Source organism: Halobaculum sp. MBLA0147 (genome assembly GCF_041361345.1).
Taxonomy (GTDB): domain Archaea; phylum Halobacteriota; class Halobacteria; order Halobacteriales; family Haloferacaceae; genus JAHENP01.
Window position 1 is genome coordinate 1 of the sequence record NZ_JBGKAD010000006.1, and the last position, 57,671, is coordinate 57,671.

The 57,671-nt window shown below is 58.9% G+C and carries 38 protein-coding genes, 1 pseudogene and 2 CRISPR repeat arrays (1 of these 41 running past the window's edge); of the genes and pseudogenes, 22 read left to right on the plus strand and 17 right to left on the minus strand.

Going from position 1 to position 57,671, the window contains the following annotated elements:
- The 7 genes from RYH80_RS19820 to RYH80_RS19850 form a co-directional block, all read left to right on the plus strand.
- Positions 1–1,878: hypothetical protein (locus RYH80_RS19820; RefSeq protein WP_370905866.1), on the plus strand; the 1,878-nt coding region annotated here is incomplete at its 5' end.
- Positions 1,875–2,825 (plus strand): type I-B CRISPR-associated protein Cas7/Cst2/DevR, encoded by a 951-nt coding sequence (gene cas7i, locus RYH80_RS19825; protein WP_370905867.1) that lies wholly within the window; start codon positions 1,875–1,877, stop codon positions 2,823–2,825. The genes RYH80_RS19820 and cas7i, both read left to right, overlap by 4 nt.
- Positions 2,818–3,522 carry a CRISPR-associated protein Cas5 gene (cas5, locus tag RYH80_RS19830; protein WP_370905868.1) on the plus strand — a complete coding sequence of 235 codons (705 nt, stop codon included), beginning with the start codon at positions 2,818–2,820 and terminating at the stop codon, positions 3,520–3,522. The genes cas7i and cas5 overlap by 8 nt, the downstream gene beginning before the upstream one ends.
- 18 nt (positions 3,523–3,540) lie before the next feature.
- Positions 3,541–4,311: a CRISPR direct-repeat array (repeat unit 37 nt; unit sequence GTTTCAATCCCGTTAGGGGGTCTCTCTCCGTTGTGAC).
- A 151-nt stretch (positions 4,312–4,462) separates the two neighbouring features.
- On the plus strand, positions 4,463–6,823 hold the full coding sequence (gene cas3, locus RYH80_RS19835; RefSeq protein WP_370905869.1) for a CRISPR-associated helicase Cas3': 2,361 nt from the start codon (positions 4,463–4,465) through the stop codon (positions 6,821–6,823).
- Between the two features lie 119 nt (positions 6,824–6,942).
- Positions 6,943–7,417: a CRISPR direct-repeat array (repeat unit 37 nt; unit sequence GTCGCAACACAGAGGAAACCCGCACCGGGATTGAAAC).
- Between the two features lie 145 nt (positions 7,418–7,562).
- Positions 7,563–8,483, plus strand: coding sequence for a ParA family protein (locus RYH80_RS19840; RefSeq protein WP_370905870.1), 921 nt, complete (start codon positions 7,563–7,565; stop codon positions 8,481–8,483).
- Positions 8,476–9,153 (plus strand): DUF8160 family protein, encoded by a 678-nt coding sequence (locus RYH80_RS19845; RefSeq protein WP_370905872.1) that lies wholly within the window; start codon positions 8,476–8,478, stop codon positions 9,151–9,153. The genes RYH80_RS19840 and RYH80_RS19845 overlap by 8 nt, the downstream gene beginning before the upstream one ends.
- Positions 9,154–9,752: 599 nt before the next feature.
- A complete protein-coding gene (locus RYH80_RS19850) occupies positions 9,753–10,295 on the plus strand; it encodes a hypothetical protein (RefSeq protein ID WP_370905874.1) in 543 nt (180 codons plus the stop codon).
- Positions 10,296–10,501: 206 nt separating this feature from the next.
- Here the strand turns inward: RYH80_RS19850 and RYH80_RS19855 are convergent, their stop codons facing one another.
- Complete coding sequence (locus tag RYH80_RS19855; protein ID WP_370905876.1) at positions 10,502–10,852, minus strand: GIY-YIG nuclease family protein; 351 nt, start codon at positions 10,850–10,852, stop codon at positions 10,502–10,504.
- 875 nt (positions 10,853–11,727) lie between these two features.
- On the opposite strand from RYH80_RS19855, the gene RYH80_RS19860 reads away from it, so the two are divergent.
- Both RYH80_RS19860 and RYH80_RS19865 read left to right on the plus strand, forming a co-directional pair.
- A complete protein-coding gene (locus RYH80_RS19860) occupies positions 11,728–14,280 on the plus strand; it encodes a pentapeptide repeat-containing protein (RefSeq protein WP_370905877.1) in 2,553 nt (850 codons plus the stop codon).
- On the plus strand, positions 14,277–15,194 hold the full coding sequence (locus tag RYH80_RS19865; RefSeq protein WP_370905879.1) for a DNA-processing protein DprA: 918 nt from the start codon (positions 14,277–14,279) through the stop codon (positions 15,192–15,194). The genes RYH80_RS19860 and RYH80_RS19865 overlap by 4 nt, the downstream gene beginning before the upstream one ends.
- A gap of 466 nt (positions 15,195–15,660) precedes the next feature.
- On the opposite strand, the gene RYH80_RS19870 is transcribed toward RYH80_RS19865, so the two are convergent.
- Positions 15,661–15,903 carry a hypothetical protein gene (locus tag RYH80_RS19870; protein WP_370905880.1) on the minus strand — a complete coding sequence of 81 codons (243 nt, stop codon included), beginning with the start codon at positions 15,901–15,903 and terminating at the stop codon, positions 15,661–15,663.
- A gap of 244 nt (positions 15,904–16,147) precedes the next feature.
- On the opposite strand from RYH80_RS19870, the pseudogene RYH80_RS19875 reads away from it, so the two are divergent.
- From RYH80_RS19875 to RYH80_RS19885, 3 genes and pseudogenes are all read left to right on the plus strand, one after another.
- Positions 16,148–16,654: pseudogene (locus tag RYH80_RS19875) on the plus strand (protoglobin domain-containing protein); the annotation flags it as partial.
- A gap of 168 nt (positions 16,655–16,822) precedes the next feature.
- Entirely contained in the window at positions 16,823–17,359 is a 537-nt protein-coding gene (locus tag RYH80_RS19880; RefSeq protein WP_370905943.1) for a methyl-accepting chemotaxis protein, read from the plus strand.
- A 165-nt stretch (positions 17,360–17,524) separates the two neighbouring features.
- Positions 17,525–18,466: a hypothetical protein gene (locus RYH80_RS19885; protein ID WP_370905881.1), complete on the plus strand. Its 942-nt coding sequence runs from the start codon at positions 17,525–17,527 to the stop codon at positions 18,464–18,466.
- 627 nt (positions 18,467–19,093) lie between these two features.
- Here the strand turns inward: RYH80_RS19885 and RYH80_RS19890 are convergent.
- From RYH80_RS19890 to RYH80_RS19905, 4 genes are read right to left on the minus strand one after another with little or no spacing between them, the layout of a single operon-like run.
- Positions 19,094–19,483 (minus strand): DUF8076 family protein, encoded by a 390-nt coding sequence (locus RYH80_RS19890; RefSeq protein WP_489753342.1) that lies wholly within the window; start codon positions 19,481–19,483, stop codon positions 19,094–19,096.
- A 2-nt stretch (positions 19,484–19,485) separates the two neighbouring features.
- Positions 19,486–22,047, minus strand: a complete 2,562-nt coding sequence (locus tag RYH80_RS19895) for a DUF1156 domain-containing protein (protein ID WP_370905884.1) — start codon at positions 22,045–22,047, stop codon at positions 19,486–19,488.
- A gap of 3 nt (positions 22,048–22,050) precedes the next feature.
- On the minus strand, positions 22,051–22,989 hold the full coding sequence (locus tag RYH80_RS19900; RefSeq protein WP_370905885.1) for a PglZ domain-containing protein: 939 nt from the start codon (positions 22,987–22,989) through the stop codon (positions 22,051–22,053).
- A complete protein-coding gene (locus tag RYH80_RS19905; protein WP_370905887.1) occupies positions 22,982–25,777 on the minus strand; it encodes a hypothetical protein in 2,796 nt (931 codons plus the stop codon). Before RYH80_RS19905 ends, RYH80_RS19900 begins: the two co-directional genes overlap by 8 nt.
- A gap of 538 nt (positions 25,778–26,315) precedes the next feature.
- Here RYH80_RS19905 and RYH80_RS19910 point away from each other — a divergent pair.
- Entirely contained in the window at positions 26,316–27,329 is a 1,014-nt protein-coding gene (locus RYH80_RS19910) for a Cdc6/Cdc18 family protein (RefSeq protein WP_370905889.1), read from the plus strand.
- On the opposite strand, the gene RYH80_RS19915 is transcribed toward RYH80_RS19910, so the two are convergent.
- Positions 27,326–27,628 (minus strand): hypothetical protein, encoded by a 303-nt coding sequence (locus RYH80_RS19915; RefSeq protein ID WP_370905890.1) that lies wholly within the window; start codon positions 27,626–27,628, stop codon positions 27,326–27,328. The genes RYH80_RS19910 and RYH80_RS19915 overlap by 4 nt on opposite strands.
- 113 nt (positions 27,629–27,741) lie before the next feature.
- Between RYH80_RS19915 and RYH80_RS19920 the strand changes: the two genes are divergently transcribed.
- On the plus strand, positions 27,742–28,464 hold the full coding sequence (locus tag RYH80_RS19920; protein ID WP_370905892.1) for a hypothetical protein: 723 nt from the start codon (positions 27,742–27,744) through the stop codon (positions 28,462–28,464).
- Between the two features lies 1 nt (position 28,465).
- On the opposite strand, the gene RYH80_RS19925 is transcribed toward RYH80_RS19920, so the two are convergent.
- Positions 28,466–28,939: a MarR family transcriptional regulator gene (locus RYH80_RS19925; protein WP_370905894.1), complete on the minus strand. Its 474-nt coding sequence runs from the start codon at positions 28,937–28,939 to the stop codon at positions 28,466–28,468.
- Positions 28,940–29,225: 286 nt separating this feature from the next.
- Here RYH80_RS19925 and RYH80_RS19930 point away from each other — a divergent pair, with 286 nt between their 5' ends.
- Positions 29,226–30,968, plus strand: coding sequence for a transposase (locus tag RYH80_RS19930; RefSeq protein WP_370905896.1), 1,743 nt, complete (start codon positions 29,226–29,228; stop codon positions 30,966–30,968).
- Positions 30,969–31,387: 419 nt separating this feature from the next.
- On the opposite strand, the gene RYH80_RS19935 is transcribed toward RYH80_RS19930, so the two are convergent.
- From RYH80_RS19935 to RYH80_RS19945, 3 genes are all read right to left on the minus strand, one after another.
- On the minus strand, positions 31,388–31,792 hold the full coding sequence (locus tag RYH80_RS19935) for a PIN domain-containing protein (protein ID WP_370905898.1): 405 nt from the start codon (positions 31,790–31,792) through the stop codon (positions 31,388–31,390).
- Positions 31,789–31,992 carry a hypothetical protein gene (locus RYH80_RS19940; RefSeq protein WP_370905900.1) on the minus strand — a complete coding sequence of 68 codons (204 nt, stop codon included), beginning with the start codon at positions 31,990–31,992 and terminating at the stop codon, positions 31,789–31,791. Before RYH80_RS19940 ends, RYH80_RS19935 begins: the two co-directional genes overlap by 4 nt.
- A 105-nt stretch (positions 31,993–32,097) precedes the next feature.
- Positions 32,098–32,448, minus strand: a complete 351-nt coding sequence (locus RYH80_RS19945) for a hypothetical protein (RefSeq protein ID WP_370905902.1) — start codon at positions 32,446–32,448, stop codon at positions 32,098–32,100.
- A gap of 760 nt (positions 32,449–33,208) precedes the next feature.
- On the opposite strand from RYH80_RS19945, the gene RYH80_RS19950 reads away from it, so the two are divergent.
- From RYH80_RS19950 to RYH80_RS19965, 4 genes are all read left to right on the plus strand, one after another.
- A complete protein-coding gene (locus RYH80_RS19950; protein ID WP_370905903.1) occupies positions 33,209–33,922 on the plus strand; it encodes a hypothetical protein in 714 nt (237 codons plus the stop codon).
- 42 nt (positions 33,923–33,964) lie between these two features.
- Entirely contained in the window at positions 33,965–34,606 is a 642-nt protein-coding gene (locus tag RYH80_RS19955) for a tyrosine-type recombinase/integrase (RefSeq protein WP_370905904.1), read from the plus strand.
- Between the two features lie 206 nt (positions 34,607–34,812).
- Positions 34,813–35,205 (plus strand): hypothetical protein, encoded by a 393-nt coding sequence (locus tag RYH80_RS19960; RefSeq protein WP_370905906.1) that lies wholly within the window; start codon positions 34,813–34,815, stop codon positions 35,203–35,205.
- Between the two features lie 232 nt (positions 35,206–35,437).
- A complete protein-coding gene (locus tag RYH80_RS19965; protein ID WP_370905908.1) occupies positions 35,438–35,653 on the plus strand; it encodes a hypothetical protein in 216 nt (71 codons plus the stop codon).
- 177 nt (positions 35,654–35,830) lie between these two features.
- Here RYH80_RS19965 and RYH80_RS19970 read toward each other — a convergent pair whose 3' ends face one another.
- Positions 35,831–36,397 (minus strand): restriction endonuclease, encoded by a 567-nt coding sequence (locus RYH80_RS19970; protein WP_370905944.1) that lies wholly within the window; start codon positions 36,395–36,397, stop codon positions 35,831–35,833.
- Between the two features lie 1,782 nt (positions 36,398–38,179).
- On the opposite strand from RYH80_RS19970, the gene RYH80_RS19975 reads away from it, so the two are divergent.
- The 3 genes from RYH80_RS19975 (at position 38,180) to RYH80_RS19985 (ending at position 40,416) form a co-directional block, all read left to right on the plus strand.
- The gene (locus RYH80_RS19975; RefSeq protein ID WP_370905910.1) at positions 38,180–38,569 is read left to right on the plus strand and encodes a hypothetical protein; all 390 of its coding nucleotides are present in this window, start codon (positions 38,180–38,182) and stop codon (positions 38,567–38,569) included.
- Complete coding sequence (locus tag RYH80_RS19980) at positions 38,566–39,657, plus strand: HNH endonuclease (protein ID WP_370905912.1); 1,092 nt, start codon at positions 38,566–38,568, stop codon at positions 39,655–39,657. The genes RYH80_RS19975 and RYH80_RS19980 overlap by 4 nt, the downstream gene beginning before the upstream one ends.
- A gap of 150 nt (positions 39,658–39,807) precedes the next feature.
- Positions 39,808–40,416 carry an HD domain-containing protein gene (locus tag RYH80_RS19985; RefSeq protein WP_370905913.1) on the plus strand — a complete coding sequence of 203 codons (609 nt, stop codon included), beginning with the start codon at positions 39,808–39,810 and terminating at the stop codon, positions 40,414–40,416.
- A 383-nt stretch (positions 40,417–40,799) separates the two neighbouring features.
- On the opposite strand, the gene RYH80_RS19990 is transcribed toward RYH80_RS19985, so the two are convergent.
- From RYH80_RS19990 to RYH80_RS20010, 5 genes are all read right to left on the minus strand, one after another.
- Positions 40,800–42,086 carry a phospholipase D-like domain-containing protein gene (locus tag RYH80_RS19990; protein ID WP_370905915.1) on the minus strand — a complete coding sequence of 429 codons (1,287 nt, stop codon included), beginning with the start codon at positions 42,084–42,086 and terminating at the stop codon, positions 40,800–40,802.
- A 782-nt stretch (positions 42,087–42,868) separates the two neighbouring features.
- Positions 42,869–48,556 carry a DEAD/DEAH box helicase gene (locus RYH80_RS19995; RefSeq protein ID WP_370905916.1) on the minus strand — a complete coding sequence of 1,896 codons (5,688 nt, stop codon included), beginning with the start codon at positions 48,554–48,556 and terminating at the stop codon, positions 42,869–42,871.
- A gap of 33 nt (positions 48,557–48,589) precedes the next feature.
- Positions 48,590–54,160: a DEAD/DEAH box helicase gene (locus tag RYH80_RS20000; protein WP_370905918.1), complete on the minus strand. Its 5,571-nt coding sequence runs from the start codon at positions 54,158–54,160 to the stop codon at positions 48,590–48,592.
- Entirely contained in the window at positions 54,161–54,901 is a 741-nt protein-coding gene (locus RYH80_RS20005; protein WP_370905920.1) for a hypothetical protein, read from the minus strand.
- Positions 54,902–57,671, minus strand: partial view of an S-layer protein gene (locus RYH80_RS20010; RefSeq protein ID WP_370905922.1) — the 3' portion only. It continues 659 nt past the right edge of the window; the window shows 2,770 of its 3,429 coding nt (coding positions 660–3,429); its start codon lies off the right edge, out of view; it ends in the stop codon at positions 54,902–54,904. It lies immediately after the preceding gene.

Genomic DNA, 57,671 nt, shown 5'->3' on the forward strand with positions numbered 1-57,671 from the left:
ATGACCGACGAGACACGAACCCTCGACGAGTTCGCCGACGCGACGGCGGCGGTCGACCACAGTGACGAGTCGACACCTGACCGTGACGACGGATCGGAGGACACGCCCGCGAGTGACGAAGAGGCGGCAGTCACTCTGTTCCGGTTGTCGAACGACCCGTTCGTCAACGCCGGGGCAGCCGCGCTCGCGGCAGCACTCTCCGACACGGTGTCGGTCACCGCAGATCGTCTCTCGTGTTCGGCCGAGACAGTCTCTGGCACAGTCGCCGACCTCTCGGGCCTCGTCCACGACGCACTCGGGAATACGCACCGTCGGACGTCGATCGCCCACTCGATCAACTACGCACTTGAGGAAGCCGGACGAGGGCAGGACGACCCACGGTGGGTACCGCCCGCGGGTGTAGTTGAAGACTTCCCGGAGGAGCACGACCTCACGGCGTTCGACGACGACGAGATCGACCCTGAACGGCTCGCCGAGCACGATGTCCCCGAGACGGACTCCATCGCCGAGTTCGACAACGACCAGGGACTGTACGTGCAGTCCGAGGAGTACATCGGGAACAACACGGCCCGCCAGTACAACAAGCAGGTCGAGAAACTGGAGCGGTACCTCGAGGCCTTCGAGGCAGCGCTCACCGACGCGGTCGACGACGACCCAGAATACTACACCTGCCAGTGTTGCGGTCGTGCGGATGTGCCGTCGTACGACGATCCGCTTACCGACGAGAAGGTGGAGTACAACCAGATGTTCGCGCCACTCGCCAGTTCGAGTGCCGTCCTGAAACCGCTCGGGAGTGGTGGCCGAACCTCTGGACACAAGGGCCGGTGCGTGGCGTGTCTCGTCGCCGGGTTCTATTTCGCCGTGATGGCGAAGGCGGTCCGTCAGACCGCGAGCGACGACAACGACGCCCGGATCTTCACTCCTGTTGGCGACTTCGAGCGGTTGGTCCCGGCGATGGCCGACATCCGGACGCTCCGGGAAGAGAACGGGCTCGACACACCAGCTGGCGATCAGAACGTTCACCGGCGAACGGTTGGCGCGCTCAACACGCGAGTCGTCTCGCTCCAGGCACTGGACATCTACGAGCAGTTCCTCCAGCGCGTCAACCCGGAGACAGACGGTGAGGGGCTCCTCGCCGAGCCAGTGTATCGTCCGACCACACTCCGAACGTTCGTGAGTACGCTGGACCGGACCCGCGACATCGGGTCACTGGAGCTGATCGACCCGGACGACGACATCTACGACCGCGTCGCGAACGCCGAGTACGAACTCGAAGACGGGACGGTGCGTCGCTACTGGCCGGTCCAAGACATCCTTCGGTGGTTCGCGGAGTTCGGCGACGATGACACGCAGCTGGCAGCCAAGGAGTTGCTCGGGGAGGGCGTGATCCACGCCGATCTCGAGCGACTGGAGCGCGGCGTGTTCGGCTTCACCCGTGCACAGTTCCGCGGGGACGGCCGGTTCCCGTCGTACCGCCCACACCCCGCAGACATCCAACACTACTTCACCCGACTCATGACACAGGCCTCACTCGACGCGATCGACACCGAATCGATCGAGGCGATCCGCCGGGTCGCCTCCAGTATCGGCTCCATCTTCCACGATGGTGACGACATTAGCGTCCTCATCGGTCTCCAGAACGCCGGCACGCAGACGGAGTTCCTGCGTGCCTTCGAGAAGGCCAGTATGCAGGCTCAGAAGGCGAGTACCGAGGACGCCCCCGCACAGTACAACGCCGCTCGCGACGACGATGTCGAGACGGTGCTCGAACTGATCAGCGACGACGCCACCTTCGAACCAGCCAAACGTATGTTCGTGATCCACGCCGCCCTGTCCGCACAGTACGAGAATGCCACCAACACGGAGGACGACGAATGACGGCGACCGCACTCGGATTCAGTTTCCTCACAGATGTCTCGCTCGGGAACCACAACGCCGGCGAGGGCGGGAGCCAACTGGCCGACCTGAAGAAGTACGGGAACAAGCCCTACATCAGTGGGCAGGCGTACCGACGGGCGATCAAGGAAGCACTCCGCGAACAGGTCGCGGACCCCGAGACGGCCGAGTGTTCGTCGCGGTACCCCTGCGGCGAGATCGGCGACTGCGTGATCTGTGACCTGTTCGGGTATATGAACACCGACGAGTTCGATGCCGGTGACGACGAGACGCCTGCACCGAAGCGGACAGCGCCGCTGCGTGTCTCGAAACTTCTCGGCCAGTACGACCGGCCGCAGACGACCGATATGGTTCTCCAGCAGGATGAGAGCGGGGACGCCGACAACCGGATCGGCTACCGCGAGATCACGGAGAACGTCTACCACGGCGGAGTGATGTTGGACGTCGACGCCGTCGGCCGCCGGGAGTCGGACGAGGTGGACACCAGTCGCGAGCACGACGAGATCTACCAGCGCACGTACGACGACGAGATCGACGACGCCGAACGGGCTCACCGTGTCACGGCGCTCGTCCACAGCGTCCGCGCTGCGTCGAACCTCGCCGGCCAGGCGCGTCACATGGCGGACTTCATGCCGGACCTTGTCGTCGGGGCGACGCTCCCCGAGTACAACCAGCGCCTCCAGAACGCACTGAACCTCGACACCGAGGCGGAGGAGCTCGTCGTCCCGCAGTTCGAGCAGGTGGTCGCCGACATCACTGCCGTCGGTGGCGACGTGTGGGTCGGTGGAACCCACAACCCGGACGTGATCGGGAACTGGGACACAGCGATGACGGCTGCGGAGGACGCCGGTGCGATGGTCTGTGACAGCGTGGCCGACTGTTTCGACCAGGTGGCCGACGCGGCGACCACGGCCGACAGCGATGGCTGACGACGAACAGGTCCTGACGGCCGTCCTCGACGTGCCGTTCGACACGGCGTTCACCAAGGCCGGCGCGATGAACGGGTTGCCCACCTACCCGGTGCCGCCCGTCACCACGATCCAGGGACTCCTCTACGCGGCGATGGGGCGGCCCTCGCTGCTCAGACCGAACAATCTCCCGAAGGACGTTCGCGACGACGAGGAGGCGTTCCGCGAGCGCGTCCAGACCGAGTGCGCGTTCGGCGAGCGAGTCCTGGAGCCTGGGGTGCGGACGGCGGGGTTGAAATCGCGGCAGAAGCGGGCGCGTGAGGACGGGTACATCACCTCGCCCGCCAGACAGGAGTCGCTGATCGGGCCCACGTACCAGATCTACGTCGGTGGACCGACGGAGTTGCTCAGCGCGTTCGCGGCCGCACTCCGTGACCCGCAGCGCCTGCTGTACCTCGGTCGGAGCGATGACCTGGTCGACGTCCGTGACGTGAGCCGGACGACGGCGACCCACCACGCGGAGACGGCGGATCTTGAGTGTGTGACACCAGGCGCATCGGGTGAGCCGACGCTGCTGCCCGTGTCGCCAGACTACCGTGGCCGGTACACGACGCACCCCGGCGAGGTGAAGACCGTCTCTGTCGAGGGTGGTACCGTCGACAGTTACTACGAGACAAAGGAGGGTGAGCGGTTCGTGTATCTGGTTGATCCGCGATAGCTGTCGAAGCGTCCTGCGGTTTGAATCCCGTTAGGGAGTCCCTCTCCGTTGTGACTCCAGTCGCAGGAGTGGGACGACGTCCGCCGCGGCGTGTTTCCAATCCCGTTAGGGGGTCTCTCTCTGTTGTGACGACGAGATGTACACTGCCGACGACCTCCGCCGGATGTTTCAATCCCGTTAGGGGGTCTCTCTCCGTTGTGACGGCGGGATATCCGGGTTCATCGCGGGCGCGCTCACGAGTTTCAATCCCGTTAGGGGGTCTCTCTCCGTTGTGACCGCCGGTCGGGGAGGCCGTGTTGTTCGGGTCACTGTTTCAATCCCGTTAGGGGGTCTCTCTCCGTTGTGACCGTTGCTGCGGTGGGCGCGGCTCATCCGGTTCTGCGGTTTCAATCCCGTTAGGGGGTCTCTCTCCGTTGTGACGCGGCACACTCCAGGCCGGTCAACACACACTCCGGTTCAGTTTCAATCCCGTTAGGGGGTCTCTCTCCGTTGTGACCGGTCGGGTTTTCAGTAAACACGCCCGTGACGAGTTTCAATCCCGTTAGGGGGTCTCTCTCCGTTGTGACCACGGGCAATCTCTAGCCTCGGGCGGCGGTCTGCCGTGTTTCAATCCCGTTAGGGGGTCTCTCTCCGTTGTGACCTGTGACGCTGCTCGTGCCGGCACTTGTGAGCGCTCTGTTTCAATCCCGTTAGGGGGTCTCTCTCCGTTGTGACAACAGCCGACGGTCGTGACATCTGCCGACTGGGGAAGGGTTTCAATCCCGTTAGGGGGTCTCTCTCCGTTGTGACAGGGGGGTGAGCGGCGGGGAGAGCATCGTTATGTTGCTCTCAGTCACTCTCGTCGCCACCCGTCTACGTCGACCCCTGCTGTACACGAACTTAATAAAGGTCGACGTAGACCGGGCGGGAGAGCTAAGCCGCTGCCACTACCTACACCGTTGTGGTCCTGGCTAAAGTAGGTCCGGATGTCTCGTTGGATACCCACAGTGAGGCTGTGGCGAAAGCGACGGCGGCGATGCTCGACGCCGACCCTGTCGTTGATCGGCTCGCAGCAGTCGGACTCGATCTCGACCGCTCGCGGCTCCGTCGGTTAGGACGGCTGACTGGGCGGTTCCACGACACCGGGAAGGCAAACCCCAGCTGGCAGACGGGCGTCCGGACCCACAACCACCCACCGCATAGTCACCTGAGCGGGCTCTACGCCTTCGGTGCGACGGCGGACCGCGACTGGCTCACACCCGAGGAACAGCTGGCGATCGTCGTCGCGATCTTCCACCACCACACGGGGTTGACGGCACAGAATATGGCTCCGTCGAACGATCTCCTCGGCGGAGTTCGGTCCGACCCGTTCGACGAGGCGTTCACGACGAATCTCGAGGCTGCCGGCTTCAAGCCCGTCTCGCTCACGAGTCGCGAGCTTCAACTCCTCCGCGAGAACCTCGAGCAGTACCGGTCGGGGTCGCACCCGGTCGTCGGAACACTCACGACGCTCCTGTACGCGGCACTCCGCCAAGCAGACCAAGCGGTGAGTCGTAACGAGACCACGACGGCGAGCCCGCTCCCGACACTCACTCGCGAGGATATCAGGCTCTTCGACGACCTCCGGCCGTTCCAACAGACGGTCCAGGACGATCTCCAGACGCGGATGCTCGGGATCGCCGGCTGTGGCGAGGGGAAGACGCACACAGCGCTCCAGTGGGCCGACAGTCGCCTCGCCGCCGGCGAGATCGATCGCCTCGTCGTTGCGATGCCGACGCAGGTGACGAGTAACAACCTCCTCGTCGAGTTGACCGACGACGCCGACGGCGTCCAACACCTCCCGCCAGACGCCACGGCGGTGTACCACGGGAGCAGTCGGGGGTTCTACCGCCAGCGCGACGAGCGAAGTGTCGACACGCCACTCGACGCAGCGACGGCACGCAAGTGGTTCCAGTCGCCTGTCACGATCACCACCGTCGACCATGTGCTCGCGACGCTGGTGAACGGTTACCGCGGTGCGAGTGTCGCTCGCGGGAACCTCCTCCGAGCAGGCGTTGTCTTCGACGAGGTCCACACGTACGACGACCGCCTCACCGGGCGGATCACCGGGGCACTCTCGCGGCTGTCGGACGCCGGCGTCCCGTGGTACGTGATGACCGCGACGCTGCCGGACGTCATCCAGTCACACCACCGCCTCGAACCGGACGTGGTCCACACGAGTGCGGGGCGGCTCGCACCCGATGAACCAGCACGGACGCCGTTCGAGATCTCTGTCACAGAGCAGGCACTCACTGCTACGGCCGTTCGGGACGCCCGCGAGGCCGTCGACGCCGCGACGGTCCTCGTCGTGAAGAACACGGTCCGAGCGGCTCAGGAACTCGCCCAGGAGTTAGCGGCGTCGACGGACGGCGACGTCATCTACTACAGCAGTGAGTTCCCGACAGTCGATCGCCAGCACAAGGAGGACCGGATTCGGACGGCACTCGCGGACGACGTCGATCCGGACACGCCCACGTACCTCGTCTCCACCCAGGTGTGTGAGTTGAGTCTCGACCTCTCCGCCGACCTCCTCTGTACGGATCTGGCGCCACTGGACGCCGTACTCCAGCGAGCCGGGCGGCTCCACCGCCGTGGTGTCGAACCGACGCCGGAGGCCTGTCGGGCCGCCTCCGACGGCTGTGAGCAGTGTCGGACGGGCACGGCACCGGCTAGCTACGAGTGCCGCGTGTTCGACACACTCGCCGACGGCGACCAGTTCCTGCCGTACGCCGAGTCACGTGACAGTACCGCTTGGGAGATCCTCGAGCGGAGTGCAGCAGTGCTTCGGCGCGAGTCGGCGTACGACTTCGCGGCGACGATGGACTGGCTGGACGAGGTGTACGCGACGGCGTCGATCCCGGGTGGCGCCGAGTTCGCGCGGTGTGCCGAGGCCGACGCGCTGTTCGGCGCGCCACGCGCGGTCCACACTGAGGCGCAGCCGGGAGAGCCGCTCCCGCTTCGGTCAGGGGTGTCCTACCGGACGCCCGTGTTCCCTGCGACGTACGAGTTGGCCGACGGATGGAGTGGTACGCCGGCGGCGCTGTGGCAGGAGTACCACGACTGCTCGCGGTCGCCCTGTGGGGTGACAACTGATGCGTGGACGGCGTGTGACGACGCGTTCGAGATCTTCGCCGATCAGTATGCGGTGCCCGTTCCGGAGTGGTGGCTCCACAGTGACGGCTCACCGGTCAAGCAGGTCGGGACGCTCCAGATCGATGGGGCAACGATACCGGGGACACAAACCGTGGATGTAGGTTACGAGTCGACATTCGGTGTCCGGTAACGGTAGGGATCTACGTGGACCTTTATTAGAGCTGTGTACGGCAGGGGTCCGCGTAGACAGAGTCACGAGTGACAGGTCGAGAGAAAGAGATAGGTGCTTTCGGTCGAAATTCACCCCCTGTCGCAACACAGAGGAAACCCGCACCGGGATTGAAACATTTCCGCTGGCGTCTTCTGCTCGTCAGCAATCTCGGTCGCAACACAGAGGAAACCCGCACCGGGATTGAAACCTTAACGCGCCCGAGATATGAAGACAGCCACCTCGTGTCGCAACACAGAGGAAACCCGCACCGGGATTGAAACTCGTCTCGGCGGGCGCCTACCCCTCGATCGGCCTGGTCGCAACACAGAGGAAACCCGCACCGGGATTGAAACATCCGCGTGCTCTTGGACTTGCCCTCACCCTCCACGTCGCAACACAGAGGAAACCCGCACCGGGATTGAAACTCGGGCTCGTCGTGGCACGGTTCAAGGGGTTGATCTGAGTCGCAACACAGAGGAAACACGCACCGGGATTGAAACACGAGCTCCGCGATCGCGTCGACGACCTGAAGACGGGTCGCAACACAGAGGAAACCCGCACCGGGATTGAAACCGGAAGGTGTGGCCGGTGTCACGGACGCGACGACACCGTCGCAACACAGAGGAAACTCACTTTCCACCTGCGTTGCACATCGATACCGGAGGGTGTATCATTCGTCTGACGGAGTTTTATCGCCCCTCTTGCCCCAGAGGCACCCATGCCACCAGATGGACCAGAGGCGACAGAGGCTCGTCTTGTCGTCGCGAATGCGAAGGGCGGCGTCGGGAAGACGACTGTCGCGGCGAACCTCGTCGGCGCGCTCTCACAACGAGGGCTCGATGTCCTCGCCGTCGACGCCGATCCACAGGGGAACCTTACAGAGGCGTTGGGCCACCTCGACGCGTACGAAGCCGAGCCGCCGACGCTGTTTGACATACTCCTTGATCCGCGCGAGCAATCCCACCTCGAGGAGATCGTCGTCACCGGCACCGAGGCGGACCTCGTCCCGGCGAGTATCGACATGCTCGGCGCGGAGATGGAGCTCGCCGCGGCGCACATGTACGGGCAGTGGCAGGCAACCGACCTCGACGGGACGGCACTCGCGACGGCACGGCGGGCCCTCGACCGCGTCACGAACGTCGCGACACCGGAGACACCCGGCGCGTACGAGCACGGCTTCGGCCTCCTCGCGACCGCGCTCGACGGCCTCGAGCACGACTACGACGTGACGGTGATCGACGCCCCACCGGGGCACAACCTCACGTTCAAGAACGCGCTGTTCGCAGCGCCGAACCTCGTCGTGCCAGCCACGGCCGAGGCCTCGTCGAAGGGGGCGGTCGACCGACTCTTCGACGAGATCGCCGCCTTCGAGGAGGACACTGGGCGTATGGTCCGCGACGTGGCAGCCGTGGTGAACCGCATCCGGATGTCGACGAACGCGGCCGACGAGATGACGCAGTTCCTCACTGCCGTCTTCGACGACATCCCGGTGTACCAGGTGCCCGAGCGCGTCGCGCTCTCGTACGCCTACGACGCCGGCGAGTCGATCTTCGAGTACGAACCCAGCGCGGATGTCGCGCCGACATTCGCCGAGCTGGCCGACACCGTCGTCGAGACGCTGGAGGTGGCCGATGACTGACGACGAGGACGAGGAGAGTGTGCCCGACCAGGACCGCGTCGATCGCGTCCGCGGGAAGCGGAACCGCCGCCGCGGACGTCGACGTGACGACTCGGAAGGGTCTGAAGAGGCGGGAGAGGAAGAGTCGCAAGAGGATCAAGAGGCGACAGATGGGACAGAGGCGACAGAGGCTCCTCTGAGCGCAGAGGGGAAAGCTGGGGGAGAGAGGACAGAGGCGCAAGAGCCGCAGGCGGAAAAATGGGAGCAAGAGGCGCCAGAGGTCCCAGAGGAGGCGGCCGAGGCTGCAGAAGACCTCACGGAGATCGTTGACAGCATGACAGCAACAGAGTCACAAGCGGCGACAGAGTCAGCAGTGGAGGAAGAGGCGGCAGATGAGCCAGAGGCGACAAAGGCACAAGAGGTGCCTCTGGACCCAGTGACGAGTCGACCGTCGGCGACGATGTACCTCGAAGCGTCGGTCACCGACGAACTCGATCGGGCCTACCGACAGTTGAGTCTCGATCTACTGGACGCCGGCGTGGACATCGACGAGCACGGCGGGCGGAACCGGTACTTCCGGCCACTCGCGCTGTTACTCGGCGCCCGACAACTTGCCGAGATGGACTCTGACGAACTCGTCGACGCGATCGAGACCGAAGACTTAGTCGACCCGCTTCCAGACGAGGAGTGAGGCGGGGCTGAGCCTCCGAATCGGTGGGAGACAGACCGGGTGCAGGGCGGTGAGGGGGATCTGGCACTACGCCAGCGGTGCAGGCACGCGACACGCTGGTAAGTGGAACTGCACCCGGCATTCCGTGGCCCGATGGTCGATTCACTTGATAGCTTAGATGTTCGGGAAGGCCACTCAGCCGGGAGAATGCTGGGCGGGTGGCGGCGAGCGTGAATCGATCGAACCTCGACAGGCGCCTCGCCGCCTGTGGGGCGAAGCACCGCCCAGCATCCGTTGTAGGTGGTGAGGCCGTGTAGAGTCTTGGCCATCGCGTGTCGCGGTTCGTCGGCGTCCCGTTGCATGGTCGGGCTGTCAGCGAGCATCTCGGGGGGTGCAACGGGGTGGATGGAGTCAGCGGGCTCGCCGTGGAGTCCACCAGCCCGACATGATAACTAGAGGTGCGACAGAGGTGGGTCTTATGCCGGGGCAGCCGGTTGCCAGCCGCGGTACGGATTTTTCTGCTGTTTTCTGCTTGTCGGACCAGCAGCTCCACTTGTCCCACAAGCGCCCGACGAGGAGCGCTACCGCCCGTACTAATCAACAAGTCGTACGGCTCGGAGGTGGGAGACACCTGCCTCCGGTACATATGGCACGATACGGCAATACAGGCTGCGCTTCGGTTCTGGTGTGATCCTGAGAACGACGAGACAGTTGTCCTCGCGCACACGGCAGCGCTCCGTGACGAATGCCACGTCGTCGCCGAGGGTGACGTGGTGAAGACCTACACCGCCGGCGAGAAGCGCGTCGCCGAGGCGATTGCTGATCTCCGTGGCTCGTTCACTGTAGCCGACGTTCGCGGGCGGCTCCCGGGCGGGCCAAACTCGCGAATCGTCAGCCGGCAGTTGGCCGCGCTTGCCGAGCCCGGCCACCTCAACCGGACAGAGACGCCGAACGGCGTGGCCGACGAGTTCCACGACTGGCTAGCCCGCGAAACAGGGGCCACCACGGTCGGCGCGGCGATATTCAGGAGACCACTAGTCAAAAAAGCCGCCTTCCGGGGCTCCACAACGCATAGCCTAAGGATTTCGAATTCGACAAATGTCTCGTCGATGCTGTCGAAGCTGGTCACATTGACCTTCGGCAGGTCGTCGAAGTGGTTGTGATCAAGACGGTGTGACCAGCACGTCCCACGAGTCGCACATCGACCGAGGTAATATTCCCAACTGATTCACCGCACACTGAGCATACCCATTCGCCACGCGCCGGTTCTAACGCTGCGTCGTAGCAGTTGTGCCTAACCGATATGAACACCTGTCAGAACGGATAATTGTCACAAAAATCTACCCTTGTACGGTGCCAGTCTGGAGAGTCACACTTGGTCTGTGGGAGGCTTGTCGTCTACGTCTGTCCACTTTGACCCCCGAACCCGCCCAGCACTATGCTTACTTGACAACTCTAGCGTAATGATGCGCTCCTGCTCCATCGCCCGATCTCGACTGTCGAAGGCATGCACAGATTGGATCTCTACCGGAGGATACATTTTAACCCAATCGGGGCTTACCGCTTCACCTCTCGCGTGTGATACAATTCGCCGCTTCGGGTGTTTTGTCACACCGACGTAGAAATGGTTATCAAATAGCTTCAAAACGTACACAAACGCCTCTCCGCTGAGGTTCTCGACCTTATCCGGGTAGCCTTCGATTTCGTTGATGTCAATCATGACTGTGATTGCACTTAACCTCTCCAAAGTTATAAATCTCGGTACGTTTAAATCGCGGTCGATCCTTCGCCGGGACTTATCCAACTCCGCTGCTGTCTTTCGCTTTGACAGTTCACCCCTCGGCACCATTTTTTGAGTACTCCGGCTATGGTGTCGTAGCAGTCGGCTTCAACGAGCCGCTGTTGCTCGACGCGACGGTCCGCCCCGACCTGTCGGCGGACTGTTCATCAACGATGGCGTTCGCGACGCCTCTGATTTTCCCGCTTCTCCCGTTCCTTGCTGTCCTCGGCCGTTCTACACACCGGTTCCCGTGTGTGAGTCTAGGGGGTCACACCGGTAGAACTGGGTTCCAGTCGCCCTGTCACTTGTCGTTCTGGGCGGCTGTGTCGAGCGCTTGGCTGGTGTGCTGGTGGTCGGTCGCCTCACGAAGCTATTCCCACAGCCGTTCTCGGGTGCCGGTCGACTGGATTCGCACACACTTGAGTACGGCGCGAGGGATCGAAAGCCCGGCGGCCATTGCACAACCCCGCCGTTCAAGGGTGGTTCAGCTGGTTACTGGAACTGTGGTGAAGCCGGGTTCGGGTGGTGGTCGGGGGCGTGATCGGGGGGACCCACCTGGTTGACCGCCGAATGACCCAGCCGCGACGGTGGTCGCTGCACGAGGGGGTTCGTCGGTCGTTGTGCAATCAGCGTGGTTGCCGTCTTGACCTCTCTTCGCTGTGTGTCTGTCTTTGTATATTGCACAAAATACTGATCTAATAATAACTCCCCGGCATATCAGTCTGCTTTCTCAGGAAATTATGTTCTCGGAAGAGTTGCCACCCCGATGGTTTTATCAACTTGCTATGTATGGTGATGTGCTAAACAAAGCTCCAATGACAGAACGTTGTGGGTTCACTTGGGTTCCAGAGAATCAAAACAACATAGGTAGTTGTGCATACTGTTGCTACCGAGACACGTGGAAAGAATTTGATCGGTGTGTTTGGCATGCTAAGACCGATCTAAGAAAGCCCCCTGACGCTCTTAACGAAAGCCGAGAACAACCAGAAAACCGAAAATTAAACAAGTATCCGCGGGAACTGCTATCGGGAGCTGTGCTTCGAAATACTGAATTAAGTAACTATATGTTAACAGGCGTGGATCTTAGTGGATCTGACCTACAAAATACGGATTTTACTGATGTCTATTTGAGCTATTCCACCCTTTCAGGCTCTGACCTCCGGGAGGCGGACCTAACAGACTGTACAGTTTCGAAAACATCATTTAAAAAAGCAAAATTAAAAGGTGCTAATCTGAGGGGGTTATCAATATTCGGGGTTGATTTTACTGGTGCGGATTTATCTAGGGCTGACTTTCAGGGAGCAAATATTAAAGAGACCAATTTTACAGGTGCTAACACCGAGGAGGTCAAAGGCCTTGTTGACAGCGAGGGACAAAACAATGATGAGATCACGGTTGAAGTACCTGAGCAAACCCAGAGTGACCCCACTGGAGAAACCCCTCATTTTAAGCGTAAATGGAATTCTGATTTACTCGCAAAAACGACAACACTTGGTGTTGAAGATATTAATAACTCTGTTAGTCGTCTAACCGATGCCGGGTACTCTCGTGAGGAAGCAGTTGGGTACGTACGCTGGTATCTTACAGAGATGTTGCAGGAGGATGGGCTCTTTGCAGTTACCGGTATAGGACCGAGTAGTGGAGCATCTCTTGTAGAGGCAGGAGTCGATACGATTGACCAACTGCAGTCAGTTACGCCAGAGGAGTTGTCTAATAGCACTGACTTATCTATAAAAAAGATACAGAAAATCAAGAAAGCTGCAGAAAAAGGTAAATTTTCATCATTAGAACCGGACGACGATCAAGTAGCAAAGCAGCTCCTTGACTCCCACAAAAACCACCCCACACAGAGCACTGAGAGCAAGCATTCCCTAGATACTAGAAAACGAGCCGACAAAGACCCTAGCCAGTCCGAGAATTCAAAGGCTGGCTCCACTGCTGCGTCTCAAGATAACACAAAAAAAGCAAGATCTTCGTCGGGGAATGACCAGCAGAATGTTCTCTCCCCAAGGGAACTTCCCATACCAGATCCAGAAGAACACACGGTACCCGGCAGTGGCACAGTCTATCCAAATTACCTCTCAGAATACTATGAGTCATTTTGCGACTCGAGAAAAGTTTTGGAGATTATCTTTCAGGCACAAGGAAACGATATTGACCCCGAAAATCGTAAAGACCCACGTGTTCAGTACTTTGTTCTACTTGATGCTCTTATCGGGTTTAGTGATGCTTCTACATTGTTTACTGGCTATGGGCCACAGCACCAAGATCGTCTTTCATTCAGTATTGCGGACTACCGCAAAACGTTCGGAAGCGCTGAGACAATAACAGATTACCAAGTTATTGATGTCAACCGCTTTAGAGAGGAGACACATGAACTCCTCCGGGAAGTGGCGAGTGTGAAAACGACAAGAGAGTTCGTTCGGCCCTGTCTACCCGGGACAAGTCACTCGATACCAGAACTCCCCGGCTCTTTTGCGGAACTCCAAGACGCCTTGCGTCAGCTAGCCACGTTCCCGGCGTACCCACCACTACCACCAGAGAATAGAACCAATAACAGAAACATTCCCATTGCAGACATTTATCTGACGTGTTTTAAGGACTTAAGCCAAGAACACCGGGTTGATCTAAGCCCAATTGAAGGAGTCAACTCGCAACCGACCGGACCTGTTCCGGCTGCAACACCAACATCATCAGCAGAATTCGAATCAAAACTCGTAGATTACAATAAGCTATCACATATATTTCGACGAATAAAGCCACCAATAGAGTCTCCTGTGAACCAGATGGTGAATATTCTCGCGTTGGACTGGTATCGCCAGAGTTCACCCACCTTCGATGCAGTTCAAGATCTAGCAAAACACGGGAAAGATGACCCGATGGATGTTTTCCGTCCACGACTACGGGATCTTATCCACCGACGGTTCCTGCTTGACACTTGGAGTTACGACTACATCACGGTCTACCCTGGACACGAAGCTGGATCACGTAGCTCACAATTAGTAGAACTGGCTCAGGACTCCGTTCTTGAGACGGACATTATCTACACGCCGCTCCTTGAGCGAACGGAGTCCGTCGAACCTCAACGCGAGAAATCAGAGAAGAAACGTCGACAAGTCGCTTCCCAGCCCTCTAACTCACTCCGCACACGGGCAAAACTCAACGATGATACTATTATATTGTTTGATGACATCTGCACGACTGGTAGCTCGCTCCTTGCGGGAGCTCATCTTCTTCGCCAAGCTGGCGCTGATCGTGTTGTCTGTATCACTCTTAGCCTTACCCCAAGCGGATCGCAAACCAACGTAAAAGAAGTTACTGACGTAGAAGCCACAGCATCAGAAATTATTGCGGGGGTAGATCGATGAGACTCACAGACAAAGCGTTACTAGCTGCCCTCACTGATGTCTCTGGGATTGGAGATACACGTGCATACGAACTATACAACCACTTTGACGACCCGTGGGATCTACTCAGTGCTCCAGGGCCTCTGACCGACAAATATCACTACATCGACGAAACCACACTTGCTAGCATCCAGTCGCTCGACGACGAGGTTGAAGATTACATCAACCTCTTTAATGAATACATATCTAAAGGAATAAAAATTCTCAGCATTACTGAAGACCGATATCCAGAAGCAGTTTGCACCAGCCCAGCCCCAGTCCTCTTGTACGCGAAGGGGAACGTGGAAATTTTGACCGGAAATACAGTCGGTGTCTCAGGATCACGTGAGACGAACAGAGCTGGACAACAGTGGATTGGATCGCTCTCAGCAGAACTCGCAGAAAAGGGGTATACACTCGTTAGCGGTGGGGCCCGCGGAGCGGATACCGCCGCTCACCAGGGCGCGTTAGATGTGAATGGGTCAACCATCGTCGTCCTCGGAACCGGTGTCAACGTCGCATACCCACCAGAGAATCAATCGTTGTTTGACCAAGTCATCGATACAGGTGGGCTCCTCATCTCGATGCGGTTACCTGACGCTGAGCCTGTCCGCCATGCATTCCTTGACCGAAATGAGCTCATCGCGGCACTGAGTGACAGGATGATCTTCGTAGCCACTGACGGAAATGGAGGAACTATGGCTCAATACAAAATAGCATGCGAACAAGACCGACCTATATTTGTTCCTCCACCAGGTCTCGATGTCGCCCCGAACGACGGATTAGCCACCATCCGAGAAGCAAACGCCGCGAAGAGCATTACCACCGCTTCCGAGCTTCTAGGCTCATCTTTAACAAAAGACGCTAAACAAAAGAACCTCAACGAGTGGACGTGACACTCAGCTAATATCGAAGTACGGTGTACGGATAACACTTCTCTAAAAGTAGATATCTCAAACTACGCTTCAAATAGTGGCTAAGCCTACTGCTGATGCCCGCCAACAGGTGAGAGCGGGACGGTCAATGCATAGCGGAGTGAGAGAGTGGTGTTTTTTGACTGCTCGGCAGTCGAGGTTGATGTAATCGTCGCAGTCGTCTCGGCGTGAGGTTTCCGGTCGCTTGCGGAGTCTCGGTCAGAGACGTAGCCAGTTTACGAGTTGACGGCGTCGTACGGCCGAACATCACTGAGCGCGCCGGAAAAAGACGTACCGACGGTCGCGGGCGTGTGTTCAACCACGACGCTCACGAGTCACTGACGGAGTTCGTGTATCGTCTTCCGCTCGCGTACCTCGAGTTGGACCGACACGATTAGTACGATTCTCACACGACGTTCAACATCGAGCAGATGGTTTGTTGTTCATCTTAGCTAGTGCGCGAGGGATCGACAGTGAGGACATCTACGAGGTCCGCGTCGAGATGACGAAGCGTGTCGAGCATCGCGCGGACCTCGACCGCGTCGGCGTGGACACCTCCGGCGGTATGGCCGGACCCACTCCCACTCGCCGTCACGCGCGAGGATGATGTGGACGCGGCCGTCGATCTGACGATCACTCTCTCCCGGACGCGCCGGTCGAGCGAGCCAGCAACGAACACGACGGTCTCCATACGCTCGCCTCGGTCCGCCACGGCAGGAGGGTTCGCTTCAACTCGGGGGCATCCCCGTAGCGGAGTGCCGAGGACCTGTCACCGAAACTTGAATTCAGCCGTGGAGGTATCAGCAAATCGAACGCAGGGAAAGGAATAAAAAGCCGGTTAGCGACGACAGCCGCAAACAGTGTCTTCCCAGTTTGCGATAACGGCGGATGACCGTAGTGGGGTCGTCAGTCGGTCACTGACGGAGAGTATCGGGTTGGACGGGGAGGAGATCGCACGCCGGAAGTCGTTCACGCGGTTCACCGACGAGGACGCCGCGCGACTCGAACAGATGTACGACACGTTCGACCGGATCGCGGACGACCTCGTCGACGAGTTCTACGCGCACCTCTAGGAGTACGACGAGACGCTGGCGATCATGGACTCCTCTTCGAAAGGTGTCGAGGCGCTGAAGAAGACACAGACGGGGTACCTCCGTGACCTCAGCGCCGGGGAGTACGACCGTTCGTACTTCGATAACCGCGCCCGGGTGGGGAAGCTCCACGACATGCTCGATCTCGGCCCGAAATTGTTCCTCGGGGCGTACTCCGTCCACTACCGCGAGATCACGGAGGTCATCGCCGAGGACATGAAGGGAGAGTTCACGGGCGAGTCTGCGGAAGACACGCCAGTGGAGGCCGTCGTAGACGAAGTAGTCGAGCGGATGCTCTCGGCGCTGAAGCTGATCAGCCTCGACCAGCAGGTTGTGATGGACACGTACCTCCAGTCGTACAACGAGCAGATCGAGGCGGAGTCAGAGCGCCGCGGGGACGCCGCGCGGCAGGCGTCCGAGGAGATCGAACAGCCAGCAGAGAGCCTCTCGGAGAGTGCGGCGGAGGTGTCCGACAGCGTGCGTCGGATCAGCGATCTCACAGATGAGCAGAGCGAGAAGATGCGAGAGGTCAGCGCCGAGGTGTCAAACCTCTCGGCGACGGTCGAGGAGATTGCCGCCAGCCCGACCGAGATCGACGAACAGTCCGACCGGGCGGTCGATCTCGCCGAGGAGGGCCATGCCGTCGCGGACGACGCACGCGACACGATAGAGGAGATGGGCGACGCGACCGAGACCGTCACGGGCGACGTGGCGGAGCTACGGGATCGCGTGGACGAGATCGACGAGGTCGTGACGGTGATCGACGACATCGCTGACCGGACGAACCTGCTCCCGCACAACGCCAGCATCGAGGTCGCGCGAGCCGGGAGCGCCGACAGCGGGGCGGAGGGGTTCGTGGTCGTCACCGGCGAGGTGAAGTCGCTCGTCGAGGAGTCGAGCGATCAGGTCGGACGCATTGAGGCGACCGTCCGCGAGATCGAACAGCAGGCCGACGAGACGGTCGACAGCTTGGAAGAGATGCGATCGGATCGTCTCCCGCACGGACCGCGTCGAGACCCCACTGGAGACACTATGCGTCGCAAAATAGCTCAATAAGCGTACGCTCTGTCTCAACTGGGTGTCTAAACGACCACCCTGGGCTTCAATCCCACTGCTGCATTGGTGAGTTCACTTTGAACGCGACTACCCCAGCAGAGTCAGGTTTCACCTACTACAACGGGCATAAGAGTCTAGTATTCTGGATACACTTTCACTGATAGAATGTCCCAACCATGGTTCACTAATCCGGGCTCATCAGGAAAGGTGACTATAGTTTGGCGAGACGATGGTTGGCTCGTTAAATCGTCAAGAATCGACTCGGAAGTCAAATGTTTGCTGGAAGGAGCTGAAGCCGACCCGGATGAGAGTCCTGTGCAATTGGAGGGAACAGTTTCAGGCTATAAGCGCGGAAGTGGGGATATGGTTGATTTTCTCTTTCTACAGCCAGATGGCCTCGGTTCAACGCAAAGGTCTGGTGCACAATCAAGTGGATCCACATCCGAGCAGTCGTACAGCAGTTCACGCTCATCAGCGAAGACAACTTCATCAGGGTCACAATCATCCTCAACGTCGTCCGATGCGGACTCTGAGTCGCAGAACCAGAAGTGGACTCTAAATGAATTCAGTGGTAGCGGTGATTATGTGACTGTTGAGGCAGTCGTTGACTCTGTACACACCGTCAAGAAGGACACGCCGCGAATGCCGGATATAATAGGAGAACTTGTTGATGCCAGTGTTAGTGAGAGTGTGACGTTTGTTGTTAACGATGGAGTGAACCATCCCTATTTAAAAGAAGGCAAAAGGTTTGAATTTTCAGGAGTGAAAGATCACTACTACACAAGTGATGCTGAGATCCAAGTAATGATAACAGAGTATACAGATTTTATTGAAAAGGAAAGAAAAGACGGTGGGCCTAGTACATCTGAGCATATTTCATACGTATCATCGACGAATATGGGAGGCAACAGCACTGATGCGTCTAATAATAATTCGAATAAAAGTCTAAGACAGATAGCGAGTGACAAGATAGGAGAAAAAGAATTCACTGAAACGGAACGAGACCAGAAATCTGCTGTAGGAAAAGCAAAAAAGAAAGCAAGCGACCAACAACGGGACGCCGCAATAGATCCAAGATTACAGAATAATGAGGACTCAGAAGAATAATACAGACGCCAACTAGAACACGCGGCGAGAAGTGGGCAAACGTCAATGCCGTTGACAGTCATCCGCGATACTACGTACGTGAGATTTCGAGCTAACTTTGTATCATTAATTCCTCTAAGAGGTTCTGAGGGCCCCACCAATAGCCTGTGGTGAGGAACGAGCGCCGGGCCAGTTATCGAACGATCGGCTTGGCATTGCTCTGTTAGTTGCGAATGTCAAAACTGCTGAATGGGCAAAGGCTGTGCGGGTTACCGAACCTCTTCACGTGTTGAGCGTCGATCCTGTGCAATAAGTTTGTCAACTATCTTATAGTAGCGCAGAGTACAGGTATATCGGAGGTAAATTAATGCTAGACACTCACCCAGCGGTTATGACCGCCCGATCAAACTATCAGATATATTATCTTGTTGTGAGCCGCTTCGTACCCATCAGACCCAGGGCCTGATAAAAATTTAAATAGGTTTAGGATGTCGTTCCGTGCACTTAGCAGCCTCACTAATAATAGACTATGTTCCAGACGGTATAGAATTAATAAGAGTGTTAGAGAATCGGTTGGACAATTGAACTCACCACCAATCGCCGGGGCCTGCAAATTGTGGAGCGACTGTGCCTTCTCACTTCGACTCGTCACTTCCGCGCGACAGCGTGCGTCGCTGAAAGTTGTTGAGGTGCCTCAACAAACAGCTGACCAATATCGAGATATACGCCACCTTCAGGACGCTTAATCCGCACGCGGAGTTCAACATCATCTACAAGTTGCCCGTCGACGAGAAGTTGCACAGCATCCATCGATCCCAAAGAATCCGAGTTTCGTAGCACCTGTCGGAGACGCGCCACTACATCATTGCGTTCGTCATCAACCGCGTTGTATAGCAGATCCTCCAGCCCGATCACCGTGACCGGTGTCTGTACGTTGCCGCCATTAGCAACTTGACGGAAGAACTCAAGCGCTGCCAGCGACGAGTCTGTCTCGGCAACTGGGTCAGTCACAATGTTGTAGCCGGGTCGCAGTGGCATGGTTAGAATTGTTGGAGCGTCATATCCATCACGTTCTCGTACCGTTCGTCACCACTCACATCGGCCATGAACTCTGCTAAGTCTTCAAGATCGTCCGACTTCCACTCTTTCAGGTATTCCGTCGTGTTCTGGTCCGTCTTGTACAGGTGGTAGAGGTACTGTACGCGGTCGATATCCAGTAAGGCGTGGCCGTTGTCACCGTTGCTGTTGAGTTTCCCTTCGATGTAGTTGATACGCTCATCAGCTGTCATTGGCTTCTTTTTGTTGCGCGGGCCCTTGACGAGTTTCTCGTCTTCAAGATCGCTCACGTTCAGATTCTTCGCCAGCAGGTGCTTGTTCAAATCGTCATAGTCCTCGCCGCCGCGCTGACAGAACGCCGCGTACGCCTGCGTGATCGGATCGATACTCTGCGGAAGGTTCACCGTTCGCTCCAGCGCCTGTTCGATCACCGAGTCTACCGTATCGAGGACCTCCTCGATGCCGACCTGCTCACCATCGGTGTAGACATCGGGATAGTGCTTCGAGTAGTAGTACATCGACTTCCCACGAAGAATCACCCCGAGGTCGGCTGTGGAGAGGTTCTCATGTCGCTCCTGCTCCTCCGCAATCATATCTTGTAACTCGAAATAGAGGTCTTGCCGCAGTTCTTCGAGTGTGATATCTTCGTCAGTGTTTTCCTTGTTAGCGAAGATGAGAATGTCATATTCTGCGTTATCTAGCTCTTTAACAGTCATACTTCCCGGCATTTCAGATTGTACCGGGTACGCTCCCGTAATCGTGAACCCGCTCTCGATAACCGCTTCTAAGATTACGGCCCATGCTTTGTTGTTACTATGATGATAAGTGAATATGAGTTCTCCATCATCTTTTAGCACTCGATGACTTTCAGAGAAAACATTTGCGAGTGTCTTGACAAAGAACTCACTATCCTTTCCCGTCCTGTCGTTTTTAACAATCTCCCGTGCACTAGGGACGTGGTCCGGAGCCATTTCATCGTATCGATCACCGAGAACCTGCTGGAGCCACACATAGAAGTACTCAGATAGTTCGCTGTACTGGATGTTGTCGTAGTACGGGGGATCTGTTATAACGTAATCAACCTCGCCGTCTTCTAACTCAATATTCTCAGATGTTTTGCATTTAAGTGACCGCACGCTGCCTTCCGAGATGCGTTCATTCTGGATGGGGTACTTCTCAGTATCACCATCTTCTTTCACCATCTCGAAGGGGTTTTGGCAGTATTCTTTTGCATCGGCGACAAACCCAAGGAAATTACCCACTGAGGTGACATTATCAATTGTATTTATTGGATTGGGTTCTACAGTAGCTACTCGTGGAATGTATGATTTCCTTGCGAAGACGTTTTCTGCCTTCTTATGATTTTCATGGTAGTTCCATTTAGCAAGCATACTGTTCCGCTTCAAGCTGTTCGAAACCCCTGTTATAAGGAACTCAGCGATGTTTTCGTTATCAAATTCCAACGCATTTTGGAACAGAGTCCCATACGTCAGTAGCTGCCTGTCGGTGAAGAGGTCCCGGTAGCTTTCGTAGTTTCTAGTTGTTAGTCTGGATGTTTTGTCACCAGGAATGATCTCCTGAGTAGGGATCGGGAGGTCTTCAGATTCGTTATTGAGCCGCTCCTCTACTGCCTTTACTGTCTGCTGATCTTCCTCTGTGAACTCTTTGAACTTCTTATTTCCGGATTTTGTCAAATACTGAATTGCGTAGTACTCAAATTTGGGCTTTTCATCCAACCTATCGAGCGTTTCCCGAACATCGTGCTTGTGCCCATTCTTACAGGTGTACTTTACAGTTCCTCCGTAGTTCCGTGCGTTTCCACTCTTTGGATCAAACGTCGTGTTGCAGCTGGGGCACGTGAGCTCATCAGACACCTTCTCTGTCGTTTGGATTATTCTATCATCGCAATCTGAATTCGGACAATATACTGACCCAGGCACATTGTCTGTCGTCTTATTCTTCTTAAAGTTTGCAAGCATGTAGTTCTTGAATAGGTGCACCTCTTCTCCGCACGTGAGACAGGGAAGAATCTGTGTCTGGAAGGTGTAAAGAACTTCGGCCTCGCTTCCCGTGTCCGGATCGGTCGTAGTAAAGTACTTTGATAGATCAGATCGGGTCTCTTCGACTAATTCTGAGGAAGCCTGGCGAAGTTTGGTGACGTCTACGTCATCCTTGATCTTCTTATTAATCCACCATGCGACTGGATTAAGCTCATAGCCGATAACGTCTGCCCCAACCCGGTTCGCTTCAACAAGGGTAGTTCCACCACCTGCAAAGGGATCTAGGATGGTTGCTCCCTCAAAATTATTCGACTCCAAGTATTTCCCGATGTATTTAGTATTTGTATCATTTGTAGTAAGAATATCGTTGCGCGTTGTTTTATCATTAGTGAGCGCTGCTAGGGAAAGAATACGAAACGTGGAACCTGGCCGTGGTGCAAACCACTTGTGAATGGCGTAGACCGGCCGGTAGTACACGCGATTATAGGTCTCCAACTCTGCAATGTCGTCCATCGTTCCAAGCGGTAGTTTTTCCCAGGTTTCCATTTTTCAAGTACCTCCAGTTGCGTTAGTATCGATCCGTAGTACTGGTGTCATGCATTCGGTAAGGCTTAGTCCGCCGTGCATGATTTTCTTTGTCGCACCTCGCTTTGTCCACTTGTAGTGACCTCTTATCATGTAGTATTCACCCACACGCTTAAGAATGTCAGCGTCTTCGAGCAGTCGGTACGCCTGTCCGTTTCCAACTTCGGTGAACCGACCGCTGAACTTACTCGACAACGCCTCTTCCTGCTCGCCAGTCACCGAATACGGTGAGTTCCCCAAGTGATTCACGTACCCGTGATCGCTCGTGACTAGGAACTCGTCGTGAATACTCTCGTGAATAATGTCTGTGAGAAGAGTCTTCACGTCCTCGTAAATGTCTTCAACTTCTTCATTCGAGTAGTTCCCCTTCAGCGCGCCCTCCAGACGCCGGTCTGGATGCCGAGTCCACACGTACTCCGGCGATGTTCCGGGGAGCTTCGGCACTTCTATTTCACCGATGAACCGGAAGTCATCTCGTGATACCGCTGATGGACTGTGCGCATCAAACCATTCTCGGGTAATGAACTGGGTTTCGCTCGGTAAACGTTCGATTGGTGCCCACGAAAGGGAAACCTCCCAATCGTATTCCTCAGCCAACTCTCGTTCAAGACGGAATCCTTCACGAAGGCTCAACGCGTCCATGATGACGCCGGTACCATCCTCGATCCGTGTGAGCGGATGGTCACCAGTTGCTGCGATCAACTCGTCGTACAGGGGCGGATACAGTTCCGCAAGCTCACGCTCAAGTAGGCGTGTCCGGTATTCAGAACGCGCTAGTTCCCGGTCACTGAGCGCAGCTGGCTCACCCCAGACACGCCGAAGTGTTTCGAAGACTCCGTCGAAGACAGAGTCTCCCATAAGCAGAGTTTCGAGTTCAGACGTACCGTAGAGCGCGTTACTCATTCTTATCCACCTGCATGCTGACATCGAGTGATGCGTTTTCTGGGACGTTCAGATCCCAGATGAGGCTCAGGAACGACCGCCTGGAGAGCGCCTCGTCAGGCTCGATTTCGAGAGTTTCATCGACTGAAATCTTCTCATCAAGGGCGTCAGCTGAGATTCCGTAGTGTTCGAGGTCGTCTGATGTCAGTGTTCCCTCAACGGTGATCGTGGCGGAGTGGATGTCCCACTCCATCCCGATTTTCCGCTCCAGCATGTCGATCATGTCGGGCTTGTTATCCGCTTCCAAGGTGCCCATGATCGGAACGGACCGTGTTTTTGGCCCAGACCGCTCGTCGTCCAGTCCAAATTCATCAAGGATCTCCTCAGTCGTGGCGCCCTCGACCGTCACCCGGCCTTCCTTTACGTCTGTTGAGTCGAATTCGAAGCCGCACTCGCAGGTATTCCCATCTAATTCTCGGCCACACTGCGGACATTCGAGAACCCCGCCACCACTGGTCGTCCCTGCATCAGTTGGCGATTCGGATTCACCGTCGCCGTCACCATCTGAGCCGTCATCAGTTTCAGTTGTCCCCGTCGTATCGATAGTTATCTCGGCAGTCTCATCGTCGTCATCGTCGTCTTCTTCGATGTATCTCTCATGGACGAGGTTCGTGTCGTTCCCGATATTGGGTAGCCGTTCTTCGAAGTAGTTCCCGGCCTTGATCACCCCCTCCCGGCACAAGTCATCCAGAGCGTCCTCCAGTTCATCGTCGCTGGTGAGTGTCGGGTACTCAGTGTTCCGGTAGAAATCGTTTCGGAGGTGCTCGTACTGTATACCGCCCGCGCCCGCGTCTTCGATTGCGTCTTCGACCTCAGATTTCAGGTGACTGTAGTCCGGTTCGATGATGCTGACCGTGGCGTCGTAGTAATCGACGTGGTCGCCGCTTGGGAGGTCTTCCGGGTATAGGCCACGGCCTGTCGGACGATGAACGGTCCCGAACTTGTCGCTGACCCGATCACGGAGGTTTTTCTCGTTCTGCTCGTGGATTTCCTCGAATCCTTCCGGGAGGACTTCCTCTTCTCGGTCAAGTTGTTCCCCAGCAACGACTTTTCGGGCTAGTTCGATGATGCCCGTGTTCGAGTCAATACTGGAGCGTTTTTCGGGCGTGACCAGAGCGAGCGTATTGTGGAATTCACGTTCTTGGCCGGTCGTCAGCGCCTCAAATTCGTCATTGTAATTCTGCTTGGCGTTCAGCATGACGACGATCTTCAGCGCCTTGTTATCCGGGATGTCCTGCTCGGTGTTCACCGGATCGAGGATGTAGACATTGTTGCGGTTGTCGAAGAGGTCGTCTCGAACGAGGGACTCGATGCGGTGTATCGCGTCGTGCTTGTGGATATCTTCGGCTTTCTTTTCGATGCGGGCGGCTGGGTTCTCGTCTACGTCGAACGCGTATTCGCCGTTGATGCGATGGATGTGCCAGGCGTGTCCGTAGACCTTCTCGGTGAACGTCTGGATAATACGATGGGCGTTGACGCCTTTGCGCATCGTTCCCATCAACATCTGGCGTTTGTTCGCTCCTTCCTCGCCTGCACGGGCGAGACTGTGCAGCAGGACAATATTGGTGAGTTCCTCGATGAATTCGTCAAACGACTCGTCCGAATTCTGGAGCCGATGGTAGTCGTTGATGTATTTCCCGACGAGTTCGTTGTCAATGTACTGGAACCGGTCAGCATAGTTGAAGACATCAACGTCGCCAGTCAGAATGAGGTCTACCTTTGAGTAGTTGTCTGCGAGGATTTCGGTGAGGAATCGGAGAAGTCCGCGGGCATCAGAACTGATGCGTTGTTCGGAGTATTTCTCCATCAGCAGATCCAGCGTGACTGGATGGAACGGGTAGTACCGTTCGATGCGATCCTGGAAGTGCTGGTAGTCCTCAAGTTGGATTTGATCGTTTTGCCGGTAGACGTCGGTGTATTCTTTGGCGAGATCAGCGACGCCGGTGGGGTCGTCTACGGAGCCGATGAGCCGGTGGAGGAGGAAGTCGATTTTCTCGTCCCGCCGTGAGGATAGATCGTAGGTGAATGGGTTTGTGCGTTGGGCGACTGCTTGGATGTCTTCGTCCTCGTAGAGGAGGGAGAGGAACACGCTGAGTTGTGTATCGTCTCGACCAGCGGCTTCGAGCAGGTTTTGCAGGAAAGCCTTGTTGTCCTCCTGGTACTCTGAGCGGTCGTTCATCCCGAACCAGCGCTCGAATTCGTCCAGCAGAACGAGCGTTGGGGTTCCTTCGAATGTGTCCCGGATTTGATGGACGGTTGGGAGTCGGGTGTCGCCTTCCCACTCCTCGATTCCAAGGTAGTCTGCGACAGCTTCGGAGAGGAGATTGTACTCCTTGTCCAGGTTGAACATCTGGAGGGCGGCGGTTCTCGTTTCGTCTGGAAGGCTCACATCGATGCCTTGCTGGTCAAGCCATTTCTGTCCGAGTCCGGGCGAATCGAAGAGGTGGTATATGACTAGTTCAATGTGGCTTTTCCCGCTTCCGTATCCGCCGCCGATGATCTGCCCGCCCTCGGAAAATTCGTCCTCACCGTGGAGAGTGCGAGCAGTATTTTGGATGATCGTAGTGAGGGTGTCGGTCGGGTACGTAACCTCAAGGATGCGTTCGGCGTCTTGTTCGGGTGATTCGCGGTCGTCGTAGAGGTTGTACAGGTTGACCTCGTCGAGCAGTCCGGATGAACTGATATCACCGTCTACAGTCGTAACTTCATCGCTTGGGGAGATATGGTCAGCAATTATGTCGTCTGTCATGGCTTAGTTTTCTGGAGAGTGTTCGAGTTGTTTGAAGAGCAATTTGATAACCGAGTCAAACGAGGAGTTGTATTCTGTGTTTTTAAAGCTTTCGAAATGTGATTCACCTGGTTGTTGGCTTTGATTGCCTGCATGAGTGACCTAGTGTACGGGATAGGGCCAAGTATGTCCCGCAGCATACATTTTCTATACTTATTTGACACACAACCGCTATTTAAAGGTTACTGAGATGTCGCCTCCTGGTCCTATAATAGACGCCTCCTTTATTATTTTACTTCGCACATAAACTCCCCGCCTGACTCTGAGTAACATACTGCTGAAAAGACAAACTAGAGATATTGCACAAATAACGCTCATGGGGACAGCTACAGACCCTATATATTCAATATTATACTTAATTAAACTAAATAACTAACCACAAGCCACATAGAGGGCCTGCCCGAACCACATCTGCTTGCTGAGTGATCCCCAACTCACAATCGGAAAATCGGCAATTTCACCCTTCCAGATAAGTAACGCATCCAATATACTCACCAGTATGATCACCGACGCACGTCCGCTCGCCCCGGAGTTCGTTCCGAGCGACGTTGTCCACCGGGACGCAGAGGTGAACACTCTGTCTGCAAATCTCCGCCCGATTATCCGGGGAGAACAGCCGAATCCATCGTTGCTTGTCGGCCCAAGTGGAACGGGCAAGACGTGTATTGCCCGCTACACCGTCGACAAACTTCGTGAGGAGGCCCTCGACGTTGAGACGCCGTATGTCAATTGCTGGGAGGACTACTCCCCGTACCGGACTCTCTATCGAATTCTCGACGAACTCACACGTGCTGTGGACATCCACAGAACGTCCACACCACAAGACGAACTCGTAGAGCGACTTAGAGAGTACGACGAGGCCCCGGTTGTGGTGATCCTCGACGAGGTTGACCAGCTTGAAGACAAGGATCTACTGTATGATCTCTTCCGCGTCACGGGCCTATCGATGGTGCTGATCGCAAACCGTGAGGAAGCACTCTACGGGGAGTTGGAAGATCGGCTTCAAAGTCGACTCCAGACTGCGTCCAGTATCCGGTTCGACCCCTACCCGACACAGGAGCTAGTCAATATCCTCACTGACCGCGCTCGGTGGAGTCTTAGGGAAGACGCATACGAAGAGTCACAGCTGCGGCGAATTGCTGAGTCGGCCGCTGGCGACGCGAGAGTCGCTATTATGACGCTTCGTGAGGCAGCCCGCTACTGCCGACGCGAAGGGCTTACGCAACTCACGTCAACCGCAGTTGACCACGCACTTCCGGAAGCAAAAGCGGAAATCCGACAGAAGAACGTGGAGCGGTTGACTGAAGACCAGCAGGCGCTGTATGAGATTGTCCAAGAGGCAGGTGAAATCCGGCCTGCCGCACTCTATGAGGCGTATCAGAATCGTGTTGATGATCCGAAGACTGATCGGACTGTCCGGAACTATCTGGAGAAAATGGAGCGGTACAACCTCATCTGCGCTAGGGGAGAGAACCGTGGACGGACATACGTAGACGCACAGACAGAGCACTAAACATTGGTACGCCAACGGTATGTCGCCCACAGAAGGCCGATCACAGTTGCGAGAGAGACGTTCAAAACGACTTCTTTGAATCCATTTGCTGTCAAGAATTCATTGAGTGGGAAGGGGGTCAACTTCGCAACATAGTATTCCAGTGCAGCTGCAAGAGCCTCTTCAACGGTGTCACTCCGGAGAAGGTTCTGTAAGAAATTATAACCAGTCAAAGCGGTGCTCCCGAACACATACATTGGGAACGTGTTATACAAGAGATTCCCAATGAAGTAATTTACCGCACCTGTGTCCTTTCTCATTCATCGGAGTCATGATCGTGAGGAATAAAATCTGGTGCCACGATCGGGGGGGAAGTGGCAGAAGTGGAAAACTCACAAAGAGACTCTATTGACTCGCTCCTCTCATGTGAGCTATGCGAAGCACATCGAACAGAGATGATGTCGCGTGGGACATTGAGACGACAGGGTTCACGCACTCGGATAAGATCACTGTCACGGGGCTTTGGTATCCTGACGGGTGGGCGAAACTCATATTGAACACGCAGGACCGGACGGTTGATCGAACCGGATTGGAATCCAACCTCGCCAACGTAAGCGGTGGCATCAGCGTTGAGGTAATCGCTGTGGATTCTGAGGAGAAACTCGTCGATCGTCTTGGTCAAGTTGTGTTTGAGACGTTCGACCGGGACTACAACAGACTCGTGGCGTTCAACGCAGACTCGTGGCAGGGCGGGTTTGACTTGCCCTTCCTTCGTACAAGATGCATCAAGCACGGTGTGGACTGGGTCTTCGACGGATTGATGATGACCGATCTATGGGAGCCAGTCAGCAAGCGGTTGAATACGACGTACTCCAGATACGGGAAGTCGGATGATACCAACTCTTTGAGCGGAGCACATCGCGTTCTATGCGGTGCTGGGATTCGAGAGGAAGCGGGACCAGCCGACTACACTCCGTACGGCGATGAGGGGTATGACCCGTTCGACAGCTCTGGAAGCGCAGTAAGCTCCTACCGTGACGGGGACTTCTTGCAGGTGTGCAAACATAACCTCGCTGACATTCACCGAACATGGGAGCTCTCCCAACTAGTCCGGTCGTACGTCTCTGGAAAGGATACTACCACAAAGAAACTCTAATTCACTTCCATGATGATCTGTCGTTGGTCTTTTTGGGGGCATCTGGGTGATCTAATTCAGAATTCTCGTCTATTGCGAGGTATCGCATCAACTCTGTCTCTCCATCGAAGTGCTCCTCACCCCACTCAGTGAATACCTCAATGCCCTCCTCATACATCCGCTTGTGCCTGATGTACTCCTTATATGCCATCTCAACGCCCATATCACGAAGAATCTCTTTCAGATATAAGCCTACCTCAGTAAGCACGTATCTCCTCGCGTTCCCATGGTCCCCAGGTTTAGCCGTTGGTTCAACAAGTTGGAGATCTCGAGCAGTCTTAATTCGGTCTGACACGGTAGTCTGAGACAGCGGCAACTCGTCTGCTAGTTGTTTGAATATCATCCCTTCCCTATTATCAAGGATCAAAATGATCGGAACCGCGCCCTTCTGATTGAAAAACCGGCGAAACTCTTCCCAACGCGGTTGCACTGGCATCATTAACGGTTGGTGTCTCGTTCTTCCTATAGCGTCGGTTTATTCGTAGACTGGAGTAACTACAGTGTCTGGGTATTCTAAACCTGACGTAATCAAACCGACTGGTATCCCAAGGTTTGTCTACTTTTTCCTCATTCTAATGTCCAAATATATTCCCCACTACCGCGAACCTGCGAAGTGGAAATGTGGAACGTGGCCCCGAATATTGGTTTACTTTGGAGTAAGATATCTGACCTATATATGCCCGGCTCAGACCCATGCTGTCTGTCGAATTGGGGTGGTCTGTGTGTCTAGTTCAGATGTTCTCACTGACCCTGTGTCACCAGCGGGAAGACAGGCTAAGGAGACGATCGAACAAGGAACGACATGGGATGAACTGGCCGACAGATTGAATCCCGAGCCGTATCGGTCGCTCGATGAGTATAGTTTATCTCATGCCTCAAGACCATTCGACCAGATGTTCTTGGCTACGCTGTGGGCAAAAACGGAAGACGACTCCCTCACAGGAATTCCAACCCGGCTCGAAGAAAGCCCGGACATTGCTCGGGCATTCGGATTCAGTCTTGATGACCTGCCGAGCGGTGACACATTCACATACACATGGCGGAACCGGTTTTCCGAAATCCAAGAGCGGATCGAGATAGCAGCCGACGAGATTGATGCAATTGCGACGGCAAACGGGAGTCCGATCGGTGCTGGCGGTATTGATCCAGTCGACTCCTCAGGATCGTCGAAACAGACGAAACGTCGGTTCACGCGGAAATATACACGAGAGATGTTGGGCCAGGTGCAGGAACTGATTTTCCCCGAGCTAGAACTTCCCCGGCCTGATGGGGCGATCTACGACGAGAACGATCTGCTACAATTGGAAACTGTCGCCGGGATGGAGCAGGACGCAGTAAACGACGCTGGGAAGCAACTAGGGGATATCCTCGACGTGGCGCGTGACATCGATCCAGAAGAGGATCCGTTCTACCGTGATGGCCCAACTGGGGAGACGTTACTCAACGTAGTTCATCAGCTGACTGTCGATGAGTTTACTGAGATGGTCAACAGGGCAGTGAAAAAGATGGTCACGCGGATCAAGCCGTACGCTGAGTTTAGCGAACCTGTCCACGTGGCCATCGACGTGACGTACGTAGCTTACTGGGGCGAGCGGGACGAGTTGAAGCGACTCAGTGGGGCACCAGACGACAAGAAGTATGATTGGTGTCACAAGTTTGCGACCGTCTCATTGATCGACGACAATACTCCGCTTGTTGTGGGTCTCATGCCACTGGGTGATCCGGACTCGTATGAACGGTACTATCCTGGACAAGATAACGAATCTCACCGGTATGGAGAGGTCGTTCGACAGTTGATTTCGATGGCGGAAGACCATGTTCGAGTTCGGTCTGTGTACGCTGACCGCGCGTTCGCGTCGGCTGACGTGATCCAGACATTGGAGAACCAGGGAGTCAAGTACATAATCCCGGTTCCGAAGAACAGCCGGATCAAGCGGTGGCTAGATCGCAACGTCAGCGGTGGTATCGTCGCAGTCGAGGATGAGTGGGGTGTCTACGGGCCTGTGAAGTATAATGACGGGAGTACCCGCGTTGAGACTTCCATCGTCGGAATGCCTGCTGATCCGGACGAGGACCAGTATGGATTCGGAGTCAGGTCAACAGATGATAGCGGTATCAGTGATGGCGATGACAGCAGTCCAACCGCGTTCTACACAAACAAGCACGTCGACGACACGACGGCGGTTGACCGCCGATCTACCATACGGACGATCAGCCGCTATACGCTGCGAGGGGCTATCGAGATGTCGTACAGGAAGATCAAGGAGTTTCTCAGCTACACGACATCGAAGGATTTCTGTGTTCGCTGGTGGCATTTCGGGTTCGGAGTGCTGCTGTACAACGTGTGGCTGACGGTCGATTTTCTCGTCCAGCAATCTCTCGACTGTGAGATACTGGACGAGCCACGGGTGTCGGCTTCGCGGTTCCGAGGGTTCCTCAACCGCCAGCTGACGAGGCTCATATAGCCACTGTCTGCTCTGGTATACGCGAAGTGACAAGAGCCATCAGTGGCCGATTGGATTAGATTTCTGTATATTGGCGGCGGATCGAGAATATATCAACTAAGTGACTGTCATTTGGGCTGATTGACGCCGGGGTAGTCGTGCTGGTTGCATAGAAACTGGGAGTCCCGTTCAGCATATACCCGCCATTCGCAACTAACAATTGCTCAGTTTTATATCGCAGAATACGATTTATTGGCGGAGATTTCTGTCCTGAGCGGTGCCACCAATATGATCTGGCGGGGTAGCGGTGCGGTGTGAGCACTGTGGTTTAGATTCTGAAACTCCAGTGCCAGCCACCGGAACCCCCCACACGGGGGCACAGCGAATCGTTGGATCACAGCGAACCAGCCACTCTCAGGGCCGCCGGAACCTCTCCGGTTTCAATAGGTGACGACCGTCAGCCCTTCCACGTCCTGAAAATCAGCGTCATTCGAGACCACTGGCTCCTCGCGGAGCAACCCATGTGCGGCGATCACCGAGTCGGCGCCGTCAAGGTCTGAGAGCGCATCAGACTGCAGGTGCTTCCCATTCAGCGATCCCGCCTTCCGAGCGACCGTCGGTGTGAGGTCAACTGTTGATCGACTTCGCTGGAGTCGTTCGTATAACTCTCGGAGTTGTCCACCGACGGCCTCTGAGGTGGTGTTCCCGATTCCAGTGTATGCCTCCCAGAGAACGACTGTTGGGATCCGCGTAGGAACGTCCGTCTCGTCGAGTTCTTCGGCCTTCACCCGAGCAGCCTCATTCCCATCGACGAGCGCGCCAAGGTACTGTGTGTCGAGGATCACTCCTGCGACTCCTGTCCAGGTGGTGTCACACCAACGCTCCCGTCTGTCGCTTTCGCGACACTGAACTCTGGATTGATGTCGGCTGCGTCGTCTGCGAAGTCTGTCAGCGAATAGTCCTCGACCAGTCGCTCAAGTGTCTCACCGAGCGTTTCTCCCTCCCGCGTTTCAGACTTCACTCGAGCGTAGAGGTCCTCACTCACTCGGATTTGTCGCGTTCCCATACCCTGCTGTTGACGCCGTTGACACAATAAGCTGGTGGTGACCCCGTACGTCGGCACGGCCGACTGACGATAGCGGTGGTGAAATCATCCCAGAAATGTGGGGAAATTGCGGTTCACGTCCTCCAGCGCCTCTTCTTGCTCGTTAATCGCTTCTTGAAGTCGTTGCACGATCTCGTCTTGCGTGAGGTCTTCCTCGTCCACCTGCGAGTGGTACAGGCGCGCGTGGCGCGAAGTAGACTTGCCCACCCCCAGCGGCCACTCAGGCGCGGTGGCGTTCTCGTGGACAGTCAGCTCGTTGAGCGCCGCCACGATCTCGTTCTGCTCGGTAGCGGTGACCGTCCGGAGGTCGTCCGCGTGAACCGTCTCAGGGTCTGCGTCGTGATGGGTGACGAACGGTTTGACTTCGTTGATGACTGACGGATCTGGCTCAGTCATCGCCCACCCCGCCAGCGGTACTACTTTCGACTACCCAAGACCTTAACCTTGAGTACGCAGATCAATGTAGAGGACCCGCTGACGTTTGAGTCCGGTTCATCTGCAGGAGAACTCTAGACGCACAATGGGACTCTAACCGTGGGCGACAACAGGAGCAGCGTCATAAGCGAGTAGAATAGAAACTCATGTCTGGCGGTTCTCTTCAGTTCCGCGACACGCTCTCTGTCGAGCGATGGTGATTGACTGATCTGTCAAAGGTGTGCCGGGGGGATGTCATTCCCCTGTCGGGGGTGTGTCAAACCCGCGCCAGTACCCTGTCAAAGGTGTGTCGGGAGCCTGTCAGTACCCTGTCGGGAGCCTGCCAAACCCCTGTTCTTGGTTTGTCAAACCCCTGTGAAGGGTGTGTCAAAACCGTGTCACTGCTTGTCAATACCATGTGGGTCGCCTGCCAAACCTGTGCGAAACCGGGGGTAAACACACCATCTGCGACCCCTGTCAACACTGGCTTTCATATCAAATATATTATCGCTTTTCCGGGATGGTCTACTGGTATATACCTTTTTGATTTCGTGTAACGGGGAGTTGGCCCCTGTGCGTCTGAGAGTCCTTGGACCCTGTGTTGGACAACGGTGCTGTGGTCCAAACTGAGCCCTTCACGAGTAGGGGTGTAACGAGTAAAACGGTTGCAAACGGTGCGACTATTCTCAGAACTGAATTGAACGCCGGTACTACTATTTAGGCCACCACCGAGCAACCGATTATGTCGTCCGACACCTACTTCCACGATAAGGACGAGGAGCTGTGGACTGACGAGATCCTCACCGAACTCGATCGTCGCGAGCACGAGGTCATCTTTATTCTCTCCTGTCTCGGCGCGTGGACTGGCAACGACCAGTCTGGTGCATCACGAAGCGAGGTAACGGAGACGATGCCAGACGACGACTACACGAAACAGATGGCGCGCCGAGACCTCGATCAACTCGTCGACGCCGGCGTTGCACAGGAAAAAACAGGCGAAGGACCTCAGGAACCGAATCGATACCTCCTCCGCTGGGAAGATGATCGGGCTCCGGTCCAACGCGTGCCTGGCGAGCCTAACGAACTCGGGTTCATCAAAGACGTTGACCACGCCACGCTAAAAATCCTACTTACAACCTCAATCGAGAGCCGGATCGCTCAACGACGCGCTGATCAGTTCAGCGAGGATATTGAGGTACTTCGAGAGCACTCTGACATATTACGAGAGATGAACGCCGAAGCGGAGGATGAGTGGTTTGAAATGCTCAATGCCGCAGCGAAAGCAGCTTGGGACGTTTCCTTAGAATCCAAGCAGACTAAGAGAGCAATGGTGGAGATCTGCATTAGACAAGGATGGGAGGTTGAAGAAGTACTGTCCTCATATTCGGAAAGACCTGATGGCAAAAAGAGGTGGGCTGAACAGCCGCCGGATGAACAGCCGCCGGAATATAATTAGTCCAAGCACCTGCGTCCAGAGTTTATATGGCCAGGCTGGGGTGTGGTTCGGAATAGCCATCAGGATGCGTTAGACGAACAGGAGTTCGAAGCACTCGTCGACGGCGCTCGCTTCCATCGGCGTGGGATTCGCGAGGAGGCGGAGTTCGTCGTCCAACTCGCCGGCCGCGCCGGGCTGCGGCGCGGCGAGATCGCCCACTTCTCGCCAGACTGGATCGACACACGTCGCGAGTTGATCGAGATCCCTGCTCACGACCCGTGCACCAAGGGCGAAGAGGGGGAACCCTGTGGGTACTGCGCTAGGGCGGCGCAGCGGAAGGCCTCACGACGCGAGGACGCCACGATCCTCGACGAACAGTGGGAGCCGAAGACCAAGCACGGTGCCCGCGCGATCCCGTACGACTGGCACGAGGACCTCGAGGCCGCGGTGCTCCGCTACGGGATGGACGGGGGCTACGAAAAGAGCGTCCACGCCATCACGCGGCGTGTGAAGAAGAGCGCGCGGTACGCCGATGGCCTCGACGAGGACGATGTCTACCCACACGCGCTGCGGGCAACCGCCGCGACGCGGTTCGCGTACCAGGGCCTCTCGCCGGCGGCGTTGTGCGGGATCATGGGCTGGGGCGACATGCAGATGGCCGCGAAGCACGTCCTCGTCCCGACTGATGGAGGCGACCAGCCGTGAGCCGCCGCGAGTACGACGGCCCGCCGCTCGACGGTCTCTCTCCGGCGCAACCATGTCCGGCAGAGATGTCGGCGAGCAGCGGCGAGGCGACCGCCGTGGTGGCTGGTCCGCAGTCGCTGCCGCTCTTCGCGAAGAGCCCACAGGTGAAGAGGAGAGGACGGCCACCGCCACCGCAGGGCGTTTCTCCCGCCAGCGGCGGGTGAGCCATGTCCGACACCACCACCACCGCCGACACCGACGCCGATCGCGACGGCACGGACGCCGACATCGACTTCGACGCTGCCGCCAAGTACGTCGCCCGCCACTGGGACACCGACGGCCCGCCGAGCGCGCTCCCTGGCCGCGTCACCAGCGCCTCACACCCAGCTGGTCCCGGCTCTCCCAACGCTATCACCCTCTCCGCGCCCGACGGCGCCTGGGATATCACCGTCCCCGGCGTCCCAACCCACCCCGACACACAGCATATCTTCACCACCACCAGCCTCGACACACCCCGCCAGATCGGTGTCACCGTCGAGACCATTGTCCCCGGCGATTGTCGGGAGTGTCCTGTCAGCAAGACAACTGTGTCTATCCACGCCGGCACCACCGGTCCCTAGCACTGTGTCGCCACTGGCTCCTCCTGCAGTGCGACGACAGATGTTGTCACCCCCATCACCGAGAACTGGACCAGCGTCGAGGTCCCTGACCAGCCAAGCACACTCGCCCCGGACACCGTCGGCGAGTGATGCCCCCCAGTTGTCTCGACGGGAGAGAGTGAGTAATGATCGTCGACGACGACGCGTTCCCGGCCGACTGGACAGTGCGGTTCTACCCGAGTGACGATCCACGGTGCAGCACCGCATCGAGCACAGCAGAGCAGAGCCCGCCCGGGAGATCCGGACAGACGTTCGCGTTCGTGACGAGACGCCAGAGAGCCGTGGCTACCGCGTCTGGGTCGTCGACATCCGGCAAGGCGGCTGTGGCGAGTGGGAGACACTCGTCGAGTCGCGCCGCCTCGACACTGACCTACTCCCCCAGCTCCGAGTCGACAGCGTGATCCAATGAGCGCCCTGTCTTTAGCGAGGTGTGTGGGCAGTCTGTGCCCGCCGAGGGGGATATGCCTATGATAGGGTTGCTTTACAACTCTCTGCTCACTCACGCCGTCTCACGCCACTCATAGACGCCTGAAGCGCACCCGTCTCCAACTGGAACATCATATCGATCAGTACCGGCGTCAACTGCTCACCATCCGAGCCACTCGCGAAGCCAGCCGATCACTCCTTTTTCAGTTCTCGTCGTCTCACCACGGCCAGGTTCGTCACCAACAACGTGGATATCATCGAAGTGCTCAACAAACACCTCATACGCCTCCAGTTCATCCAGCATCTCCAACAACGTCTCGCCGTCGACGAGAGTCACATCCAGCTCTGGAGCAAGCGACGTTGCCTGCTGTGAGAACGTGCCCGTCGTGACAATCACCACGTCATCAACACCGTCTTCCTGGAGTCGAAGACTCGCATACTGTTGGACTTCTGGTGATCCCACCGTCGTGTCAGGCCCGTATCGCTTCGCTTGGATGAGTTGCTTTCCATCACCATCCGTCGCGATCACGTCGATGCCACGATCGCCTGGCTCGCCGACAGTCCGTGTCTTCCACCCGAGTTCTCCCCAGACATCTGCTACGAACTCTTCGAAGTGCGACGGATCCATCGTCTGGAGTCGGTGGCGGAGGTACTCGCTTGTCGGTGTCGCGTACTCAACTTCTGGGTTATCGGACGACGGAGGAGTCGGATCAGAGCCGGACATCATCACACTCACCGCACACAGTCTGCAGTCGGCTGGAGATACGCTGTTCGTCTCGGGAGGACGCGACACTCCGATGGCTCAGGGAGGCTCGCATACACCTGTCTGGACGCCATGTGCCGTCGAGATGTAGCTCTTTGCACGCGAGGGAGCGACAACCCATCGGAGGACACGAACCTGCGTCTGCTGGACCATCGATCGACTACCTGCCTATTGCTGACGCGCTCAAACACCCACGGGCGAGTCCACCGCACTGCCTATCCACAGAGCTATTAAGTAGTGAAGCAAGATACACTCGATGCTGGACGAGGACTCTACACGAGGCCTTCCCCCGGAGTCTTCCCCATCGACCACCAGCCTCCCCTCGTCCAGCCGACCGCGACACCGCTTACGAGTCCCTCCGAGACACCGATCCAACCAGCACACTCTCCCAGTGCTAACTACCATAACTAGACTGATATAAACGCCGCGATGGTCCCACCGAGGCCCTCGGCAGACGGATAATCATATAGATTCCTACACGTTCTAGACGAAACTCAATTTTATTATTCAGAGTATAGACAGCAAATAAACAAACAGATATATATGTGACTGCTTTTTCTCATCGAGATTACCGAGTGGTTTTACGGTGTAGGTGTAAAACGTCAGGTTACCTATGTGTCTGGATGCCTGTACTCTCGAACGCCGGTGTCTGCTCCGGAGATAGAAGTGTAAGAAATAATATGTATTTGTGGTACTACCCGTCTGAGACCACCGTGAGCCACCCCGGTCAAAAGAACTCACACCCCGGCCACAAGCGTGGGATGCTATCCGGGAGTTCTGTCCATTCACTGGGAACGGACGTTGGCCTGACCAAGTGAAACAGTGGTCCTCCACTCAGTCTCAGGGGTTGCACCACGCGAAGGGTTCAACCACCCCGTCGACAGGAGGTGAACGAGAGTGTCAGTGTCCCCCAATACGGTACAGACTACTGGTCACGATCCTGCTGCCGGGCGGCGAGAGGCTCGAGAAGTGCAACAGGCCAGATAGAGGAGTTGTAGTCCCAGATAGACTCTCACATATCCAGCGTATGATCACCGACAGTTAGCACTCACCAGTCCGTCGGCAACCGGGTGCAAAGCTCGGGGAAGGACCACACCAGTACCGCGTGGGCACACGATGGTCTGGGACGTGGAATGCACCCGGTATCCACGCTAGGTGACTGCATCACTTGAGCGCTTGGCAATCAGGCCTCGATCTCATCCGCATGACACTGGGCTCAGAGACGTGAACGCCCGCCCATCGAATCACGGCAACTCCTCACCTCCCGCGTGAATGCGGCTTGCCCACTGGAACAGATGTTACTCCTCTCGCGGATCTTCCACAAACTCATACAACCCTTTGACTGGCTTCCGTACCCATCCAGCAGTCACCAAGTCTCGCAACGCTCTGTTCGCGTACTGGCGCCTGATGTCTAACTCCTCAGCAACATACATCGGATTCACACGCCCCCACGGCTGACCACTATCACGACCCTGTTTTAACAGCTCAAGCACACGTTCTTCGCGCTCACTTGGCGTATATCCGTCATTCACCATACCCACCGATTAACGACTCAACAGAAAGCTATTGCGGACACTATGTCACACGCAGTTCTGTTGAGTATCTCAACAGAAGTCTTCCCGCTACTCTCGTCGTAACAGTTTTATCCCTATGCGTATTTGCTGTGAATGAGCGCGGGAGTCGGCCGCTTGCAGAAAGTGGCCGCGGGTGCTGGAACACCCACGACCGTGCTCGCACGGAGCGAGCATGAGAGACGACAACACTGGGTCTCAAAAGCCCACCGATCAGTCAGACGAATCGACAGACAGAGCGACAGCGACCATCGACTCCGGCATCGGGTACTCGCTTGAGCGTGGCGGCTCCTCGATACAGCAACTCCAAGGGGCGAGTGACAACCCCATCCGCGTCAGCCGACGGCCAGACGGATCAAAAGCGCTCGTCACCATCGGCGGTACCGACGACATCGTCCGCACTACCCGCGACACCGACCCAGATGGAACGCCCATCGCACTGAAACTCGCCGTCGGCTACGACGCCGACGTGGCCGCCGTCACCCTCTCGCCATCGATGGTGGAAGATCTGATCGAGCAACTTGAGGCGCACCGTGACGCCTTCAAGGAGGCCGGGCGCCTATGAGCGACGCCGCCGACACCGACAGCGACCCCGTCGACCAGTCCGAAGCCACCGACCAGATCGAAACCGAACAATCCCAACTCCCCGACGACAGACGCAACAGTGCACTCACCCGCGACAACTACCGCTGTCGGGCGTGCAACCAGCAGGACCGACAGCGTGGTGGCGCCGTCACCCTCCAAGTCCATCACCGCGAAGACGACCCCGACCACTGCCAGTACCACGACCTCCAGAACCTCACTACCCTCTGTCCACGGTGTCACCGCTGGCTCCACCGCCAGCCCGACTCCACGGACCTCCCCGATCCCATTCAGGGTCGGCTTGACGGGGCAGACCTCGAACCCACGTGGATCGCCATCCTCCAGTTCCTCGCCGACCACGGCTCCGCCACGACCAGCACCATCACCGAACACACCGAACTCAGCACCGACAACGGCACACGGAACGCCCTGTACGGGCTCATGGCCGCCGATCAAGAGAAGCCGGGTGTCACCGGCCGACTCGTCGCAAAAGATCGCTTCACCAACGAGTACGGCCTTCCCTGGCAGATCCCCGACGATCACGACGCACGTGGTGTCATCCCCGTCTCAGAGGCCGAACGTCGCGGCCGACTCCTCGACGAGTTCGTTCGTCGTGTTGATGAGCATCTCCCCGACTCCGTCTCAGATCGTGAAGAGATCCTCGCCGCGATCGTCAACCGCCACGCCAAACACGTCGACTCACTCCGCCGGCGTGGCGAAGCGTTCCAGTTCCCATTCGAAGAGTGGGCAGACACCGAGGGCCGGTCCCCGTCGACGCGTCGGCAGCGTACTGTCGAAGCTGTCGCGACCCTCGCCGACGTCACAGACGTCTCGGCAGAGGTCCTCGTCGGGGTCATCACCGAAGTACTCGCAGCAGAGAGTGAAGATGACCTCGTCGACGCACTCCAGTCATGGGTCGAAGCCGATCAGCCTGGGCAAACCTCGCTTGATGACCCTCCGTTCGGTGATCCCCCGAGTGAGGAACCCGACAGCCCACAGCGACCAACAGGATTCGATCACCACGCCGAGTCACCGGACGGACCACCGGAGGAACAACCACACGACGAGTAGCTCTCACTCGCGCCGAGATGCACTGCTGTGATCGCATCGCACGAATCAACATCCCTCTCTTTCACAAATGACCGCGCAGACACGAGACGGACAGATGGATCGACCCCGACAGGCAGGCGTGTACAACTCGACCTGGCGAGGTGACCAGTCGTGAGTGAGTTCGACCGAGCAGAGGCGCTCCGCCGGATGCCGGCGGCCGCGTTGATCGAGAACAGTGACCTCCGGATGGATGTCCTCGACACCATCGGCGAAGTACCGGAGTACTTCTGGGAGGCGCCGGCGACCTCGTCGGCAGAGTACCACAACCAGTTCGCTCGCGGTGAACACGGGCTGTGGATCCACGTGTTGATGGCCGCGACGGCGCTCGAGGGAGTGGTTGACTCCTACGTCGAACAAGCGCAGCTCACGGAGTCAGAGGTCGACTTCGCGCGGGCGGCGGTGCTACTCCACGACGGCTGGAAGTACGGTGACTCCTGGCAGTCCGGTGACGGTGCCGCGTCCGATCACGACCTGCGGGCTGCAGACGAGTTGCGCGAGCGTGGCTTCCCAGAGCCCGTTGTCGACGCTGTCGCATCGCACATGGGGCCGTGGTATGACGGGCCCGACCCGTCGACGCCGCTTGAGCAGGTCGTCCATCAGGCCGATATGATGGGCTCGCGACGCCACGTCACACCCGCTGTCTACCGCGCGCCGGAGGAACTCGTTGAGGTACATCCCGAGCTCCCACGGTGTGACTGGGACGACTCAGAACCCACATAGGGTCGGTGCCTCGTCAAAAAGAACTCGTCTAGGGCTCCGTCGGACTCATGACCGGCTGCTGGTAGCGCGTGGATTACAGTTTCTGCTGAGCGACATCCGCGAACTCGTCTTCCGACGCGCCGGTGATTTTCTACCTATTATAGCCTAAATACACCCTCTGTATCTGTCGCGCCGGAGGTACATTAGCTGAGAGATTAACAGATAAGATTTTATTTATTTTACCTACGGCGGTCGGTGGTGTCGATAACTCTCACCCGAGGCACTAGGCCCGACAATGACTGGTTCCAAGCCGATGACCCGCCGTTGGAGGCGACCTGTGACGAGTGTGACGTGTGCCGCACTTGTCTGGCCCTCACAGGGTCAGAACTGAACACGCGAGCGACTCAACTGTAGTAGCTCGGGTACAGACTTCGGTCGGGCACCTCCTGAAGCCGGTCGAGAGCCACCTCGTCAGCAGCACTCAGTTCCCACACTACGTCGAAGAAGTCAATTGCAGCTGCGACGAACCGCGACTGTTCCGTGTACGCACCACATTCGGGGTTCCAATGGTAGCTGTTCTCCATGAAGTTGGCTGACCCGAGGAGCGCTGCGCCTTCCTCGCTGCCGCCAACGGTCTGGAGTTTCGCGTGGACGCCGAACTCTGAACGGTCGTCGTCGCCGTCCTCGAAGTCGACGCGACCGTACTCCTTGTATCGGGAGTAGGTCCTGACAGTCACCTGGTTTCGGTTCTCGTCCAGTTCACCCAGGAGGTTGTCCCGGAGTCTCTCCCACTGCCAACGCTGTCGGGTGTGGCGCGTCAGGAGCCGGATTTCGAATCCCGAACGCAGGAGCGACCGGAACCCGGATGCGAACTCCGCAAACGTGTCATCGTCGTACGGTGTCATGATCCGGAGCACCCGATGGTCAAGGTCACGCCGGAGTCCGCGGTTGACGATCCGGTCGGTAAGTTCCGTGAACCGGGCGGCGTCGGCCGGCTGCCGGCGGCGGTGCCAGTCGTCGAGGGTAGCCCGCTCTCGAACGAGCGGGGGGTGATCGTCCGTGTATGCAGCCATCGTCTCGCTTCCGAGCTCGCTGGGGTCTGGAAGTGTGAACGCGAACGTCGTCGGCTCAACGGCGCCATCTGGAAGTTCGTCGAACACCGCCGCCGCGATTCGGTCGCGGACCGAGAGCGGGACTGTGGGGGTTGCAGCCGTGAGTTCAGTCTGATGCCGGTCAGCAGCGGCGAGTTCGTCGATCAGACACTCATGGACGGCTGCTGCCGTGGATTCGTCGGGGCCGGCTGGCGTGACGTCGAGACTGTCAAACCGGACGACGCCGTCGGTATCGGTCGTCACGCTCGCCACCTCGGAGCCTGACAACACTCGAAACAGATCGTACGTCGAGACGCCGACGAACCCCCGGGCGAGTGCTGGTGGCACACCGTCGGCGACGCTCGAGATCCCGCGCAGGAGATTTGCCGTCGCGGTCGCGCGGTCACACCTCGGCCTCGTACTCGTTGTATCCCCGTCCGTGTCGCCGCTCGGGTCGTCACCCGTCTGCCTGCCAGGGTCCCGCGGGGCCGGCGCGTCTGGGTCAAGTCCGACAGCTTTAAACTGGTCCCGGAGATGACTGACCAGATCGTCGACAGAATCGCCGGTCGGCTCAACACCGTCGGTCGCCAGCGAGTCCATCAACAACCGACGTTGGTTCGCTGCTGTGTCGCTCGCGGCGGTGAGAGGTTCGGCGACACGTTCGGTCCCGGTGGTTTGCGGTGACGCCGCAGCGAGTGTCTTCAGGTTAGCCGTCGAGCCGACGTCCACCGGTGACACGTCCGTGTCGACGGCGTCTGCCTCGGCGACGACCCGCGCTACGGCTGTTGTCGACAGCATCGTCGTTGCGTCGACGAGCGCGCCGAGTCGTGTTGCCGGCGGACAGTTATTTGCCGCGTCCTCCATAGCTGCCAACGCCCGTTCGACGGCTGTTTCGTCGGGGACAGCACCGTCGGGCGTGATGCGAGCGTATCCGAGCGATCCGAGTAACGGAACGACCGCTTCAGCGTCGTCGTCACGGACGAGACTCTGGAGGTCACTCTGTGTGAGAGGGTCACCGTCGGCTGCTTGGAATGCGCGGAGAAACGGCCTGAGTTCGGCCAGCCGAATCGGCGCAACCGCCTGGAGTCGCTCTCGCGGACGCTCGGTGCCGAGAAGCACCACACCGAGATCAGTCAGCCTGCCATCACGGACGAGTCCGGTTGCCGATGCCACCGCCCGTACGCCCCTGTCGGCGACCTCCGGGCCCCGGTCAACGTTCCGCCTGAGAGTCTCTGCCTGGCAACTCGGTCGGATCGCCGTCTGGATATTGTCGTCCCCGGCGACGCCACACAGTCCCAGAACCAAGCTTCCTGGTGTCACTCCCCAGAGAGCCTCTGGACGACGTGTGTGGAGTTCAGATGGGACCGCACTGAGATCGGTCATCAGTCTCGCCCCTCCGAGGCGTCCGTGGGATTGTCTGCCTCGCCTCCGACCACCGGGTCGCGGGTCGAGACGGGGGAGATTGTGAGTCCGTCGGCGAGCAGTTCTCGGACAGTTGCCACATCGAACGACGACGGGTCGTTACGGGTGGTACACTGGTACTGGTACAGACAGAACGGACACCCACTCTCACAGTCACACTCGAAGTTGTCTCCCATCAGTTCGACTGCACGATTGAATTTCGGGTACTCGTCGCCGTCACCGCGGGTAAGCAGTGTCGTGATGCCGGCACCGCCAGCTTCAGCATCGTAGACGAACGTCCCCGTTTCCTGGATCGACTCGGGTATCTGCCTGACATCGACACCGCCGACGTACTGGAGTCCGACTCGAATCCCGTGGGCAACCGTGTGCTCGACGGCCTCGTCGTCGAACCGAACTCTGACGCCTTTCGTGTCGAACGAAGCGGCGAGCCTGACTGCGTGCGTATCCGTCGTGTCGTGTTCTGGCCGTCGGACGCAGTACGCGCCGTCGTCGTCGCGGGCGACGACGCCGTGACAGTCCTCGACACCGCACATCTCCATCGCGTTCGGCAGCGGGTCGCGGCCACCCCCGGCGTACGTCGCCCGGAACGTCTCGGTCGTCGACAGGATCGTCACGTCACCGAAGTCGAACTGCCCGACTGTCTCTCCGTCGTCGTCGACGATGTCGAACGACGCCGTCGGTTCGAAGCGCGTCACGTCGCTGTCGACCGGCGCGTACGTGCTCTGGAGTCCCGCCGCGTCACCGTCGTGGATCCGTGCCGGCTTCAATTTCTCCCCGTTTGGGAGCGTCCCGAGCGTCATGTCGGCTTTGTGCGCTGTCACACGCTGTGGGACGATCGTCGTTAGTCGCCGGAGACGGCCGCCGCACGCCTCACAAGCGGCGGCGTCTAGTTCGTTCACCTCGCCACAGTCGAGACAGATCTGATCGTCACGGATGTCATCTTTGGCGTCGGCGGTCGCAACACGATCTGGGACGACCTCCGTGACGACGAACGACCCCTCACCGGGTTCGATGTACACCGAACCCGGGTGGAGCTCAGACAGCGCGATCTGTCGATCCCTCGTCTGAAGATTCCGGACAGACTCGAACCCCTCACCGACGAGGTCGTACGTGACCGTGTCGGAGACGGACCGGAGACTGAACGGAGTCGTGCTGTGACGCTCAAGGAACGACTGATAGTCCATCTGTTCCAACTGATCGAGATACCCTTGGAGGTGGCTCGATCGTGCTCGAAGGCGATCCTGACGCTCTGCAGCCGTCGCCTCGTCGTCGCCATCGTCGTCGTCACCGTCTCGTCTCCGGCGACGGCGCCGTCCATCTCCTGAAAGCCGCAGAGAGCGAAGTTCCTCGTCGATCTGGTCTAGTTCGTCGAGAAGGTCGTCCTCGAAGTCGATGTACCGCTCGACGAGTTGGGTTTCGAACGCCTCAAACGCGGCTTCGACCACGTTCTCGTGGTCGTCGGTGACGGGAACAGCCGTCCCGTCACAGTCACCACGCCGACAGTCACCGCGATACTCGTCTGCGTGTTTCCGCCCGCACCGGTCGCACCGACTGAACCCGACAATGTCGCGGAGCCAGTCTCGTGCCTCGTCGCGATTCGCGTCGACGACTTCCCGGAGCACCTCTAACGGTGCGTCGTCGCCCACTCCCTGAACTGCGTCGTTACTCGCCTGAAGTAGTTGGCTCAGCCGAAGGATCTCGGAGGGACGTGGATCCGACCGAGATACGACAGCGTCCTCACAGACGACTCGGTCGACGACGCCGCTGCGTTCCCGACGCCAAGGCACCCAACGTGTCGCCGCGAGGAAGTCGAGGAGCGCCCACGTAAGCGAGACGCGCAGTACCTCTCCGTTCGCTTCGTTCAACGGTACCGGCTGTGGGTCCGCGCTGACGAGTTCTGTCGGCCGCTCGTAGTAGTAGTAGTCGATCGGGTTGCGTTGGCTGACACTGTGGACGAGCGACGACCCGGACTCGCGCCCAGCACGGCCGACCCGTTGGAGATAGGAGTTGGCATTCGGGGGTGTTCCGTACAGCAACAGTGCATCCAGGTCGCCGATGTCCATCCCGACCTCCATCGCCGGGCCAGACGACAAGAAGTGTGGCTGCCGACCTTCACGGAACTGGTACTCGATGCTGCGACGCTCTGCCGCCTCTGTCTGACCGTAGTACGCCTCCGCTAGTAGGAGCGTCGGCTCCGAGAAGGCGACGCGAAACGCCGTCAGATCCGTGTGCGGATGGTCAAACGCGGCGCGGTCGAAGGGAGACGCGGTGAACGAGACTGTCTCGGTGTCGAGCCCGTCGTCGAGTTGCCGCTCGAACGTCGACTCGAACGTCTCGGTTGCGGGATCGAACCGTGTCGGCGTCGCCTCGTCGACGATCGTCACCTCGACGGCTGTTGGGTCGAGTTCGACGACGTATCCGTCGTCGCTGTCGACCCGACACAGTGGTCCGTCCTCGATCAGTTCCTCGACGATCCGTGACGCGCCGTCGACGTCGACTTCGTCTGTGACCGTGCCGAGCGACCGCGTTGCCTGTGACTCGAACGCCCGTAGCACCGCCCGTTCGTCCGCTGTCGATGGCTCGGCGTTCTGCGACAGTCGTACGTCTAGAAGACCGTCGTCGACAGCATTCACCCGAGAACGCCACCGCTCGCCGAATTTTCCGTGGAGCACCCGTGCCGACACCTCGTCTTCGAGGTACGACTCCACGGATTGGCGGAACTGGGTGAACTCACTTAGCAGTTCGTCGGTCGCTGTCTCACGTTCGAGCAGCGTCGCTTCGACTGACCGAGCACGGGCTGTCACCGCCGACTGTAGTTCAGCCAGCGTCCGCCACCCTTCACCATCGAGTTCGGCCACGACGAGTTGTGTGACGAACAACTCCTCCTCCGGCTCCTGGAAGTCCCGACGGAGTTGCTTCATATCGCGCTGGCTGTCGGCGAACGACAGGAGCTTCGTCTCCCGAAGACTCTCCGGGTCGTCCATATCGGCCACCGACCGAAGGAGATACTGGCCAGTCGTCACGGCGGTGTTGCCGGGGCCACGCAACAGGCTCTCGTATCGGCGGTCCTTTCGGTAGGAGGTTCTGGAGTGGTAGCACGGGACTGCTCCAGGGAAGTCTGTCGCGTCCCGAATACGGCCCTGTTCGTCGACCAGTTTGTACTTCTCGAATCCACGAACAGTCGTCGACAGGTCGGGGTCGTCACAGTCACAGCCGGCACCAGGGAGGCGGTCGGTGTCACACGTCTCGCAGTACTCCACCTCGGTCACGTCCAACAGTCCCGTCCGAACAAACCGTCGTTTGCCACAGCTACACGTCGACGGCGGATCACCGAAGTAGACGGCGTCACACTCGGTGTCACCGCAGGCCCACCCGAGATACCGTTTCGGAGTGAGTTCTCCCCGGCAGTCCTCACGCTGACACGTCGCGCCGTCACCGGACTCGTGTCGTTGCCCGCAACTCGTGCAGTAGACGACCTCGTCGTCTGCCAAGGGTTCGAGACTCCCCGCCTCGCATGCCGAACACTCCGGGTCGCTCGTCGCCGGTCGGGTCGTTTCACACGCCGGGTTAGTACACGTCAGCGTCTCACCGTCGTCACGCAACACCATCGCTACGTCGCCGCAGTCTGGACAGGTTTCGACAGTCTGACGATGCTGTCGTTCGCCACAGCCGTTACACTCGTACACCGGCCGCCACAGTGCCTTGACTGCCGTCACTTCCGTCCCACAGGGGCACTGGTAGTCGTTGAAGTACCGGAACTGTCCCTCGCGGGAGGTGACGTTCACCGGGGCGAGTCGCTCACAGTCTGGACAGAACCACGACTCGACGGCCTCTTCGCCGCAGTGATTACAGTAGGCGAGCTTCGTGACGAAGTGGTGACCACAGTCTTGGCAGGCGGATTGTGGTGTGTCGTAGACGGCCGCACACCGGAGACAGGTGTAGTACCCGTCGATGGGCCACGAGAACAAGTGTGCTCGACTCTCCAGAACACCCGACAGTCGTCCGAGTGTGACGAACACGTCGACAGCCCGATCGGCTGTTGCCTCGTCCACGCCGAACTTCGACGCCACGGACGACACCAGCATCTCCGGTTCTCGCGGTGATCCGTACAGTTCGGTGTACATCCCCCGAAGAAACGCGACGAGTTCCTGTCCGGGACCGTCGGCGGGTGCTAACAGGTCGTCGTAGAGCGTCTCGCTCAGCAGGCGCCTGATATCGTCGCTGTCGCTCGCGTCTGTGAGTCGGTCCGGTGTGAGGTGGCGCAGTCGTTTCCGAACTGCGACGCCGAGTGCGGTCGTCGGTTCGTCCCGACGTACGTCCTCGATCAACTCCTCCTCGTCTGGGACTGCAGTAGTCGCCGACGACGGGAGTTTCTCTGGGAGGGTGGCGTCGATCTCTCTCGGTCTCTCGGCGACGATTGTAGGGTCTGCGTCGGTGAACGGCATTATCCGTTGGAACACCTCACGGCGGTTCTCGACGGTCGCGCTCGCGCCGATCACCGTGAGATCTTCTGGGTGGTCACGGAGCCGTTCCCGTGTCCGGAGGTACCGGCGCATCAGAATTGCCGTGTAGCTGCCGAACAGTTCGTCGTACTCGTGGATTTCGTCGAACACGACGTACTTCGGCTGCTCAACGAACACTGCCTGTTCGTCCGTCTCGTTGACGTTGAACAGCCGGTAGTTAACCGTGTCTGGGTTCGTCAGGACAATGTCCGACTGCTCCGTGACGATCTCCTCGCGGGTCAGGTGGACGTAGTCGAGTGTCACTTCCGGTGCCATCGGCGCGTCGTGGGTGACGACGTAGCCGTCATCGTCCGTTCGCTCGACCGTCAGCGAGGAGTTACAGTACTCACACGGGCAGTCGAAGAACTGGAACGCCGTCGAGAGGTACTCGTAGGCGTCCGGTCCGCCAGGCGGCGTGTCACCGTCGAAGATCCCGACAGTAATCAAGTCGTCGCCGGATCGCGTTCGGTTGACCTCGTACAAATACTCGATCAGCCGCTTCAATTGGTCTTGTGCCAGCGCCTTCGTCGGGTACGTCAACAGACACTTCGTGCTCTGGGGCGGGTGTGCGGGGTGATCGCCGGCCTTCGCCTCACAGACAAACTGGAGAGAAGGGACGAGCCAGCTTTCCGTCTTCCCGCGACCCGTGCCGGCGGTGACGAGCGTGTGATCGTCGTCCAGCAGTGCCGACACTGTCCGCTCTTGGAAATCAAACAGTTCCGTGAACCCCGCCTCGGTGAACGTCCGGATCACGTCATCGTGGAGTCCGTCTTCCGTCGCCGCAAACGACCCGCGTGCCTCGTCTGCGAACGTCTCCCAGGGTGTGTCGCTCCGGCGCGGGAGATCCAACGCCTGGAGATACGGCCCGCGGGTCCGGACGAACGACTCCAGTCTGTCGGACAACGCCCCGTCGTCGCCACCATCGTACCGGTCAATCAGGCGCTTCAGCGTTCGGCTGTCGCCGCCGGCGACGAGGTGGTGGCCGTACGCCCGTTTCGTCTCTCTGGCCAGTTCCAGCGTGTCTCCGCCCGTTCCGCCATCCGTTCTCGGGACTCGACTGGCGGTGTGGGTGCAAGCCTCACAGCCGTCGGCTCTCGTCTCGTCGTGTGCGTCTGGCGTCTCGTCGTCAGGTGTGTGGTCTGTCATCCGTGGTGGTGTGGTGTGTTGGGTGTAGTGTGGTCAGTCCTGTGGCGAGTCGTCGTCAACACGTCGGAGTCGTGCTGTTCGGGCGACGCCGGCGGCATCGTCACGAGCGAGTGTCTCCGGTCGGTTGTGGGTGGCACAACCGTACTGGAACAGACACCGGGGACACCCCGCCTCACACGAGCAGTCGAACTGGTCAGCGATCATCGCCGTCGCGGTTCGGAAGTTCGGGAAGCCGTTCTCACGCTCTGTGACGAGTTGGCGGGTCACGTTCGCACCGCCGGGCGTCGCGTCAAACACGTCCGTGTGGTCGTCGTCGACAACCTCCGTCACCTCGCGGATGCCGACGCCACCGAGCGACTGGAGCGCGACGCGGAGCCCGTGACCGAAGGCGTGACTCGTAGTCGGATCGTCGACACTCACCCGTACCCCTTCAGTCTCGAAACTGTACCCTAATCGGAAGAACTCCGAACCAACGTCTCGGGGGTCGTGGTCGGCGTCGGCCGTACAGTGTCCGTGTCCATCGTCGTCGCGGTAGACGATCCCGTCACAGGTGTCGGCACCGCACACCTCGAAGGGAGTGTTGTCTGCGTCTGCCGCTCCGGACTTGTAGCGGGCTCGGAAGTTGTCCGTGTGCGCGAGCACGGCGTAGTCGCCGAACGCGATCTGGCCGACGACGCCGTCGTCCGTCACCAACTCGAACGTCTGCCTGGGCTTGAACGACAACACGTCCGTGGTTCGCTCGGCGAACGTGTTCTGCACTTCCTCATCGGGGCTGTCGTAGACGGCCCGCGCCGGGTCACCGTCTGGACACGTCACGAGATCGTCGCGGTGGGCCTCGACTGCCTCCAACGAGGCGAGGCGCCGGCGCTTTAGGGGCCGCTCGCTCGTACAGTCGCATGCCGTCGTCCCGACCGGGTGGCTGCTGTTACACCCCGGACAGACGAGTTCCGTCGCCAGTCGTTCGTTGTCGGTCGCCTCGGCGTGCTGCCTGAGTTCGGAGGACTCGAACTCGTCGAACCTAGCGCGAGTAACGACGTATGTTGTTCCGTCTTCCAGGTAGGCGGCACCAGGGTGAAGTTCCGACAGTGCCATACGCTCTGAGCGGCCGCCGTAGCCGTCTCCCAGAGCCGTCCGCTCGTAACTGTCACCATCACGCGTGACGAGCGTGACGCCGACGCTTCCGTCGACGTTCCGCATGTCGAAGGCGAACTTCCCGGTTCGAGATTCCTGGAGGAACTCACCGTACTCCAGCCTCTCGATCCGTTCGAGTCGCTCTCGCAAGGCCTGTCGGCGGTCTTTAACCGCGTCGCGTCGTCGTCGGAGGGTCGTCGCCTCGTCACCCGTCGCTCGTCGTATCTGTTTTCGGAGCGAAGTCGTCTCTCGCTCCAGTTCGGTGAGTTCCGTCTCCAGAGTCGAGCGGTAACGGTCGTACTCGTCGACGAACAGTTCGGTGAACTGATCGACGACACGCTCGCGTAGGTCAGCGAACTCCGTGGGGGCGTCGACAATACGACCGTCACAATCGTCGCTGCGACACGTCTCGACGAAGTCGTCGCTGTCGTCAGCCGCTTGGTCGCCACGGTCGTACTTTCGAGCACACCGTCGGCAGTAGCGGTATCCCAACACGTCCGCGAGGTGCGACAGAAGTTCCTCGCGGTGGTCGTCCACGACGGTCGCCAGCGCGGCCACGCCGCGGTCCCGGCTGTCGAGGTCGAGTTCCGACACCGGCAGGGAAAGCAACTGTGTCAGTTTGGCGTACTCCTCGTCATCAGTGTCATCGCGCCGTCGAAGCACCGTTTCACCGCCAGAGAGTTTCCCGTAACCGCCGGGATACTCCACCTCCCACGGGATCACGAACTCGGCGGCGACGTAGTCGAACACTGCCCAAGTGAGTGACACCTCCAGAACGGACTCGTTGTGCTCACTCAGCGGCACTGGCTTCGGTTCGCTCTCGATCAACTCCGTCGGGTTGTCGTAGTAGTAGAAGTCGATAGGATTGCGCTGGCTGACACTGTGGACGAGCGACGAGCCGGACTCACGCCCGGCACGTCCGACCCGTTGGAGGTAGGCGTTCACGTTCGGGGGAGTCCCGTACAACAACAGCGCGTCAAGTTCACCGATGTCGACACCAAGTTCCATCGTCGGCCCAGACGACAGGAAGTGCGGGTGGCTACCGTCACGGAACAGGTATTCCAGTGCCCGTCGGTCACGTTTGTCCGTCAGTCCGTGATAAACACGGCTGATGAGAACGCGCGGCGAAGAGGCGACGAGCCGGTAGGCCCGCTGTGTGAACAACGGCTCCGTTGGGTCCGCTCGCTCCGTCAGTGAAACCCCCAACGGGACGCTCTCGTCGTTCGCCAGCCCGAACTGCCGTTCGAGCGTCGTAGCGAAGGTGTCACCGTCCGGGTCGTACGCTAGTCCGTCGTCCACGCCGGCGACCGTAACTTCCAACCCTGACGGGTCAAATCCGACATACTCCTCGTCACGGACGACGAGAACATCGGCGTCCGCCAGCGCAGTCACTACGTCCGTGACACGCTCGCCGTGACCCGGCGGGTCAATCTGGTCGATGTGACAGCCGTCGCCGGCGTCGACGACATCACGTACCACCGCACGCTCTGCGTCCGATAGGTCTCGGCGACGCTCCGGCGCAAGGCGCACATCCAACAAGCCGGCCTCTGCCAACGATCCGCCCCGTTCTCGGAGTTGTGGCCGGTAAGCGTGTGGTACCGCTCGGCGGCGGAGCCGCTCACGGACGGCTGCCGCCGGATCGTCGAACCGGCGATGGACGCGCCCGAGGAGTTCCGGTAGGAGATCGAACGACACGCGGTTGAGACGTGCTGGCGGATCGAACGCGTCGTCCAACGCCTGGATCACTGACACTGCGCCGTCGACCGTGGCCTCCAACGACTGCCAAGCGCCGTCGACAAAGTCACTTTCCATCACTGGACTGTCGTCGGATTCGTAGGCGCTCGACTGCGTCGGATTACCAATCTCGAAACTGCCAGCGTGGTCGTCGCCCGCCAGGGTGTCGCCGCCTGTCGCCGTCTCGCCTGCGGCCGCGACCAGCGCCTGGTCTAACACCGTCTCCGCCTCCGGTTCGGAGAAATCCCGGTCCAACTCTTTCATGTCGCGGTGGGAGTCGGCGAACGCCAGCAGTTTCGCCGCCTGGTTCCCCTCCTCGTCGGCGACCCGTCGGAGGAGGTACTGACTTGTCGTCACTGCGAGGTTGTTCGGCGACCGGACGAGTTCGTCGTAGCGGTCGTCCGCGTTGTAGCCGAGTCCGGTGTGACGACAGGCGCTGGCCGTCTCGAATTCGCCTGGGTCGCGGCGCCGGCCGTCGTCGTCCACGACGGCGAGCCGCCCTTCTGGGGCTGACTCTTGGATGTGCTCGGCGTCGGCTGGCGCACACGCACATTCGCCGTCGACGACCCGCTTGCCACACATCCGACAGACTGTCGTTTCGAACGACTCAACGAGACCCGTCTGGACGAACGACCCGTTCCAGCCACACCCACATGTCTCCGGGGGCGTCGTCTGGAACAGCCGTCTATCGCAATCGTCGTTGCCACACACCCACGGCCGGAGTCGGTCGTCGTCCGTTCGTCGGAACTTGAGGCGCTCACTCCCACAGGTGCGACACTGGAGTCCCGGCGTCTCCGTCCGATCACACGTCGGATCACGACAGACGAGCGTGTCGGCGTCCGTTCGAACGAGTCGTGTTCCACAATCACACTCCCTGACGAGCCCACGACGCTGGCTCGCGCCACAATCGGTACAGACGTGGATCGGCTGGAAAGTGACGCGGTCGAGTCGCGGGCCGGCCGCTCCTGTCAGCTCCGTCGTCTCGTCGCCGTCACCACAGTGGGGGCAGTGTGCCTGGTCGCGTCCGTGTGGTGTCCCGTCCTCATTTGGAACGTACGGGGTAAGTTGCCGACAGTCCGGACACGTCCAAGCGGCGAGGTGTTCCTCGTCGCACCGCCGGCAGTATCGCGCCCGGGTGACGAACCCCTCGTCACACGCCGGACAGTCGTCGTGTGGCGATCGGTAGACGGCGTCACAACCGGCGCAGGCGTAGAACCCGTCCAACGGCCAAGTGAATAGGTGGCTCCGCCGCTCCAACAGACCGGAGAACTCACCCAGCGTCCGAACGTTGGCGACCAGCGTCTCGGTCGCCACTTCGTCGGTGTCGAACCTCTCCGCTACACGGTCGCGGAGTTCTTCGGGTGTCGCTGGGTCCTCACGCAGCAAGGCGTGAACCGACTGGATCGCCACGACGCTCTCGGAGGGTGAGTCTGTAGTGGTGAGGTGCTCGAACAGGGCGTCACCAACCACCTCACGGAGTCGGTCCCGGTCGGCATCCGCCGGCACCGTCGGGTTGAACGTCGGCAGTCCTAGCGGTGATTCTCCCTCCCGAACGGCAGTCAACAGGTCCGTCTCCGTGAGTCGCTCGTCGGTGAGCGCCGACGGTGCAGTCGTCGTTGCCGGCGGGTCGAGTTCGCGTGGTTGTTCGTCTACGTGCGTAACGTCCGCGCTCCCGGAGAGTTTCCGGAACAACTCCACGTCGTTGTCGACGGTCGCGCTCGCCGCGATCACCTGGAGTGATGGCCCCTCACGGCGCTCGCGGAGCGTCCGGAGCCGTTTGGTCAGCGTCGCGGTGTAGCTGCCAAACAGCCCGTCGTAGGTGTGGACCTCGTCGTACACGAGAAACTTCGGCTCGTAGACGAACCGGTCGTGTTCCTCGCTTGCATTCGTGTTGAGGAGTTTCAGGTTGATCGTGTCCGGGTTCGTCAACAGGATGTCGACTCCCTCGGTCAGGATCTCACGCTTGGTGAGACGGACAAACTCCAGCGGCACGTCGTCGATGCAGTTGGCCTTCTCTGGTCGGAGGCGGTAGCCACCCGTCGTCGCCTCGGCGTGGACTCCACGGTCACACGACTGACACTTCGCCTGCCGTTCGTCGTAGCCGGGACAGGAGAACTGCTCGAACGTGTCGTTGAGGTACCCCTCTGCGCGCTGGCTCGGGTTCCGTGGCGTGTCGCCGTCGTAGATCCCGACAGTGATCCGGTAGTCGCTCGGGAGGTCAACGTTGATCCGGTAGAGGTAGCCGAGCAGCCGCTTCAGTTGATCCTGTGCCAGCGCCTTCGTCGGGTACAGCAACACGGCCTTCACGTCGTCCGGGTGCATCTCCGGATGGTTCCCCCGGTTGGCCTGGACGATCTGGTCCAAGATCGGGATCAGCCACGCCTCCGTCTTGCCGCGGCCGGTCGCGGCAGTGACGACCGTGTCGTCGCCCCGCCGGACGGCCTCGACTGTCCGTTCTTGGAAGTCGTACAGCCGGCGGAACCCGAGATTCTCGAAGGCGAGTCGGACGAGCGGACTCAGTCCGGCCTCGCGGGCGAACGCCGACCACGGCTGGTCGCTCCAGTTTGCCGGCGGTAACGCCTGGAGATACGGTCCCCGGACTCCCAGGAACGACTCGTCGGTCGCCTCCGTCGCGTCCAGTCGTGCGGCGACACTGCGCGCCGCTGTGCCGGCAGCACCCAACAGGTGGCTCCGGTAGGCCGCGACCGCCTCACTCGCGCGGGCTGCTGGCTCGTCCATTCAGATAGTCAACCCCACGTTCTCGCGCAGGCTCCTGACACGGTACAACTCCGCGACGGCATCCGCGTCCGTCGACGACAGCGTGACGTTCTTATCGTCCGCGAGTCGCTGGAGGAGGCGGATCGTCTCATCGGAGAGTCCGTGGTCTCGCTGGAACGTCTCCCAGTCGACGCCGATCTCTTCCCACTTGGCTTCGAGGCCACTCCACTCTGTCATGAGTCTCCCCGTGTCCTTGCTCAGCTTCCACGCCTCCTGACTGACGAAGTCTTCCACCTCCTGGGTGAGTTGGATCGCCTCGCTACCTCCGTCCGTAATCCGGATAATCGACTCAGCCGTCGAGACCTTGCTCACCCACTTCTTTTGCACGTCACTGAGACGACTCTTCGTGTCGTCGACTGCGCTCTCGACCACATTCTCTACGTCGGAGACCGTCTCTCCCTCGTCGCTCAGACTTCCCTCGCTGACGGCAGCCAGGATGTCGTCCGAGGTGGTTCCGGTCACGTCACGGAGTCGCGTCCGGACGGTCTCGACTCCCTGAGTCTCCGCTCGACCGAACACGCCCGTGACGACGGTGTTCCGGTGGACGAGTTCCTCCAGGCTATCTTCCAGACTCGCCATCCGTTCGTTGTGACGTTGGAGGCGTTCGTCCGCTTGGTCGACGGCCTGCTCCAGTTCCTCGCTGCGTTCGTGGTCGCGGCGCTTCTGTTCGATCTCGTCGATCTTTCGTTCGAGGGCTGACATTCAGAGCTCCTCCGAGAGTGTCTCGATGGTGCTGCGGTGGTTCTGGTACTGTTCGAAAGAGTCGAGTCGACAGACGCGGGCCTCGAACTGCCCGCCGCCGTCCACATCTACCTCGTCGACGGCGTCGATCATCTCGTCGAGCGCACTGTACACCTCCCAAGCCAGCACGGTCTCGCTGCTCTCCTCGAACTCGTGGAGCGCGGCGAGTAGCTCGGGCCCGCCGGCCTCCTGAATCCGCTCGAACTGGGTGACGTTCGACCGAAGTCTGTCGAGCCCCAGCGGCTCCGAGCTCATGCCCTCCAGCGTCGCCTCCCAGTCGGCGAGATCCTGGTTCCCGGCTGCCTGGAGTTCGTCGGCCGCCTCGTAGGCGGTCTCGAACTGTTCGCGGAGCTTGGTCGGGTCGACGCCCGGCTCGTACCACTGCTCGACGGCCGCCGTTTGCTCGACGATGTGTTCGGCGTGCTCCGAGGGAGACAACGACAGCAGTTCCGTGGCGTACTCCCGGATGGCCTCCAGGAACGTGTCGGCCTGGACCGTGCTGTTGGCGGTTCGTGAGGACTTGATCCGGAACGCCTTCGGCAGGTCGCCGGTGTCGATCTGCATCGCTTCCTCCAGGAACCGGTCGCGGTTCTCCCGGACGGTCTCGACGGCCGACGACAGCCGGTCGCGGTCGATCATCCACTTCTCACGGTCGTCGCTCCCGCTCCCCTTGAGCAGGAAGAACCGCTTCGCCAACTCCCGTGGCACGCTACTGTGTGTGGTGAGGTCGTTGTACGCCTCACGGAAACTGTTTCGGCGGCTGAACCGTTGTTTGAGGGGATGGTCGTAGCTCTCCGGCAGTTCATACGCTTTGAACACCATCTCTTCAGTAACCTCGTTGACGCCACGGCCCACGTTCTGGAGGAGGAACTGCGTGAACACGATCAACTCCTCAACGCCCATCTCGTCGGGGAGACATGCCTCCAGCGTCGACCGCATCTCCACGCGGAAGTCGCCGACGGTGTCGTCGGCCCAACCGCGGAGTCGGTCGTAGTCCACTGACACCATCGTCGGGTCCGGCAGTTCTCCGTCGCCGACGCCAGCCCAGAACATCACCTCGTACAGGTCGTCGTGTTCCGTCCCGAACGGGAGTTCCGTGGATAACGCCGCCTGTGGCGTGTAGGCCCCCTGGAGTCCGATGGGGAGGTGGTCGCCGTGATCGTAGTAGATCCCCAGTCCACCGTTCGAGAGCGCGTTCGGGTTCTCCAGTGCCGTCGGGTCGTCGTGGAACCGTCGGAGAACGGACACCGCGCCGTCGATCAGCGTGTCGGAACTGTCGTACGCGACGCCCTCGGAGACCCAGTTCTGGTACTCCGACTCACGACGGTTGACCTCGTCCCGCTCTAAACTCGTCTCGACCGCCAACGGCTCGCGCCCGATTACGCTCAGTTCCGTTCTCGCGGAGAGCTCGGCGTGCTCCGCCTCGTAGACGGCCATGTCACCGTCGTCCGGCACCCGGGTGGTGACGGTTCCGTCTTCGTCCGTCTCGCCCACTTCGCCGTCGGGGCCGTACACCGTGACAGCCTCGACAGCCTCGCCGTTGTACTTCACCGTCAGAGCGATCCGGTCACCCGGTTCGACGGTCTCGTTGTCAGTGACGATGTCAAGCGTGTCCTCGGCGATCTCGTACGTCTCAGTGGTCGACAGCCCCTTCTTTTCGGCAGTGACTGTGATTTCTCCTTCCCTGTCCGGGAGCGACCACTCGAGTTGACCGCGGCCGTCCGACTCGCCGATCACGTCGCCGTTGATGCACAGCCTGACGCCCGCGAGCGTGTTCCCCTCAAGTCGGGTCTGGAAGGAGACCGTCTCGCCTGGTGAGCGGACGCCGTCGAGTCCGACCGTGAGTGTCGGATCGAGTCCGCCAGCGTCGTAGACGATCTGTTCTCCCTGGTCGCCCTCTCGGACCCAGTCGGCGTCGTAGTCGACGCCGAACGCCTCTGCGACCGCGACTGGTACGGCGACGTTCCCGTCGATGGTTTTCGTCCCGTACCACTTCGAGAGAAGTTTGTGTTCCCGGTCGTAGTCGATCCGGATGTCGACCGGGAACTCCTTGATGTACGGGTTCTCCTCGGCGGCGACGAATGGCGGGGTCCGAGAATTGAGACACTCCCGGATCACCCGGATTAGAAGAAGCCGCGGCGTCCGGCGCTCCACGCCCTTCTGGACGAGGTTGTCGTACGCCCGCTTCACGAACGCGGCGTTGAACGGGTACAGCCTCCGGAACGCGGACTCGTCGACCGGCGCGCTCGCGTTTGACTGCGCTCGGATCACCGACATGTACTTCCGGACGAGTTCCACCGTCGCCCCCTCGTCTAGGAAGTGTGCGCGGCCACGCTCGTCCGTCGTCGAGAGGTACCCCTCTGCGCGATCCTTCATATACGTCTGGACCTCCTCAGAGACGCCCAGCGCGCGGTCGAGGTTGTCTTCCTCCCATCCGGTCACCCACCCGAGCACCACGTCAAAGGCGCCGCTGTCGAGTTGGAACAGGTGATCTAGCAATTGCTCTTTAAGCACGGAGAACGTCGTCAGGTCCTCACAGATCAACACCGGACGCATCCCCGCCTCGATGTACTGTTCGGACAACTCCTCCAACTTCGCCTGGAAGTCGCCGACACCGAGGTTCTGCGAGAGGATCTGGTGGATCTTGTCCCGGAGCGTCGGGAAGATGGTGTCGGCGCCGCGTGCGAGACCGAACGCATCGACAGCGAGGTCTCGGTAGTCGTCCTCGGTG

Excerpts from the sequence above, each read along its gene's own strand:
- cas7i (WP_370905867.1), top strand. The coding sequence starts at position 1,875 with ATGACGGCGACCGCACTCGGATTCAGTTTCCTCACAGATGTCTCGCTC.
- cas5 (WP_370905868.1), top strand. The coding sequence starts at position 2,818 with ATGGCTGACGACGAACAGGTCCTGACGGCCGTCCTCGACGTGCCGTTC.
- RYH80_RS19840 (WP_370905870.1), top strand. The coding sequence starts at position 7,563 with ATGCCACCAGATGGACCAGAGGCGACAGAGGCTCGTCTTGTCGTCGCG.
- RYH80_RS19845 (WP_370905872.1), top strand. The coding sequence starts at position 8,476 with ATGACTGACGACGAGGACGAGGAGAGTGTGCCCGACCAGGACCGCGTC.
- RYH80_RS19855 (WP_370905876.1), bottom strand. The coding sequence starts at position 10,852 with ATGATTGACATCAACGAAATCGAAGGCTACCCGGATAAGGTCGAGAAC.
- RYH80_RS19860 (WP_370905877.1), top strand. The coding sequence starts at position 11,728 with ATGACAGAACGTTGTGGGTTCACTTGGGTTCCAGAGAATCAAAACAAC.
- RYH80_RS19865 (WP_370905879.1), top strand. The coding sequence starts at position 14,277 with ATGAGACTCACAGACAAAGCGTTACTAGCTGCCCTCACTGATGTCTCT.
- RYH80_RS19870 (WP_370905880.1), bottom strand. The coding sequence starts at position 15,903 with ATGGAGACCGTCGTGTTCGTTGCTGGCTCGCTCGACCGGCGCGTCCGG.
- RYH80_RS19880 (WP_370905943.1), top strand. The coding sequence starts at position 16,823 with ATGCGAGAGGTCAGCGCCGAGGTGTCAAACCTCTCGGCGACGGTCGAG.
- RYH80_RS19885 (WP_370905881.1), top strand. The coding sequence starts at position 17,525 with ATGTCCCAACCATGGTTCACTAATCCGGGCTCATCAGGAAAGGTGACT.
- RYH80_RS19890 (WP_489753342.1), bottom strand. The coding sequence starts at position 19,483 with ATGCCACTGCGACCCGGCTACAACATTGTGACTGACCCAGTTGCCGAG.
- RYH80_RS19895 (WP_370905884.1), bottom strand. The coding sequence starts at position 22,047 with ATGGAAACCTGGGAAAAACTACCGCTTGGAACGATGGACGACATTGCA.
- RYH80_RS19900 (WP_370905885.1), bottom strand. The coding sequence starts at position 22,989 with ATGAGTAACGCGCTCTACGGTACGTCTGAACTCGAAACTCTGCTTATG.
- RYH80_RS19905 (WP_370905887.1), bottom strand. The coding sequence starts at position 25,777 with ATGACAGACGACATAATTGCTGACCATATCTCCCCAAGCGATGAAGTT.
- RYH80_RS19910 (WP_370905889.1), top strand. The coding sequence starts at position 26,316 with ATGATCACCGACGCACGTCCGCTCGCCCCGGAGTTCGTTCCGAGCGAC.
- RYH80_RS19915 (WP_370905890.1), bottom strand. The coding sequence starts at position 27,628 with ATGAGAAAGGACACAGGTGCGGTAAATTACTTCATTGGGAATCTCTTG.
- RYH80_RS19920 (WP_370905892.1), top strand. The coding sequence starts at position 27,742 with ATGCGAAGCACATCGAACAGAGATGATGTCGCGTGGGACATTGAGACG.
- RYH80_RS19925 (WP_370905894.1), bottom strand. The coding sequence starts at position 28,939 with ATGCCAGTGCAACCGCGTTGGGAAGAGTTTCGCCGGTTTTTCAATCAG.
- RYH80_RS19945 (WP_370905902.1), bottom strand. The coding sequence starts at position 32,448 with ATGACTGAGCCAGATCCGTCAGTCATCAACGAAGTCAAACCGTTCGTC.
- RYH80_RS19950 (WP_370905903.1), top strand. The coding sequence starts at position 33,209 with ATGTCGTCCGACACCTACTTCCACGATAAGGACGAGGAGCTGTGGACT.
- RYH80_RS19960 (WP_370905906.1), top strand. The coding sequence starts at position 34,813 with ATGTCCGACACCACCACCACCGCCGACACCGACGCCGATCGCGACGGC.
- RYH80_RS19970 (WP_370905944.1), bottom strand. The coding sequence starts at position 36,397 with ATGATGTCCGGCTCTGATCCGACTCCTCCGTCGTCCGATAACCCAGAA.
- RYH80_RS19975 (WP_370905910.1), top strand. The coding sequence starts at position 38,180 with ATGAGAGACGACAACACTGGGTCTCAAAAGCCCACCGATCAGTCAGAC.
- RYH80_RS19980 (WP_370905912.1), top strand. The coding sequence starts at position 38,566 with ATGAGCGACGCCGCCGACACCGACAGCGACCCCGTCGACCAGTCCGAA.
- RYH80_RS19990 (WP_370905915.1), bottom strand. The coding sequence starts at position 42,086 with ATGGACTCGCTGGCGACCGACGGTGTTGAGCCGACCGGCGATTCTGTC.
- RYH80_RS19995 (WP_370905916.1), bottom strand. The coding sequence starts at position 48,556 with ATGACAGACCACACACCTGACGACGAGACGCCAGACGCACACGACGAG.
- RYH80_RS20000 (WP_370905918.1), bottom strand. The coding sequence starts at position 54,160 with ATGGACGAGCCAGCAGCCCGCGCGAGTGAGGCGGTCGCGGCCTACCGG.
- RYH80_RS20005 (WP_370905920.1), bottom strand. The coding sequence starts at position 54,901 with ATGTCAGCCCTCGAACGAAAGATCGACGAGATCGAACAGAAGCGCCGC.